Source organism: Devosia sp. Leaf420 (assembly GCF_001425445.1).
Taxonomy (GTDB): Bacteria; Pseudomonadota; Alphaproteobacteria; order Rhizobiales; family Devosiaceae; genus Devosia.
In genome coordinates this window covers 115,343-173,013 of sequence record NZ_LMQU01000015.1, presented here as the reverse complement: position 1 = coordinate 173,013, position 57,671 = coordinate 115,343, and the positions used below count along the sequence as shown (strand labels likewise).

Sequence of the window (57,671 nt, the reverse complement as noted above, 5' to 3'; positions counted from 1 at the left end):
CTATCGCCTCGGCGACCGTGACGTGAACCGCCTCGGTTATGGAGCAATGCAGTTGGCAGGCTCTCACGTCTTTGGGCCGCCCAAGGATCGTGAAGCGGCGATCGCCGTGCTGCGCAGCGCAGTCGCCAACGGAGTCAATCACATCGACACCAGCGATTTCTACGGTCCACACGTCACCAATCAGATTATCCGCGAGGCCCTCCACCCGTATGGGGATGATCTGACAATCGTCACCAAGATCGGGGCGGTTCGGGGCGCTGACGCCTCTTGGCTGCCAGCCTTTTCGGCTGCTGATCTCACTCGCGCCATTGAGGATAATCTGCGCAACCTGGGTCTCGAGGTGATGGAGGTGGTCAACCTGCGCATCATGTTCGGCATGGAGCCAACCGAAGGCTCTATCGAAGCGCCGATGACCGCCGTGGCCCAATTGCAGCAGCGGGGCCTCATCAAGCATATCGGGCTCAGCAGCGTGACGCCAACCCAGGTCCAGCAAGGTCGTTCGATCGCGGAGATCGTCTGCGTGCAAAACCAGTATAATCTCGCCCATCGTGGCGATGATGCTCTGGTTGACGAACTTGCAGCTGTCGGTATCGCTTACGTGCCGTTCTTCCCCCTTGGCGGATTTGCGCCTCTCCAATCGTCCACCCTGTCGGACGTGGCTCAGCGGCTTGGCGCCACGCCCATGCAGGTCGCGCTTGCCTGGCTCCTGCAACGCTCGCCAAATATCTTGCTGATCCCCGGCACATCGTCCGTGGCGCATCTGCAGGAAAACCTGGCCGCCGCCAACTTAGTCCTGCCGCCTCAAGAGATTGCCGCTCTGGATCAGATTTATACCATCGGCGCCTGATGGGCAGAGTCGTGAAGGGCCGGTTTTTACGGCTGGCCCTTCTCACCGGGTTCTGACCAAGACAGAGGGCTCAGAGCGAACTGTCATTCCGGAACGGTCGCCTGATCTGCCCGAACCGAATCCGACCGGGCATCGTGGCGTTGCTGCGATGCTCGGATCGTTTGCCAATTGGCTTCGCTCCAATGCGCGAGCGGTATGAGCGTCGTGGTCAGGGTATGCCCAAGTTCGGTGAGCTCATACTCGACCCTTGGCGGCACCGTCGCATAGGCGGTGCGTGTCACGAGCCCGTCGCGCTCAAGTCCACGTAAGGTCAGGGTCAGCATGCGGTGCGTTATCCCGCCGATCTCGCGCATGATCTCGGTAAACCGCGCAGGTCCATCGGTCAGCACCGACACCACCATAATGGTCCACTTATCGCCGATCCGGTCAAGCACTGCGGCAACGACCCTGCAATGATCGGCGCGGTTCGGATAGATGACGGGGGTCACGGGCTTGCTTGGCGTCATCATGTCTCCAATCCGATCATGGGTGATCGTAAGCCACCATTCTGTGCGTTCTTGTGGGTATGGCCGATATCAAACATATCGTCACGTACATTTTGTTCGTAAAAGAGATTGGACCTCAGATGTCAGTCATTGCAATTCTCGGCGCCGGCCAGGGCATGGGCCACGCGATCGGCAAATTGTTCGGTAAGGAAGGCTACAAAGTTGCGCTATTGTCGCGCGATGCCGCCAAGCTTGCGTCGCTCGTCGCGGACCTCACCGCACTTGGCATCGACGCTGCAGCCTTCCGTGCCGACGTGACGGACGTGGACTCGATCAAATCCGGCCTTGCTGCCGTTAAGGCGCATTTCGGCGCGATCGACGTCCTCGAATATTCTCCGTCCAACGCCACCCTGCCGCAGGCGCCGGCATCGCGGGTCACGCCTGATACCCTGCAGCCATGGTTCGAGTTCCAGTTCTTTGGCGCAATTGCCGCCGTCGCCGAGGTCTTGCCAGATATGCTGGCGCGCAACAGCGGTACGATCCTCGTGACCACCGGCGCGTCTTCCGTGCGCCCAGAAATGGGCTATCCGGCCTTTGCCGCCGCAGGCATCGCCATGGGCGCATTGCGCAACTGGTCTTTAGCGCTCCATACCGAAGTAGCGCCCTCAGGCGTGCAGGTCGGTCATGTGGCAATCGGCGCCTTCATCGGCCAGGATGCCGAGGCCACAGCCGACGCCATAGCCCCGCTCTATTGGGAGCTTCATACCGAGCGCGACGCGCTCGAGCGGGTCTTCCGCTGATCACCGGAGAGGGCAAGAACCTCGGCAGGATCTTTCTCGGAAGAGCGTGGCTTATAGCTATGCTTCACAGCAAGCCCGGCCCAGACCTATTTCAAGCCCAAACCGCGTGCTCAATTTTAGCGCAATAGCCCGAAATTTCACCAGCCCACGACCATCCAACCGCCCGCCGCGCCCAATATCCGTTGATCTTGGGCGCAGTTTGGCTTGGCATGGTCCTTGCAAAGTCATGGTCAGAGTTGGTGGCTAGGGTTCCGGCGCAGATGCGCGACAGGTCCGAGAGCTGCCGCTGGTCCGGGAGACATCGGGCCAGATGCACGGCGGGATAAAAGCCCGGGAGACCTCGTAAGCCAGGGAATGGCGAGCGCAGCGTCTCGCCGTCCCTCAAGTTCGGAGGGATCGGCATGAAGCCGGCAGAAGCTAAAACAATCTTCCGGTGGCGCTCATGACCGCCGTCAAGCGCATGTTCGTGCTGCTCTGTGGGTATGAAATCCTGCCGATGAACGTGTCGCTGCGCGGCGCCGATCCGAAATTCATCGTCTCCGTCCCGATCTGCACCTATCTCCTCGACACACGTGACGGCTGGGTTCTTCTCGATGCCGGGCTGGATAGCCATCACCTGGTCGATCCCGGCCAGATAGAGAAATACTTCTCTCCCGGCCGCTGGTTTCCGCCGCCGATCGTCAAGCCGGTCCACGAAATGGAAGCCCAGCTCAAATCGATCGGCATCGGTTTTGAGGACATTTCCGTCCTCATCCTCTCCCATCTCCACGCCGATCACAGCGGCCATATCAAGCGCATGCCGCAAGCGCGCATCGTCGTCCAAAAGCGCGAATACGACTACGCTTTCTCGAACGCCGCAAAGATCGCCTACTTCCCCGAAGACTACGACATCCATGGCCTTAACTGGGACGTCATCGACGGCGACACCAAAGTCCTCGATGGCATAGAAGCCATCTTCACCCCAGGCCATACGCCGGGTCACCAATCGCTCATCGTCGATCTGCCGCAAACCGGCAAGGTCATCCTCACCGCCGATGTCGGCGATTGGATCGAAAATTTCGATCAAGAAATTCTACCCGGCTCCGCCACGAGCGACGAAGAAGCCATCGCCTCGATCCGCCGCATCAATGCGCTCCGCCAGCAAACCGGAGCCCCGATGTTCCTGACCCACGATCCGGTGCTGGTGCAAAAAATCAAACTGGCGCCTGACTACTATGCGTGACCCCGTCCTCTCCATCCGCGGCCTTCACGTTCGCCTCAGCCGCGATGGTCAGGCGAGTACCGTCCTCGATGGCATCGATCTCGACATGGCGCCCGGCGAAGTCGTCGCGCTTGTCGGCGAAAGCGGCTCCGGCAAATCGACGATCGGCCTCGCCATCCAGGGCCTCCTACCCGCCGAAAGCCAGCCCGACATTTCGGGCAGCATCCGCCTCGCCGAAAGCGAAGTCGTTGGCGCCAAGCCGGACGCGTTACGCCAGATCCGCCGCACCCTCGTGCGCGGCGTGCCGCAGGACCCGATGGGCGCGCTTAATCCCACCATGACCATCGGCCGGCAAATGGCCGAAACCGGCCTCACGTCAGTCGAAGTGCTCGATTGGCTGACCCGCGTCGGCCTCCCCGACCCAGAGCGTATCGCCCGCGACATGCCCCATCGTCTCTCGGGCGGTCAGCGCCAGCGCGTGCTGATCGCCATGAGCATGGCCGCCAAGCCGCGCCTTCTCATTGCCGACGAACCGACCACCGCCCTCGACGTCACCGTCCAGGCGCAAATCCTCGCTTTGCTTACCGATCTCGCGCGCGAGCAGGAAACCGCCATCCTTTTCATCACCCACGATCTCGCCGTCGCCGCGGAACTCTCCGATCGTGTCATGGTACTGTTCGGCGGCCGCGTCGCCGAGCTCGGCGACACACGAAAAGTAGTCGCCTCCCCAGCCCATCCCTATTCTGCCGGCCTGCTCTCCGCGCGCTTCGATCTCGACACCGATCGCAATCGCCAGCTCACTAGCCTCTCGATCGATCGCGATCGCCGTCGCCCGGAAGGCGCCCACTGCAACTACCAAGCACGCTGCCCCCTCGCGAGCAGCACGTGCCGTCTCCAGCGGCCGGACCTCAAGGAAACCGCAACCGGCTCCCGCGCCGCCTGCTTTCACAGCGACCGCGTTCCTGAACTTCTCCTCAGTGCCCGCACTGCGCCGGAATGGCCTGAGCCTATCGCCAGCGATGCCGATGCCCTCGAACTCTATCGCATCCGCAAGAGCTTTCCCGCCGGCCGCAGCACGCTCTTTGGCAAGAAGCGTCACACCCAAGTGCTCGCCGGCGTCGATCTTCGCATCCGCCTCGGCGAATGCGTTGCCCTTGTCGGCGAAAGCGGCTCGGGCAAATCGACGCTCCTCCGCATTGCCGCCGGCCTCACCCAGGCCGACGAAGGTGATGTCTCCTGGTTCGGCGGCGTACCACCTCAGGTGGTCTTTCAGGATGCCGTCGCCGCGCTGACGCCATGGCTCACGATCGGCGAGCAGATCCGCGATCGCCTGCGCCCTCTTGGCCTTAACCGGTCCGAACAGGACAAGCGGATCGCCGAAGCCCTCAATCTTGTCGGCATCGATCCGGCCCTTGCCGAGGCCCTGCCCTCCGAACTCTCCGGCGGCCAGTGCCAGCGTGTCACCGTCGCCCGCGCCGTCGTCGTGCCACCGCGCCTCCTTCTCTGCGATGAGCCGATCAGCGCCATGGACGTCTCCCTCGCCGCCCAAACGCTCAATCTCCTCGGTACCCTGCGCCGCCAATTGGGCATGGGTATGCTGTTTGTCACCCACGATCTCGCCGCTGCGCGCCTCATCGCCGATCGCATCGCCGTCCTCGAAAAAGGCCAATTGGTCGAAATTGGCGAACCCGACCAGATCATTTCCGCCCCGCAGGCGCCCTATACCAAAACCCTGGTCAGCGCCGTTCCGCGGCTCCATGCGCAGGAGGCACGGCTATGAGCGTCATGACCTCCGGACCCATCACCAGCCAAAACACCGGCGGCTGGCTGCGCCGCATCGGTTGGCTCGAACGCGTCGGTCTCCTCGGCGTTCTTGCCGTCACCTGTCTCGCGGTCTTCGGCCCGCTGATCGCGCCGTTCGATCCCATGCTGCGCGTCGCCGATGCTTATCTGCCGCCCGGCGCGACCCACCTGTTCGGCACCGATGAAATCGGCCGCGACCTCTTCTCGCGCGTCCTCCTCGGCGTGCGTTACACCTGGCTTCCGGGCCTCGCCGTCATCGGCATCGCGCTCGTCATCGGCAGCGCCGTCGGCGTCTTCGCCGGCATGATGGGCGGCTGGGTCGATGCACTGTTCCAGCGTATCGTCGAGCTTTTCCTCGTGCTGCCCTCGACGCTGATCGCCATCTCCGTCGTCGCGGCGCTTGGCCCCGGCCTTCTCAACACCATGATCGCCATCACCATTTTCTGGTGGCCTTGGTATGCCCGCATGACGCGCGACGAAGTCCGTCGCATTCGCAGCCGCCCCCATGTCGAGGCCGCCCGGATTGCTGGTGTCAGCGACATGCGCCTCATGCTGCGCTATCTGCTGCCCGGCACCGTGCCCGCGCTCCTTATCGCGGCGACGCTCGATGTCGCCAATATCATCCTGACCCTGTCGCTGATGTCCTTCCTTGGCCTCGGCCTTCCCGCCCCGGCGCCCGAACTCGGCGCCATGACGGCCCGCTCGATCGATAGCCTCACCACTTATTGGTGGCTGCCCATTCTCCCGGCAATCGTGATTTTCGTCATGTCCGTCTGCGCCAACCTTGCCGGCGATGGCATTCGCTCGGCGCTGCGGGGAGCCTGAGCCATGGCCTCCTACCTCCTCAAGCGTCTGGCCGGCCTCGCTCTCGTCCTGCTCGTCATGAGTTTCATCGTTTTCTGCCTCCAGAGCATTATCCCTGCCGATCCGGCGCGCTCGCTGGCTGGTCCTTCCGCTCCGCAAGAAACTGTCGATCAGCTCCGTCAAGATATGGGCCTCAATGACCCGCTCCTCGTGCAATACGGAAGTTTTGTCAGCCGCCTCACCCAAGGCGATCTTGGCACTTCCATCCGCACCCGCCAGCCGATTGCCGAAGATGTCCTGCGCTATGGCCCGGCCACGCTCGAACTGATCATCGCCGCCATGCTCATGGGCACGGCGCTCGCCTTCATCCTCGCCTTTGCCCAGGCAACTCTCCAGCGCTCCGGTGGCGTCCGTGTCGGCATGCTCGCTCTCGGCTCCGTCCCCATCTTCCTGACAGCGCTGCTTCTCGCCTATTTCCTCTGGTTCCGCCTCGGCTGGTTCCCCGGCAGCGGCCGTCTCGACATTCGCCGCTTCTCCGGCCCCACCGGCTTTTTCGTGCTCGATGGATTGCTCCTCGGCCGCCCCGAGGTCAGCCTCAGCGCGCTGCGCCATCTCTTCCTGCCCGCCCTCGCCCTCTCCGTCCCGATTGCAGTTTCGGTCGGTCGGTCGCTGAGTTCAGCGCTCGTCGATGTGATGCGCCAGCCCTATATCCGCACCGCGAGCGGCAAGGGGCTTGGCGCGGGCTATATCTTCTTGCGCCATGGCCTTCGCAACGCTGCCTCCGCCCCGCTCGCCATGCTCGGCCTCCAGGTCGGCCTGCTGTTCGGCAATCTGCTGATCGTCGAACGCGTCTTCGCCTGGCCCGGCCTCGGGCTCTACACCGTCCAGTCCTTCGCCACCTCCGACCTGCCTGCCGTTCTCGGCGTCGCTCTGGTCTTCGGCGCCTTCTACATCCTGGTCACCATGCTGGTCGAAATCGCCCAGTCCCTGGCCGATCCCCGTATCGCGCTCTAGCGCCAAAAGGAGAAAGAGTCATGCAGGCTTCCGATACCGAAACAGAGCAGCAGATCGCCGCTAACCGCGCCCGCTACGAAGCGCTCAAGGCCGCCGGCACCGGGCAGGCGCCCGAAGCCATGCCCCGCCCGACCGACCCGACCCAGGCGCCTCTCGAACCGTCCTCGGCGATCTTTTCCGAAACCCTGCCTGGCGGCTGGTACGCCAATTACCGGCTGAAGAAAGGCGAGCGCCTGCGCATCCTCTCCCCCGAAGGCAAGAGCGCCGTCGCCCTTCTTGCCTGGAACGCCATCGACACCTCCGAGCGGCTCAATCACGCCGACACCATCAAGATCCAATGGACCGCCGCGCTCGGCAAAGGCCGGCTGCTGTTTTCGGACATGGGCCGCGTCCTCCTCTCGATTGTCGAGGACACAAGCGGCGCGCATGACGTCCTCGCTGGCGGCCTCAACGCCGCTGGCACAGTCCGCAAATATGGCGACGACCCAAACCTCCGCAACACCCGCACCAATTTCGTCCTGGCCGCGGCCAAATTCGGTCTCGACCCGCGCGATATCCCGCCCTTCATCAGCTTCTTCGCGCCCGTTACCGTTGCCGAAGACGGCACGCTGTCCTGGCAGCAATACGCACGAAAGCCCGGCGACTTCGTTGAACTCCGCGCCGAGATGGACCTCCTCATCGTCCTATCGAACTGCCCGCACCCACTCGATCCCGCGGCAACCTACACAGCCACACCCATCGACGTGTCCGTGCTGCACCCGGAAACTTCGTCGGGCGAAGATTTTTGCCGTACGGCCACGCCTGAAGCCGTTCGCGGCTTTGAAAATACCGACGGTTACCGCCTGTCCTGAGGAGCGCGCCATGACATCAAAGACGCCCATTTTCGAGCATGACATTCCAGCGCGCCAGCCTTGGTCAGGCCTGGTCCGCAAGGGTCAGGTCCTCCGCATCATCGATACCCGCGGCCAACAAGCGATCGACACGCTCTTTTACAAAGCCCACGATTTTGCCGAGCGCTATAGCGCCCAGGATACGCTCCAGGCCCAAGGCTCGGCCTATATCACCACCGGCTCGAAACTGATGTCGAGCGAAGGCAACGTCATGCTGACCGTCACCGACGACAGCTGCGGTCGCCACGATACTTCGGCCGGCGCCTGCTCATGCGAAAGCAATACCGTCCGCTTCGGCCACCACACCAAGTTCGAGCACGCCTGCCGTGAAAACTTCGTCGCCGAGGTTTCGCGCCACGGCATGAGCAAGCGCGACATCGTGCCCAACATCAACTTCTTCATGAACGTGCCGATCGCACCCAATGGCGATCTCGTCATTGACGACGGCATTTCAGCGCCCGGCTCCTATGTCGAAATGGTCGCAGAAATGGACGTGCTCTGCGTCATCTCCAATTGCCCCCAGATCAACAATCCCTGCAACGGCTTCAACCCGACCCCCGTCGCCGTGCAGATCTTCGCAGGAGCAGAGGGATGACAACCACCCTTCCCCAGATCCTCGATTTCACGAGCCTCCGTGCGCTCTACGCTGCCGGCACATCGCCGCTCGACCTCGTCAACGCCCTGATCGAGCGGCTCGACGCGGCAACCGATCCGGCCGTGTTCATCACCCGCGCCACACCTGACCAGCTCCGCGCCGCCGCCGCCGACCTCATCGCGCGAGCGCCCGAGCCCAATAGCCTGCCGCTCTGGGGCATCCCCTTCGCCATCAAGGACAATATCGACGCCGCCGGCCTTCCGACCACCGCCGCCTGCCCCACTTTTGCGTACTCCCCCGAGCAGGACGCGACCGTCATCGCCCGGCTCCGCGCCGCCGGGGCCATCGTCGTCGGCAAGACCAATCTCGATCAGTTCGCCACCGGCCTGAACGGCACTCGCTCGCCCTATGGCGCGCCGCGTTCCGTCTTCAACGCCGATTACGTCTCCGGCGGATCAAGCTCCGGCTCGGCAGTCGCCGTCGCCAGCGGCCTTGCCGCCTTTGCCCTCGGCACCGACACCGCAGGCTCCGGCCGCGTCCCTGCCGCCTTCAACAATCTCGTCGGCATCAAGCCAAGCCCCGGCCGCGTCCCCAACACCGGCGTCGTCCCCGCCTGCCGCAGCGTCGACGTTGTGACCGTCATGGCCGCCAATGTCACCGACGGCATCGCGGTCCGCGCCGTCATGGACGGCTACGACGCCGCCGACCCCTTCTCGCGCAAACCAGCGTCCATGAGCCTCCCGCCAAAACTCCGCGTCGGCGTCCTCATGGACAAGGACAAGGAATTTTACGGCAACCACGCTTTCGCCGGTCTCTATGAAGAAGCCATCGCGCGTGCCAAAAAACTCGGCGCCGAAATCGTCCTCATCGATTACGCCCCCTTCCGCGACGCAGCCGCCCTCCTCTACCAGGGCCCCTGGGTTGCCGAACGCCTCGCGGCCATCGAAGACTTCTTTGCCAAGTCCGCCGATGAGATGGACCCAACCGTGCGCACCATCATAGGCGGCGCTACCAAATTTAGCGCCGTGGACGCCTTCAACGGCCGCTACGAACTCGGCCGCCTGCGCCAGTTGACGCTCCTCGAATGGGCCAAGGCGGACGTTCTCCTCCTCCCCACCTCGCCCGATATCCAGACCGTCGAGGCCATGCGCGCCGACCCCATCGCGCTCAATTCTCGCTTCGGCCTCTATACCAATTTCGCCAACCTCCTCGATTACAGCGCCATCGCCGTCCCCGCCGGTTTCACCGCCAATGGCCTTCCCTTCGGCGTCATGCTCGTCGCCCCGCAGGATTGCGACGACGCCCTCGCTCCGTTCGCCAATGCCATGCACCAGGCCGCGGCCACCGGCAGCGGCCTCGATCGCACCAAACTCATCCCCGCCGTCACGATCCCCGGCACCGACCGCATCGAAATCGCCGTCGTCGGCGCTCATTTGACCGGCATGCCGCTCAATCCCGAACTGACCGCCCTCGGCGGCTGGCTCGTCGAAGAAACCAGGACCGCGCCACAATACCGGCTCTATGCTCTCAAAGGCACCGTCCCGCCCAAACCTGGCCTCCAGCGCGTCTCCGAGGGCGAACCCATCATTATCGAGGTCTGGTCCCTCCCCGCCGCCGGCTTCGGCACGTTCGTGTCAAAGATCCCCGCGCCCCTCGGCGTCGGCAAGCTCGTCCTCGCCGATGGCCGCCACGTCACCGGCTTCCTTTGCGAAGCCACAGCGCTCGACGATGCCGCCGACATCACCAACTTCGGCGGCTGGCGCGCCTATATCGCCAGCAAGGCTAAGACCACCGCCTGATGCGACCTGCGGCAGCGCCCACCATTTGTGCAGCCTGCCGCAGCTTTCACCGCTAAAACGCTCAGAAGCCCGCCGATCCGACCGAAAACACCCGCCAGGACTTGGCACGCCGATTGCAACTCATACTGCATGAGTTAGCGGCTAGGGTTCCGGCATCGGTGATGCGTCTGGTCCGAGAGCTGCTACCGGACCGGGAGACATCCGGCCGGGTGCACGGCGGGACAAAAGCCCGGGAGACCTCTGTGGCCAAGGGATTGGCGGCATGATGGTCGCCACCAATCCCCTTCCAGTTGACCGAACGGAAAGGGACTAGACATGAACCTCTTGAAGACCGCCGCGATCGTCCTCGCAGCGACCACGGCGCTCACCTTGCCTGCCTTTGCCCAGGCCAAGACCGATTTCAAGGTCGCCTGGTCGATCTATGTCGGCTGGATGCCTTGGGGCTATGCCGAGGAGCACGGCATCGTCGACAAATGGTCCGAGAAATACGGCATCACCATCGAGGTGACCCAGTTCAACGACTACGTGGAGTCGATGAACCAATACACCGCCGGCGCCTATGACGCGGTCAGCCTCACCAATATGGACGGCCTCTCGATCCCCGCTGCCGGCGGCGTCGATACCACCGCCGTCATCGTGGGCGATTTCTCCTCGGGCAATGACGCCGTCATCCTCAAGAACGCGACCGAACTCGCCGACATCGCGGGCCAAACCGTCAACCTCGTCGAGTTCTCCGTTTCCCACTATCTCCTTGCCCGCGCCCTCGACAGCGTCGGCCTCACCGAGCGCGACGTGAACGTCGTCAACACCGCCGATCCCGATATGGTCGGCGCCTTCCAGACGGCCGACGTCACTGCGCTCGTTACCTGGAACCCCATGGTCTCGGAAATCCTCGCTCTGCCCGATGCGACGAGCGTCTTCGATAGCTCCATGATCCCCGGCGAAATCATCGATCTCATGGTCGCCAATACCGAAGTGCTCGAAGCCAATCCCGATTTCGGCAAGGCCCTGGCCGGCATCTGGTACGAAACCGTCTCCCTGATGACCTCTGATACGCCGGAAGGCGCTGCCGCCCGCGCAGCCATGGGCGCCGCATCGGGCACCGATCAGGCTGGCTTTGAAGCCCAGCTTGCAGCCACCAAGCTCTTTGCCGACCCCAAGGAGGCCGTCGCCTTCGTCACCTCGCCCGATCTGTCCGCGACCATGGACCGGGTCCGCACCTTCCTGTTCGACAAGGGCCTCCTCGGCTCGGGCGCGCCTTCGGCCGACGTCATCGGCATCGAACTGGCCGACGGCACGGTCCTCGGCGATCCCAACTTCGTCAAGCTGCGCTTCACTGACGACTATATGCAGCTCGCCGCCGACAACGCGCTCTGAGGCACCCTCCCATGCGGTGGATCAATTATAAGCCGTCGCGGATCACGGCACTGACGCTGGCCCTGTGCCCGTTCATCCTGGTCCTCCTGGCCTATGCCATCGGGTCCGCCGCGCGGCTCGCCGACAATCCTGCGGATAAGCTCCTGCCGGGAATTGCGGCGCTTGGCGACGCCATCAACCGCATGGCCTTCACCCCCGATGTCCGTACCGGAGAACTCTTTCTCTGGGCGGACACGCTCGCCAGCCTTGGCCGCCTCGGTGCCAGCCTTGGCATAGCGACGGCAATCGCGCTCGTGGTTGGCATGCTCGTCGGCATGTTCCCCTATTTGCGGGCGCTTCTCGCGCCCTTCATCGCCGTCGTTTCCATGGTCCCGCCTCTTGCCCTCCTGCCCGTGCTCTTCATCGTAATGGGCCTCGGCGAAGTGTCAAAGATCACGCTGATCGTCATCGGCATTACCCCGATCATGATCCGCGACCTCGCCTTTAAGGTGCTCGATCTGCCCCATGAGCAATTGGTCAAGGCCCAGACCCTCGACGCCTCCTCGTTCCAGATCGCCATGCGCGTCGTCCTCCCCCAGACCCTGCCGCGCCTGTTCACCTGCCTCAAGCTGCAGCTTGGCCCCGCCTGGCTGTTCCTGATTGCCGCCGAAGCCATCTCCTCGGATTCCGGCCTCGGCTACCGCATATTCCTCGTCCGCCGCTATCTCTCGATGGATGTCATCTTCACCTACGTCGCCTGGATCACGCTGCTCGCCGTCATCATGAATGTCGCGCTCGATTGGCTGCGCGTCGCCATCTTCCCCTGGACGCGGGGGACTGCCCAATGAGCCGGATCGTGGTCAAGGACGTCTGGCAGGAATATGGGGATCAGGTGGTCCTCGAGCGCATCTCGCTGACCATCGAACCGCGCTCCTTCGTGGCGCTGGTCGGCCCCTCCGGCTGCGGCAAGAGCACCTTTCTCCGCCTGCTGCTGGGCGACGAAAAACCGACGCGCGGCACCATCACGCTCGATGGCGCGCCTTTGGTCGCCGAGCCGGGTCCCGATCGCGGCGTCGTCTTCCAGCGCTATTCGGTGTTCCCGCATCTCACCGTTCTCGGCAATGTCCTCTTCGGCCTCGAAATGCGTGGCTCGTCCACCCGCATTCGCCTCCTCGGACAACAGCGCCGTCAGGCCATCGAAACCGCCCGCGCCATGATCGCCGCTGTCGGTCTCTTGGGCAGCGAAGACAAATACCCCGCCCAACTCTCGGGCGGCATGCAGCAGCGTCTGGCGCTGGCGCAGGCTCTCGTCATGAAGCCGGCCGTCCTCCTTCTCGACGAACCTTTTGGCGCGCTTGATCCGGGCATTCGCGCCGAAATCCACGAGCTCATGAAAACGCTCTGGCACGAAACCGCGCTCACCGTCGTCATGGTCACCCATGACATGCGCGAGGCCTTTACCCTCGCCACCCGCGTCATCGCCTTCGAGCGCCCCCGCGACCGCCCTGAAGAGCGCGAGCGTTATGGCGCGCTTCTGAGCCAAGACATTTCCATCTGGCCGCCCCGCATTGCGGGCGCCGCACATCCATCCAGCCCGGACCGGGACGACCCGGCATTCCCCCTGGGCCAGACGCGGGACGACCCGGTCATCTCTGAACCGCCGGGAGCCTGATCCATGTTCACCAAAGTCCTCGTCGCCAATCGCGGCGAGATCGCCGTCCGCGTCATCCGGACCCTCAAGCGCATGGGAATTGCCTCGGTCGCCGTCTATTCCGATGCCGATCGCTTTACCCCTGCCGTCACCCTGGCCGATGAAGCCGTGCGCCTCGGCCCGGCACCGGCAACGGAAAGCTATCTCAATGTCGATGCGGTGATTGCGGCCTGCCGCGCCACCGGCGCAGAGGCTGTCCATCCCGGCTATGGGTTCCTTTCGGAAAATATCGGCTTTGCCCGTCGGCTCGCCGCGGAAGGCATCACCTTCATCGGCCCCCGGCCCGAGCATATCGAAGCCTTCGGCCTAAAACATACGGCGCGCGACCTCGCCAAGGCCAACGGCGTACCGCTCCTGCCCGGCACCGGCCTCATCGCCGATATCGATGAAGCGCTGAGCGCAGCCGAAACCATTGGCTATCCGGTCATGCTCAAGAGCACCGCCGGCGGCGGCGGCATCGGTATGCAGCTCTGTGCCGATCCCGAAACCCTGCGCGAGAGCTTTGCCTCCGTTCAACGCACCGCCACCGCCAGCTTTGGCGACGCCCGCGTCTATCTCGAACGCTTCGTCTCCGATGCGCGCCATGTCGAAGTCCAGCTCTTCGGCGATGGCGCAGGCCGTGTCATCGCTCTTGGCGAGCGCGATTGCTCCCTTCAGCGCCGCAACCAGAAGGTCATCGAGGAAACCCCCGCGCCGCTTCTCTCCGATGCTGTCCGCGCGCGCCTTCACCAGGCCGCCGTCGATCTCGGCAGTGCCGTCTCCTACGCCTCCGCCGGCACGGTCGAATTCATCTACGACCCCGCGCGCGAGGAATTCTATTTCCTTGAAGTCAATACGCGCCTCCAGGTCGAACATCCGGTCACCGAGGCTGTCTTCGGCATCGATCTCGTCGAGTGGATGATCCGTCAGGCCGCCGGTGAAGATGTCATCGGCGCGGCCGGCCCGCTGATCTCCAAAGGCGCCGCGATCGAAGCCCGCCTCTATGCCGAAAAGCCTAATGCCAATTTCCAGCCCAGCGCCGGCCTTCTGACCGAGGTCAGCTTTCCCGAAAACGCCCGCATCGATGGCTGGATCGCGACCGGTACCGAGGTCTCGCCCTTTTACGATCCCATGCTGGCCAAGATCATCGTCTGGGGCGAGGATCGGCCCGCCGCCATCGCGGCGCTCCAGACCGCCCTTGCCGAAAGTGCGGTCAGCGGCATCGAAACCAATCTCGGATACCTTCAGGCCATTGCGGCCTCCGATCTCCTCGCCTCTGGCAAGGTCGCAACCACCGCTCTGCGCCAGTTCGCCTATGTCGCCGACAGCATCGACGTCATCCAGCCCGGCGCGCAGTCGAGCCTCCAGGAACTACCGGGGCGCCTCCATCTCTGGCATGTCGGCGTCCCCCCGAGCGGCCCCATGGACGAACGCTCCTTCCGCCACGCCAACAGGCTCGTGGGCAATGCCGATGTAACGGCCGCCCTGGAGCTCACCGTCTCCGGTCCGGTCCTCAAATTCCATGCCGAAGCGACGGTCGCTCTCGCGGGTGCCGACATGCCCGCGACGCTCGATGGAATTGCCGTACCGCACGGCAAAGCCTTCACCATCGCCGCCGGCCAGACCCTCTCGATCGGCGCGATCGCGGGCGCGGGCCAACGCACCTATCTCGCTGTCCTCGGCGGCTTCAAGGCACCTCTTGTCCTCGGGTCCCGCGCCGCCTTCGGTCTTGGCGCCTTCGGTGGTCACGCCACCGGCACGTTCAAGGCCGGGGACGCGCTGCACCTCGCCCGTACTCCACAAGACAATGTCCAACCAGCCGGCGACCCGGCCGAACTCTCCCGGCATTGGGATGTCGGAGTTCTCTATGGCCCCCACGGCGCCCCCGATTTCTTCCAGCCCGAAGATATCGAAGACCTTTTCTCCGCCAATTACGAAGTCCATTACAACAGCGCCCGCACCGGCGTCCGGCTCATGGGCCCCACACCCCGTTGGGCTCGCAGCGATGGCGGCGAAGCCGGCCTCCACCCCTCCAACCTCCACGACAATCCCTACGCCATCGGCGCAATCGATTTTACCGGTGATATGCCGATCATTCTCGGCCCCGATGGCCCGAGCCTTGGCGGTTTCGTCTGCCCCGCCGTCATTGCCCGCGACGAACAATGGAAAATGGGCCAGTTCCGCCCCGGCGACACCATCCGCTTCCATCCCGTCGCGCGCCCCGCCGACCCCATCAAGGCACCCAGCATCAGCCGCTCCGGCATCGATACCGGCTCGGCCATCGTGGGCGCCGATGACTCTGGCGTCGTTCCAGTCGTCTATCGCCGCCAAGGAGACGATAATCTCCTCGTCGAATATGGGCCGATGACCCTCGACATCGCCCTCCGCCTGCGCGTGCATCTGCTGATGGAAGCGGTTGAGGCGGCGAAACTGCCCGGCCTCATCGACCTCACCCCCGGCATCCGCTCCCTCCAGATCCACTATGACAGTACGGTCCTCAGCCGTGAGCGCCTCCTCGGCATGCTGGCCGAAATCGAAAAAAACCTGCCGCGCGCCGAAGACGTCAGCATCCCAAGCCGTATCGTCCACCTGCCTCTCTCCTGGAACGACCCGGAGGCACAGCTTGCCATGCGCAAATATCAGGACCTCGTTCGCCCCAACGCCCCCTGGTGCCCCGACAACATCGAATTTATCCGCCGCATCAACGGCCTCGACAGCATTGAAGCCGTCCGCAACGTGGTATTTGACGCGAGTTACCTTGTCCTTGGTCTCGGCGACGTCTATCTCGGCGCGCCCGTCGCCACCCCGGTCGATCCGCGTCACCGTCTCGTGACCACCAAATACAATCCCGCCCGCACCTGGACGCCGGAAAACGCTGTCGGCATCGGCGGCGCCTATATGTGCATCTATGGCATGGAGGGGCCCGGCGGCTATCAGCTCTTTGGCCGCACCATCCAGGTCTGGAACACCTGGCGCACGACGCCCTACTTCCCCAAGGGCTCGCCCTGGCTCCTGCGCTTCTTCGATCAGATCCGCTTCTTTCCCGTCAGCCACGAAGAGCTCATGGACGCCCGCGCCGCCTTCCCCCATGGCGCCTATCCCCTCCGCATCGAGGAGGCCACATTCTCCTACGCCGACTATGCCGGCTTCCTTGATCGCAACGCCGCCTCGATCAGCGATTTCCGCTCCGGCCAGCGAGCCGCCTTCAATGCCGAGCGGCAACGCTGGAAGGACGAGGGCCTCGACAGCTTCGTCGCCGAGGATCTACCGCCCGAAGGCAGCGACACCGACGTTCCCGAAGGCTGCTTTGCCGTCTCGAGCGCCGTCCCCGGCAATGTCTGGAAAGTGCTCGTCGAGGAAGGTGCTTCCGTCGCGGCTGGCGAAACCATCGCCATCATCGAATCAATGAAAATGGAAATTGCCGTCACCGCCCACGCGCCGGGTCGCATCCGCACCGTCAAGGCTGCTCCCGGCCGCACGGTCCGCGGCGGAGACATCATCGCCGTCGTGGAAACCGCCGCCTAACTTCTAATCAGCACCTGGGAATGCGACTAATTTCTACGCAATTCCCCGTTCTCTATCCAAGTCGCCTTTGCCAAGAAGTCAACGATAACGGAATGTTAGCACTCCCCAACCAGATGGCACACGCTTTGCACTAATGACAATGAGATTGGTGGCTAGGGTTCCGATGCCGAAAGGCGTGTCTGGTCCGAGAGCTGCCACCATGGGGCAGCCGCCCCATGGACGCACGGCGGGACAAAAGCCCGGGAGACCTCGCAAGCCAGGAAGTGGCGCGGATGGTCTTCGTCATTTCCTTGTCCAACAAGGAGACCCCATGTTGTTTTCAGGACTGCCGGCCTACCGGCAATGCACGCTTCGCCTCGCTGTTTCGGCCGCCATCCTGATCGGCGTTATCGCTTCCGGCGCCCTTAACCCATTGCAAGCACAGGAAGTTCTCCGCCTGCCGATCGCCACCGATTTCGACAGCTTCGACCCCGACAACGCCTTCGAAATGGATGGCCTCTCGGCCATCAACAACGTCTACGAAGGCCTCGTCGAATACGTCCCCGGCAGCGCCGAAATTCGCGGCCTCCTCGCCACCGACTGGACCATTTCCGAAGACGGCCTGACCTACACCTTCAATCTCGTCCAAGGCGCCACCTTCCACGACGGCACCCCGTTCAACGCCGAAGCCGTCGTCACCTCTTTCCAGCGCCGCAAGGACAGCGACCTGATCCTCTCCTACTTCCTTTGGAACATGGAAAAGATCGAAGCTGTCGATGACGACACGGTCGCTATCACCCTCGGCATGCCCCAGCCATCGTTCCTCGATAGTCTCGCAAGTCCTTGGAGTCCAAAGGTTATCAGCCCGGCCGCGCTGACTGAACATGCCGGCACCGATAATGCTGCATCTTGGCTCGACACCAACGCCGTCGGCACCGGCCCATTCACCCTTGCAAGCTTTGATCGCGGCCAGGGCTACTCGCTCGAACGCTTCGACGGCTACTACGGCAAACCGTCTTTTTTCGACACGGTCGAACTGCCGTTGATGCCCGAAGTCAGCCAGCAGGTCCTCAGTCTCCAGGCCCAGGAAACCGACGCCGTACCAGCCAATTACCCCTGGGCGCAGCTTGCCGCGCTACGACCAGGCCTCGAGATCACCTCTGCGCCCAGCACTTCGTTGATCATCGGTTTCGTCAAGCCGGAATCTCCGCTGACCGACCCCGACATCCGCGCCGCCTTCCTCACCGCGGTCAACCCGGGCAACTGGGTCGCCGATGCCTATGGCGCCTATGGCCACACGGCCAAGTCGCTCTATCCAACCATCATGCTTGATCCCAAGACGCCATTGGAGTTTCCCACGGACACTGCCGCCGCCGAGGCGACCGTTGCCGCCAAGGGCCCGATCACGCTGACCATTGGCATCAGCACCGAAGAAGCCAATTCCCTGACCCGCGTCACCGACCTGATGGTCGCTGAACTTGCCGGCATCGGCATCAACGCGACGGTCACCATCCTGCCCTCCGGTGCCGCTTTCGGCCTCAAGGACAATCCCAATGGCCCGGACCTCTATATAGGAAAACTGACGCCCGACGCGCTCCACCCTGAAAACCAGGCGGCAATTTTCTTCACCGAAAAAGCGCCCATCAACTTCTATGGCCGCGCCCTTCCCGAGGCCGATGCCCTCGTCAACGAGGCCGGCACCCTGACCGATATTGCTGCCCGCAACGCGCTCTACGAACAAGCCAGCCAGCTCTATGTCGACAACGGCCTCTTCATTCCCTTCGTGGAAGTAGACGATGTCGTCGTGCATCCCGAAGGCCTGATCGACCTCGAACTTCGCGCCGCCTATGCCCCCGGCAATATCGATTACGGCTCCGTGCGCTGGGCCGACTGAACACTAGGCGGCCTGCGGGCCGCCTCTCCCTGCCATGAGGAATGTGCCATGAACACCGTGGAAATCACGCACGTCGCGCAGGATAAAACGATCGAACGCGCGCCCTTCACGCCCAATATGCGCGTCGCCAACCTAACCGATTATCTCATCTGCTTTTACGACGGCCGCGATATCGCGAGCTATCCAGATTGGCTGCAGAGCAATATCGACATGCAGCTCGGCGTTTGCTGCTACGTCATCCATCGAGGCGATAAGGCCATCATCTTCGACACCATGCTCTACAAGGAGCACATTCTTTGGATCGATCGCTTTATCCGGGACATGGGCATCCGGCACGTCTCGGTCATCAATTCTCATTGGGACTGCGACCACATCGCCGGCAATTTTCTCTATAAAAACAGCGACATCATCAGCACGTCGACGACGCGCCTCAAGATCGAGTCCAATGCCGAACTCTTCCGCACCGGCGAAATCTGGGCACTTGCCGGCGATCCCTATTATCCCGGTGTCGAAGAAGTCGTCCTGCCCAACCGGACCTTCGATGGCCGCATGACGCTTCATCTCGATGATATCGAGATCGAACTGATCGAGACCTTCGTTCACCAGTTCGGGCATCTCGTCGCTTATCTGCCAAAGGACAAAATCCTCCTCGCTGCCGACGCCTGCGAGGACACTGTGCCTTTCAACACCATGGCGATGACCTCGGAACTCCCGCTCCAACTCCGCACCTATCGCCAGATCGCCGCCATCCCAGCCGAGCGCGTCTATCCCTGCCATGGCCGCTTCGATGTCATTGCCAATGGCGGGTACACGCAGGATTTTACCGAGGCGATGATCGCCTACAATCTCCAGCTTATCGATCGCATGGATAGCGGAGACTTTCTCACCGACCCGCTCGAAAGCTTCATCGAGCCTGCCCTCGCCCGCGGAACGCTGGCGTTGCACGAACCCTATCGAGCGCTCCACGCCAACAACGTCAACCTGATCCACCGCATCTATGGATCGCGCGGAAAACCTATTGTTTCCCGATAGTTAGACGCTCTGCAAACGGCAAATCAAAGGTGATGAAAACGCCCAAAGCGGATCGCGTGCTCTGCCCTCGGCAGTCTCAAATGTCTTGAAAAAACTGGTGCACCCGGCGAGATTCGAACTCACGACCTCTGCCTTCGGAGGGCAGCGCTCTATCCAGCTGAGCTACGGGTGCAGGCCGGATTCGGGGACTGGCCCCGATCAGTGGGCGCAAACTAGTCGATGGGGGCGCGTTGTGCAACGGGGTTTCCGATGCTCTTTCGGTAGCATCACGTTAGCATCGAGCTGGCCTTTTGGCGGAATCGGTTACGGTTTGGGGAAAATGGAATGAGCGGAACCTTGCCCGGCCCGGATGGGCGCGAGCGCTGTGCCTGGTGTGCGGGGGCGCCGGAATTTGTGCCCTATCACGACCATGAATGGGGTTTTCCAGTCAGCGACGATCGCCGGCTTTTCGAAAAGATCTGCCTAGAAGGATTTCAGTCCGGGCTGAGCTGGCGGACAATCCTCAACAAGCGCGATGCGTTTCGGACCGGCTTTGCCCATTTCGAGATCGATGCGGTGGCAAAATTCACAGAGGCCGATGTCGAGCGGCTGCTGCAGGATAAGGGCATCGTGCGGCACCGGGGAAAGATTGCGGCCGCGATCAACAATGCCAAGCGCGCGCAGGAGCTGATCAAAGAGGCGGGGTCGATCGCGGCTTTCGTCTGGCGCTATGAGGTACCCGAAGGCGAAGCCCCGCCCCCGCAGAGCCAGACGACGAGCCCGGATGCCATCGCGCTCTCGAAGGCACTGAAGAAGCGCGGCTGGGCCTTCGTGGGGCCGACGACGGTCTTTGCCTTCATGCAGGCCATGGGACTGGTCAATGACCATGCTTTGGGGTGCGTGAGCCGGGAGAAGGCGGCGGCGGAGCGGGCTGCTTTCAAGGTGCCTGGACGCGGATGAGGCCCCCTCCCAACCTCCCCCTGAAGGGGGGCGGAGCTGCACCGCGTGCGGTAGGAGATCGAGCGTAAAAAGAATAGCCCGGCTTTCGCCGGGCTATCTTGGGCAGCGTGGAGGAGCAAAATTACTCCGCGGGCTTCGCCTCGACGTGTCCGTGCTCGTGATCATCCGGCGCTTTAGGCATGAAGCGGCGGGTGAAGGCGCTGAAGCTGTCGATGTAGGTGAGAAGCACCGGGACGACGAGGAGGGTCAGCGCAGTCGAGCTGATGAGCCCGCCGATCACGGCGTGGGCCATCGGCGCGTTTTGGCCGGAGCCTTCGTGGAGGCTGAGGGCCAGGGGCAGCATGCCGAAGATCATGGCGAGGGTAGTCATGATGATCGGGCGGAAGCGGGTGACGCCGGCTTCGACCAGAGCCTCATAGAGGTTCCAGCCATCGCGCACATGCTGGTTGGCATTGTCGACGAGCAGGATGGCGTTTTTCACGACGAGACCCATCAACATGATGAAGCCGATGGCCGAGAACATGTTGAGCGTCGAGCCGCCAACGAGAAGGCCGACCATGACGCCGATGAGCGCCAGGGGCAATGAGCCCATGATGGCGATCGGTTGGAGAAAGCTGCCGAACTGGCTGGCGAGCACGAGATAGATGAAGATCACCGCCAGGAGGAGGGCAGAACCCGCAGCCGCGCCGGCATCCTGGATCTGCTCGACGTCGCCGCCGAAGGACGAGCGATAACCCGTGGGGAAATCGAGCGTGTTGATCGCCTGTTGCAGTTGCGGCGTGATGGTACCGAGTTCGACGCCTTCGACATTGGCCTCGATGGTGACGCCACGCTGCAGGTCCTGCCGGTTGATGGTGGCCGGACCCGTGCTTTCGACGACATCGGCAACCTGACCGAGGGTGATCATGCCGCTCGACCCCGTCGCAATCGGCAGATTACCAATGGCGTCGATATCGCTGCGCAAGGCTTCGGGGAGACGCACGACGACCGAATAGACCTGGCCATTGGGCGCGGTCCAATCCGAAACATCGTCGCCGCTGATCAGAGGCGCCATGGTCGAGGCGATCTGAGCGATCGAGACGCCGAGGCTATCGGCGAGGTCGCGATTGATATTGATGCCCACCACGGCCTGCGCATCGTCAAGGCTCGACTTGATGTCGATAAGGCCATCGATCTTGCCAAGCTCGCGCATGAGTTGGTCGCCGAGGCGCTTGAGAACGATGAAGCTGTCGCCGTAAAGCGTGATGGAGACGGGTGCGGAAGAGCCGCCAAGACCCGACGCTGCCGCCACCTGGAAGGTAGCACCGGGCACCGCATCAAGAGCACGTCGAACTTCAGGCATGAACTCGACAGGCGTGACGTCGCGATCTTCCTTATCGACCAGCGTCACCGTCATCGAGCCAGTGTTCTGGCCCGAGGCTTGCAGACCCCCTGCGACGGTCGAATAGGTGGTTTCGACGACTGGGAAGGCGCGGACGATGGTCTCTGCCTGCCGCATCTTTTCGGCGGTGTATTCCTTGCTCGAGCCAGCAGGCGTTTCGACGCTGATGGTGAAATTGCCATTGTCGGTTGCCGGGATGAACTCGACGCCCACCTGCGGGAACAGCGCGAAACTGCCGAGGAACGACAAAAGGGCGATCAAAAGCACGCTCTTGCGCCATTTGAGGCCCCAGCGAATCAGGTGGCGATAGCCCTCGGTGATCCACTCGAAGAACCGATCGAACTGCTGCACCGCCTTGCCGATCGGGCCGCGGTTGGCATTGGGATTGGACGCCGGATCATACCAGACGCTCGACATCATGGGATCGAGCGTGAAGGCGATAAAAAGTGAAATCAGGACGGCGACGGAGACGGTGACGCCGAACTGCAGGAAGAAGCGGCCCATGATGCCGTCCATGAAGGCGACGGGCAGGAACACAGCGACGATGGAGAGCGTCGTCGCCATGACGGCGAGGCCGATTTCGTTGGTGCCATCGAAGGCTGCCTGCCTATGGCTCTTGCCCATATGGAGATGGCGCGTGATGTTTTCGCGCACCACGATGGCGTCGTCGATGAGGATACCGACGGCCAACGAGAGGGCGAGCAGCGTCATCATGTTGAGCGTAAACCCCATGACGTTGAGCGCCACCATGGTACCGATGATCGAGATCGGCAGGGTCAGGCCCGTGATGACAGTCGAGCGCCAGGAATTGAGGAAAAGGAACACGATGACGACGGCAAGGAGTGCGCCTTCGATCAGCATGTTCTGGACCGCATGGAAGGAATCTTCCACCGGCTTGGCATTGTCGACGACGACCTCGATCTTGACATCGCCACCCGTCAGTTCGGTTGCGAGCAAGGTATCGATGGTGTGGCGGATTTCCTCGGCGACGCCGACGGTGTTGGCGCCCTGGGTCTTGAGAATATCGACGGCGAGCGCGCGTTCGCCATTGAGAATGGCAAGGCTCGAGGCTTCGCCCGTGCCGTCCTCGATGGTCGCGACATCGCGCAGGGTGACCGGCTGACCGCCCTGATTGCCGACGACGATGTCGTAAAAATCCTGCTGATCTTCGAGCCGGCCCAAGACCTGGATCGACTGGACGATGCTGCCCTGCGTGATCGAGCCGGCGGCCAAATCCTTGTTGGCATTCTGCAGCGCCTGGGTGACGGCGCTCGGGGTGATGTTGAACGCAGTCAGGCGATCGGGATCGATATTGATATTGAGCTGACGCGGCACGCCGCCGACGACACTGGCGCTGCCGACGCCGGAAATATTGGAGATGCGCTTGACGATGATGTCTTCGGTCAGCGCAGTGAGATCGCGATCGGAGAGCGTGGTCGAGCTGACGGCGAGCGACAGGATCGGCAAGGCGGAAGGGTCGAAGCGCAGCACCTGCGGCTCCCCTGCCCCATCGGGCAGATTGGCTTTGACCGGATCGAGCTTGTCGCGAACGTCCTGGGCTTTTTGCTGCGAATTTTCTTCGAGATTGAAGATCATCAGCACCATGGCCTGGCCGGACTGGGCCGTGGACTGGATGGTGTCGAGGCCCGCAATGGTGTTCACCGCGTCTTCGATAGGCTCGATGATATCAGCCTCAACCGCCTCAGGCGAAGCGCCGGGATAGCTGACGACGACGGCAACGACCGGGAAATCGACATCGGGCATCTGCTCGATGGGGAGGCGCTGATAAGAGTAAAAACCGAAGACCACGATGGCCACCATGATCATGGTGGCAAAGACGGGGTGATTGACGCTGATACGGGTCAGAAACATCGTCTAGCCCTCGATCTGTTCATAGGCTTCGCCGGCCGAAAGTTCAGTCAACGGGGCGGTGACAATGGTGTCGCCGGCGGTCAGACCTTCAACTTCGACGGTGGCGCCACGGTCCCAGGTTGTGCCGCGAGTGACGGCCTGACGGGCGAGCGTGCCATTGTCGAGTTTGAGGACATAACTGCCCTCGGCATCTTCACGCAGGGCCGCAAGAGGGACGGCAATGGCGTCGGCCTTTTCGGCGACGGTGATCTGGCCGGTGGCGAACATGCCGCCGCGCAGGCGACCATCCTCATTGTCGAGCAGCACATAGATCGGCACGGTGCGGGTGCCGGTCTGGGCGACCGGATTGACACGGGTTACCTGCCCATCGAAGGTTTCGTTATCGAGGCCGGTGGCAGTGACAACCACGTTCTGGCCGGGCGAGACGAGCGCGCTCGAATTGACCGAGGCGGCGGCCTGGAATTCCATCTGCGAGAGATTGACGACAGTGATGACCGGCGTGCCGGCGCTGATCGTCTGACCCGGCTCGACCGAACGTTCGGAGACGATACCGGTGATCGGCGCGGTGACGGTGGCGTTGCTGAGCGCCAGTTCGGCCGTCTGCACGGCGCTTTCGAGTGCGGTCAGGTTGGCTTCGAGCGCAGAAGTGGCGGACCGGGCTTGTTCCAGCGCCGAGGGGCTGGCGAGGCCCTGGCGGGCAAGTTCCTGGGTGCGTTCGAGCTGCTGCTGGGAGGAGACGAGCTGGGCGCGGGTGGCATCGGCCGTGGCGCGCTGCTGAGCGAGCGCGAGGGAGAGATTGGCCTGGTCGATTTCGACCAGCACATCGCCCTCGGCGACACTATCGCCGGGACGCACGGCAACGCTGAGGACGCGGCCGGCAGCCTGGGAGGCAACGACGGACTGCTGGGCGGGAACGAGCGTGCCCGTGACCTTGACGGTCTGGCTTAGGGTTTGTGGGGCAATCGCGGTGACTTCGGAGGTCAGCAATTGGCGCACGACAGGCGCGGCTTCCGCTGTATCGGTTTCAGGCGCCGGTGCGGGCGGGCGGGTCAGGAAAAAGGCGACACCACCGATAATGATCAGGCCAAGGACGACCCAAGGGCCCCAGCGGCGCCTGGGCTTCTTGCCCTCAGCGACCAGGCGGGCATTCTTCTTTTCCCGCTTGCTCTGTGCCCATTCGGGCTTCTCATGGGCTGTGGTCATCGAGGTGTCCTGATATTTGGTCGATCAATGGTCTATCGGCCTGGGGCACTGGCCTGGCGCAAGCTTATACGGAGCCCTTTGGAAGTGGATCATCGCCGCCGGGGCAGCACGGAGTGCATGAAATCACCACTATGACGCCGGACCCGAACGGACCCGACGCGTCTTAAATGCTCGTATCACCATTCTTTTCCACCAGCCATATTGCCGCAACATTACGGAAAGGCCAAATCTGCGCAATGCAAAGGCAATCATTGCGCGGCATAACCAGCGCCAAGACGAGGTAGCCATGCGTATTCTTCTGGTGGAGGACGAGGTTGATCTGGCCAAGGCTTTGATCAGTGCACTCGAACGCCACGACATTCTTGTAGATCATGTGACAACGCTGGAAATGGCACTCGAAGCCGTCGAAAGCGGCGTGCATTCCATTGCCGTGCTCGATCGGAAATTGCCAGATGGGGATAGCCTCACCATCATTCCGCGCATCCGCAAAATCCAGACCGGCCTGCCAATCATCGTGCTGTCGGCGCTTGGGGCGCCAGAGCAGAGAATAGAAGGGCTCGAGACCGGGGCCGACGATTATCTGGCAAAGCCCTTTGTCGTCGACGAACTGGTGGCGCGCATTCGCGCCTTGATGCGGCGGCCGGCGATGATTGCGGACATGGCCGTGACCGTCGGGCAATTGACGTTCAATCTCGGCGATGGCTCGGCCGTGGCGGCGGGCGAGCCGCTGACGCTGACGCGGCGCGAAGTGCTGGCGCTCGAAGTTTTGGTGAAGCGCGCGGGGCGGACCGTGGCGCGCTCGATCCTCGAAGAGGCCGTCTATGGCTTTGACGACGAGATCGCCTCCAACACGCTCGACGCGCATATTTCGCGGCTGCGGCGCAAGATCGCGCCGGGGCGGGTCGAAATCCACTCGATCCGCGGCATCGGCTATCTCTTGAAAGCCACGGCATGAAGCATGCTCCGCTCTCCCTCAGACGCGTTCTGACCAAGGGCCTGATCGGCATTCAGATCGCTGTTCTGGTCGGCTTCGTCATGCTGGCGGCCGTGCCGATCTTGCTCGCCATGGGCGTGCAGCAAAATCTCGATGAGGATGTCGTGGGCGATATCGCGCGCTCGATCGAGCGCGGGGCCGATGGGGGCTTCGTGCTGGCGCCCAATGGCGACCTTGAAAAGACCATCGCGAACTATCCCGAATTCTGGTTTCTGGTCGTCGATGTCGACGGCAGGATGCTGACGCGGGGTAATGTGCCACCGCCGGCCATGCAGCATCCGGAAACGCTGGTGCATGTTGCATCGGCCAATATCAACGACCTTGGCGATCCGCGCTCGCCCTATGCCATCGTCCGCTCGCGCAATACCGATATCGGGCGGCTCTGGGTGATGACGGGTGGCGGACCGACACTGAGTTTTGGCGTGCTTGGCAAGGCGTTCGGTAATCCGGCGTTTCTGGGGCTCATATTCCTTCTGTCGACCGCGACGGTGCTGACAATCCCGTCGCTGATCCAGCGCTCGCTGCGGGGTACGGAGAAGATCGCGCAGGATGCGGCGCTGATCGATATTGGGCAGAGCGATGTGCGGCTCTCCTATGAGGACGTTCCGACCGAACTCATTCCGCTGGTGCGGGCCTTTAACGAGGCGCTCGATCGGCTCGATAGCGGTATCGCGCGGCAGCGGCGGTTTCTCGCGGATGCGGCGCATGAATTGCGCACGCCGATCGCGATTTTGCAGACGCGGCTCGAGAGCCTGCCCGATGGGCCGCACAAGCGGCAATTGCAGCGGGACTCGGCCCGGCTCGGCGGCATGGCCAATGAATTGCTCGACCTTCACCGCATGGCGCTGTCGCCCGATGGGTTCGAGCCGGTCGATATCGTCGATATCGCGACGCAGGTGACGGCGGATCTGGCGCCGCTCGCGATCGATGCGGGGAGCGAGATCGAGTTCGTGGGGCCCGAAAAGCCGGTGATGGTCAAGGGCGATGCCTCGGCGCTGTCGCGGGCCATCGCCAATCTCGTCCACAATGCCATGTCGCATGGCGGCGCGGCGGTGTCGGTGCGGGTCGAGGTCAATACCGATGGGCGGGTGGTCGTTTCGGACAATGGGCCGGGGATCGACCCGACACAGCGCGAAGAGATCTTCTGGCCGTTTCACCGGCTGTCGCAATCGCCCAATGGCGCGGGGCTGGGCTTGAGCCTGGTGCGCGACATCGTCAAGCGGCATGGCGGCAAGATCACGGTGGCGACGGCACCGCAGGGTGGCGCGCTGTTCGAAATCAGCCTGCCGGTGATCGCCGCCAACGGTCCCTAAAGAGATAGCCGAGCGCGAAAAGGCAGAGGCCGGTGAGGCCGAACCAAGTCACCGCATAGATCAGGTGATTGTTGGAAAAACTGATCACGGTCATCCCGCCGCGCGGATAGACGTCCCCTACCCTATCGGCATCGATGAAGAAGGGCGCGAGGTTTTCGAGCCCTAGCGTTTCGCCGAAGGCGGCGACATCGCGGGAGAACCAGCGATTGGCCGCGGGATCGTTGCTGCGGAGAAAGCCGCCCTCTGGCTCGGAGACTCGGAGGAGACCTTTGATGGTCACCGGCGTCTCCGCATCGAGCGCGACATCCATATCCTTGGGCGCAAAGCCGCGATTGATCAGCACCGCACGGCCGTCAGGCAGACGCAGCGGCGTCATGACCCAGAAGCCGGGGCCTTCGGCGGTCACCGCCTGGGTGAGGATGTCGCCAGGGAGCAGGCTGCCATTGACCAGCACGCGCTGATATTCGCTGGCCTCGGGATCGATGGTCGACCAGTCGGTCGTGTTGAGTGCGACAGGTTCGGAATGGGCGCGGGTTTCGACGGCGGCGATCAGCCCGTTTTTCCAGGCGAGGCGTTCGACCTGCCAGATGCCAAGGCCGAAAAACAATACCGCGCAGACGCCGGCGAATGTCGCAAAAGCGATGAGGCCGGGGGAGAAGCGCTTTCCCCCCTGGGCCGGATGGTCGGTCATCGGCGCTAGATCATGTCCGCGGGGTTCATGGTGTGACCCGGCATCATGTTGGTGTTGAGGTGGAACATCACCCAGAGCGAGCCGGAGAGCGCGATGACGATGACGATGATGGTGAAGATCGCCGCCATCATGGTCCAGCCGCCCTCGGACTTGGTGTTCATATGGAGGAAATAGACCATGTGAACGAAGATTTGGGCAACACCAAACGCCATGATGAGGAGCGTTGCGATCGTGCGATCGGCGATGACATCGCCCATCACCAGCCAGAACGGAATAGCCGTGAGGATGACCGACAGCGCGAAGCCGATGAGATAGGTGCGGCGTGTGCCGTGATCGTGCCCGTCCCCATGAGCATGGGGATTGGGGTGGGCATGGGCCATTTCGGAGGCCGTCAATGTGTCCGGGCTTTGAGCGCTCATCGCAGCATCCCCATAAGATAGACAACCGTGAAGACGCCAATCCAGATGACGTCGAGGAAGTGCCAGAACATCGAGAGGCACTGAACGCGGATCTTGTTGGCCGGGATCAGGCCCTTCATGCTGATCTGAGCGACAAGCGTGATCAGCCACAGGATGCCGAAGGTGACGTGGAGGGCGTGCGTGCCGACCAGGACGAAGAAGGCGGAGAGGAAAGCGGAGCGCTGCGGCACCGCGCCTTCCTGGATCATGTGGTAGAATTCATAGAGCGTCAGACCCAGGAACACCGCGCCCAAAAGCCCCGTGATCGAGAGCCAGATCAGCGTGCTCTTCTGCTTGCCCTCGTCCATATCCAGCATGGCAAAGCCATAGGTGATGGAACTCAGAAGCAGGGCCGTCGTGCTGACGGCAACGAGAGGCAGATTGAACAGATGCTCGGGCGACGGACCGGCGGCAAAACTACCACCGAGCACGCCATAGATGGCAAAGAGCGACGCGAAGATGAGGCAATCGCTCATCAGGTAGATCCAGAATCCGATCTGCGTCGAGGCGTGAGCGGGGTGATCGTGCGCCACGATCTCGTAGAATTCTGGCGCGTCGGCAGTCGTCGTGTTGGCGGGTGAACTCATCTTAGCGTGCTCCGCTCAAGAGGCGCGTGCGCTCGTCTTCGACCTCGGCCACAGCCTCGATCGGGATGTAATAATCGCGGTCATAATTGAAGGTATGCATGATGGCCGCGCCGATGATGGCGACAAAGCTCAGGATGACGAGCCACCACATATACCAGATGAGCGCAAAGCCAAGGACGACGCTGAGGCCGGCAAGGATGATGCCCGTGCCGGTATTGCGCGGCATATGGATGTCCATATAGCCCGTGACCGGACGCTGTGCATTGCGCGCTTTCATATCCGCCCAGGCATCGCCATCGTGGATGATCGGGGTAAAGGCGAAGTTGTATTGTGGCGGCGGCGAAGACGTTGCCCATTCGAGGGTGCGGCCGTTCCACGGATCGCCGGTCGTGTCCCATTCCTTGTTCTTGGACATGATCGAGACGGTGAACTGGATGATCATGGCGCCGATGCCGCCGGCGATGACGAGAGCACCGATACCGGCAATGATGAACCAGATCTGGAGCGATGGATCATCGAATGTGCGGAGACGCCGGGTGACACCCATCAGGCCCAGCACATAAAGCGGACCGAAAGCGAGCCAGAAGCCGACATTCCAGAGCCAGAACGAGATCTTGCCCCAGAACTGGTTGAGCTTGTAGCCGAAGGCCTTGGGCCACCAGTAGTTGATGCCGGCAAAGATGCCGAACAGCACGCCGCCGATGATGACGTTGTGGAAGTGCGCCACGAGGAACAGCGAATTGTGCAGCACGAAGTCGGCCGGCGGCACGGCGAGCAGCACGCCGGTCATGCCACCAATGGTAAAGGTGAGCATGAAGGCGATGAGCCACATCATCGGCAGTTCGAACCGGATCCGGCCCTTATACATCGTGAAGAGCCAGTTGAAGATCTTCGCCCCCGTGGGGATCGAGATGATCATCGTCGTGATGCCAAAGAACGAATTGACGCTCGCACCGGACCCCATGGTGAAGAAGTGGTGCAGCCAGACGAGATAGGACAGCACTGTAATAACGACCGTGGCATAGACCATGGACGTGTAACCAAAGAGGCGCTTGCCCGAAAAGGTCGAGGCGACTTCGGAGAAGATGCCGAAGGCAGGCAGGATAAGGATGTAAACTTCCGGATGGCCCCAGATCCAGATGAGGTTGACATACATCATCGGATTGCCGCCGAAATCGGAGGTGAAGAAGTTCGTCCCCACATAGCGATCGAGGGCGAGCAACGTCAGCACGGCGGTCAGGATCGGGAAGGACGCCACGATCAGGACGTTGGTACAGAGCGAAGTCCAGGTGAAGACTGGCATCTTCATCAAGGTCATGCCTGGCGCGCGCATCTTGATGATGGTCGCGATGAGATTGACCCCCGAAAGGGTCGTGCCCACGCCCGCGATCTGCAGCGCCCAGATGTAATAGTCGACGCCCGAGGCCGGTGAATGTTCGATGCCTGACAAAGGCGGGAAGGCCAGCCAACCGGTCTGGGCGAATTCGCCGATGAACAAGCTCGCCATGACCAGCACAGCGCCGCTCGCCGTCATCCAGAACGAGAAATTGTTGAGGAAGGGGAAGCTGACGTCGCGCGCGCCGATCTGCAACGGAACGATATAGTTCATGAAGCCGGTGATCAGCGGCATGGCGACGAAGAAGATCATGATCACGCCGTGGACGGAAAACAGCTGATCATAGTGGTGGGCGTTGAGATAGCCTTCAGAACCATTGAAGGCGATGGCCTGCTGGAGGCGCATCATCAAGGCATCGGCAAAGCCGCGCAGCAGCATGACGAGGCCCAGCACCATATACATGATGCCGACCTTCTTGTGATCGACGCTCGTGAACCACTCTTTCCAGAGGTAGCCCCAGAGCTTGAAATAGGTGATGGCGCCGACGACGGCGAGGCCTGCGATGGCGACCACGATGAAGGTGACGACGACGATCGGTTCGTGCAGCGGCAGCACGTCCCAGGTCAGGCGCCCGAAGATGAAGGACCAGAACTCGTTTGTCATAGCGCGTCAGTCGATGTGTTTTGATTGAAGGCGAGCTTGCCGGCGAGCCAGTCAAGAGCGGGTGCATTGCTTTGGGCAACAGCTTCCGGCCGGGCAATGCCGCGGCCAAGCAGCGGCGCGCTGTTCGGCGCGTGGATGGCCGGGAGCTTTGCGGTCATGGCGATGGCTTCGTCGGTCGAGCAGATCGCCGCGACATAGGTCTTTTGCGGGCCAAAGGGCGAGCGATTGCGTTCGCCGCCGCCATAAAGCGCGGGTGCGAGATTATCGATGCCGGCATGGCCAAGGCCGCCCTGCTCGTCAATCGACATCATCTCGCTCATGCACATCTTATCGAGTTCGACGCACATATTGACGATGGCGGTATAAAGCCCGCTTTCAACGCCGGCAAAATGCATGACCGGCACGTGTTCGCTGGGCTTTTCGACTTCGAGATAGCGCTGGCGGTTGAGCATATCGGGCGAACCCTTGACGTCGCCGACCCAGGTATCGAATTCAGCGTCGCTGACACCCTTGGTGACGAAGTGCATGCCCGAGAAACCATGGCCGCTATAGTGAGCGGCAATGCCCTTGTATTCGCCGGGATTGTTGATGACGCCATGAAGGCGGGTCTGCATGCCGGGCATGGCGTAGATCATGCCGGCCATGGCAGGGATGTAGAACGAGTTCATCACCGTCGACGCGGTCAGCCGGAAGCTGATCGGACGATCGACAGGCACGACGAGTTCGTTGACGGTCGCGATGTCGTACTGGGGATAGATGAACATCCACTTCCAATCGAGCGCGACCACTTCCACTTCAAGCGGCTCGGTATTGGCGGGGACCGGACGATCGGGGCCGAGGCGGCCAAGTTCGCGATAGGGATCGAGCAAATGCGTCGACACCCAAGTGACCGCGCCAAGACAGATGATGATGGCGAGGGGCGCCGACCAGATGACGAGTTCGAGCCGGGTCGAATGGTGCCAATCTGGCTCATATTCGGCTTCAGTGTTGGACGCCCGGTATTTTCGGGCGAAGAGCACCACCAGCACCATGACCGGGATGATGATCAGGAGCATCAGCACCGTAGCGATGATGATCAGATCGCGCTGTTGCACGGCGATATCGCCGGCCGGCGCCATCACCACGGCATTGCAACCGGCAAGGAATGGTGCCAGCAAAGAGACAGACAGGAATTTGGCAAAACGTGACATGGCGGCCCTTGGGAGGAAGACTGCGCTTTCCTTGCGGCCTACTCTCATGGAGCGAACAGCGCCATCGGACATTTTGTCCACTCGTAAGTCGCCGCGCTATAATGCATGAGAAAACGAAATTGCCCATATCCTGGGCGTCCTATTGAGCGAGCCGGAATAGCCCTCAAAGGAAAATCGATTAAAGTCAGGAGCTTAGCGATATGGCCGCTTCTTCTACGCATGTCGGTGAAACATCGGCTGAGCAAGACGCGCGCAACGTCAACGACAGTCATCGAGCAGTTGACGCTGGCGAAATCGCCATCGGTGTGATTATTGGTCGCACGTCCGAGTTCTTCGACTTCTTCGTCTATGCCATTGCCTCGGTGCTGGTTTTTCCCTCGGTCATCTTTTCCTTTGCCGATCCGGTGACCGGAACACTGCTTTCTTTCGCGGTTTTTGCGCTCGCATTCGTCGCGCGCCCGTTCGGTACGGTGCTGTTTTCGGCAGTCGACCGAAACTATGGCCGCGGTGTGCGGCTGACCATCGCGCTTATGTTGCTCGGCGTTTCGACGGTGGCCGTGGCGTTCCTCCCAAGCTATGATCAGGTGGGTTGGCTTGCCATTGCCATCCTCATCATCTTCCGCATCGGCCAAGGCCTCGCGCTTGCCGGTGCTTGGGACGGGCTCGCCTCGCTCCTCGCGCTCAATGCGCCGCAGCACAAGCGCGGCTGGTATGCGATGATGCCTCAACTGGGCGCTCCGATCGGGCTGATCGTCGCGAGTGCGCTGTTCGCCTATCTCTCCTCGGCGCTGTCGGCCCAGGATTTCCTCGAATGGGGCTGGCGCTATCCGTTCTTCGTGGCTTTCGCCATCAACGTCGTGGCGCTGTTCTCGCGCCTCCGCATCGTTGTTACGCCGGAATATACCAATCTCTTCAAGAGCGGCGAACTGATCCCCTCGACCATTCGCGAAACGCTCGCCAATGACTGGCGCAATGTCGTCATCGGCGCCTTTGCTCCGCTTGCCAGTTTTGCGCTCTTTCACATGGTCACGGTGTTTCCGCTCTCCTATGTGTTCCTCTATACCGAAGATCCGCCGGTCGATTTTCTGCTGATTGAAGTCGGCTCGGCCTGTGTCGGCCTTGTCGCGGTGATCCTTTCGGGTTTCCTCGCCGACCGCTTCGGGCGCCGCTGGCTGCTCGGCGTCTCGGCCGCTTTCATCGGTGTCTATTCCGTGTTTGCCCCGCTGCTGCTGGGCGCCGGACAGATCGGCGAAATCATCTACATGGTCGTGGGCTTTGCCCTTCTCGGCGTTTCGTTTGGCCAATCCTCGGGCGTGGTCGCCTCGAACTTCAGCCGGCTCTATCGCTATACCGGTTCGGCGCTGACTTCGGACATGGCCTGGCTCTTCGGCGCCGGCTTTGCGCCGGTTGTGGCGCTGGCGCTTTCGGCCTCGTTCGGGCTGATTTCCTCGGGTGCCTATCTGCTGTCGGGTGCGGTCTGTACGCTCCTCGCGCTCTACTTCAACCGGCAGTTGGCGCGGACCAACTGAGCGCCAAGCATCTGAATTGTTGGAAAGAATCGAAACGCGCGGCTCCCTTGGGGCCGCGCGTTTCGCCTTTTTTAGGTTGCGCCAAAAGAACAAGTGCACGCCGCCAATCTTGTATGGTACATGTAACCGCGCGGCGAATACCCCTGTTGATCGCGCCGCGGATGAGCCGGCATGCAAGGAGCGGAAATGGCCAAGACTTATGCAATCGTGGGCACGGGCGGACGGGCCAGGATGTTCTACGAGGCCATTCTGGGACCCCACAAGGACAATTCCCGCATGGTCGCACTCTGCGACACCAACCAGACGCGCATGGACTATACCAACCGCGTCTTCGTCGAAGAACTCGGCGGCGAAGCCGTGCCGACCTATAAGGCCGAAGATTTCGAGCGCATGATCGCCGAAACCAAGCCGCAATATGTGATTGTCACTTCGGTCGACCGCACCCACCACAAATACATCATCCGCGCCATGGAGCTCGGCTGCGACGTCATCACCGAAAAGCCGATGACAGTCGACAAGGAAAAGTGCCAGGAGATTCTGGACGCCGTCGAGCGCACCGGACGCAATGTCCGCGTGACCTTCAACTACCGCTATGCCCCGCACAACTCGGCCCTGCGCGAGCTGATCGCCGAAGGCGCCATCGGCACGCCGACCTCGATCCACTTCGAATGGCTGCTCGATACGCGCCACGGCGCCGATTATTTCCGCCGCTGGCACCGCGACAAGCGCAATTCCGGTGGCCTGATGGTCCACAAGTCGACCCACCACTTCGACCTCGTCAATTTCTGGCTCGGTAGCCAGCCCGACACAGTCTTTGCCATGGGCGATCTCAAGTTTTACGGCCGCGCCAATGCCGAAGAACGCGGCGTTTTCACGCCCTATACCCGCACGACCGGCGTCGAAGCGGCCAAGGACGACAAGTTTGCCATCGATCTGACCGCGACCCCGACGCAGAAGGCGCTCTATTGGGACGCGGAGAAGGAAGACGGCTACCAGCGCGACCAGAACGTCTTTGGCGACGGCATTTCCATCGAAGACACAATGAATGTCATGGTCCGTTATCGCAACAAGGCGGTGATGACCTATTCGCTCTATGCCTATGCGCCCTGGGAAGGCTTCAACGTCGCCATCAACGGCACCGGTGGACGGCTCGAGCTGATGGTTCGCGAGACATCCTATATCAATGCCGGCTCGACCTCGACGGCAGAGGGCGCGGCCAAGGGCGTCGACCTCTACCACTTCCCGCTCCATGGCGAATCTCGAGTGGTTCACGTACCGGCCGGCGAAGGCGGCCATGGCGGCGGCGACAAGATCATGCTCGAAGAGATCTTCGGCAACGCGACGCCGCGCCCTGGCTATGGCGCCAACCATCGCGATGGTGCGCTCTCGATCCTGACCGGTATTGCGGCCAACCAGTCCTTTGCCACCGGCTTGCCGGTCGATGTGCGGACACTAGTCAAACTCTGACCAAAAAGCGGATCAAGGCTTGATCGACACGGCTGGGGGCCCGTTGGGAGGCGGGCCCCTTGCTTCCCTGCAGCGACGGCATGAGGAGGAGATCATGCGCAAGACATCAGAGCAATTGCGGTCCGCGCGCTGGTTTGCGCCTGACGACCTCCGGAGCTTTGGGCACCGCTCGCGCCTGATGCAGCTCGGCTATTCCGAGGCCGATTTCATGGGCAAGCCCGTGATCGGCATCCTCAACACTTGGTCCGAACTCAACGCCTGCCACAGCCACTTTCCCGAGCGTGTCGAAGCGGTGAAACGCGGCGTGCTCGCGGCAGGCGGGTTTCCGGTCGAGCTGCCGACGCTCTCGGTCGACGAGAGTTTTACCAAGCCGACATCGATGCTCTATCGCAATCTCCTTGCCATGGAGACCGAGGAAACCATCCGCTCGCACCCGCTCGACGGTGTGGTGCTGATGGGCGGTTGCGACAAGACCACGCCCGGCCTCGTCATGGGCGGGATCACCGCCAATGTGCCGATGATCTACCTGCCCGCTGGGCCGATGATGCGCGGCAATTATGCCGGCAAGACACTGGGCTCAGGCTCCGACGCCTGGAAATATTGGGACGAGCGCCGCGCCGGCAATGTTTCGGACGAGGAATGGCAAGGCCTTCAAGGCGGCATCGCACGCTCGGCGGGCGTCTGCATGACCATGGGCACGGCGTCGACCATGACCGCCATTGTCGATGCCATGGGCCTCACCCTGCCCGGCGCGTCATCCATCCCGGCGGTCGACTCAGCACACCAGCGCATGGCCGCCGATTGCGGGCGGCGCATTGTCGACATGGTCTGGGAGGACCTCGCGCCCAACCGTATCGTCACCGAAGCCTCGATACGCAATGGCGCCATTGTCGCCATGGCCACCGGCTGCTCGACCAATGCCGTGGTCCACATCATTGCCATGGCGCGCCGCGCCGGGGTCGACCTCGATCTCGACGATCTCGACGCGCTGGGACGGACGACACCCCTTCTCGCCAATGTCCGCCCGTCGGGCACCGGCTATCTGATGGAAGACTTTTATATTGCCGGTGGGATCAGGGGGCTGATGGCGCAGATTGCCGATCGCCTCCACCTCTCTTGCATCACCGCCAATGGCAAGTCGCTGGGCGAGAACCTTGATGGCGCCAAGGTCTATAATGATGACGTTATCCGGCCGCTATCGAACCCGGTCTATCACGAGGGCTCGCTTGCCGTGCTGCGCGGCAATCTTTGCCCGGATGGCGCGGTGATCAAACCCGCGGCCTGTGACCCGAAATATTATCAACATCAAGGCCCCGCGCTAGTCTTTGATTCCTACGCCGAGATGAAGGCGGCGATCGACGACGAAGATCTCGATGTCACGCCCGACCACGTCCTGGTGCTGCGCAATGCCGGTCCGCTCGGTGGCCCCGGCATGCCCGAATGGGGCATGCTGCCCATCCCCAAAGCCCTGATCAAGCAGGGCTTTCGCGACATGCTGCGCATTTCCGACGCACGCATGAGCGGCACCTCTTACGGCGCCTGCGTGTTGCATGTGGCGCCGGAGTCTTACGTCGGCGGTCCCCTGGCGCTGCTGCAGACCGGGGACATCGTCAAACTCGATCTCGAAAATCGCCGGCTCGACATGCTGGTTGCCGAAGACGAAATCGCGCGCCGCCGCGCCGCCTGGACGCCGCCGGAGCCCCGCTTTCAACGCGGCTGGGGCTGGATGTATTCCAAACACGTCACGCAGGCCGACAAGGGCTGCGACTTCGATTTCCTCGAGCGCGGGTTTGGGCCTGCGGCTGGGGAGCCGGATATTTATTGAGGGAATGCGGGGTCCTCGTGGTGAACACGATGCCCTCACGTCCACCGATTGTCATCCCCGCGCAGGCGGGGATCCATCTCGAGATCTCAGGATAAGCCCCGGCTCAAGGCCGGGGTGACATCGAGCGTAGGGCGCCACTGGAGCACAAGGAAAAGCGAATGCCACTCACTCTCGACCAGGCCCTGACCGGCATTTCCGGCATTCTTGTCACCCCCTATGACGACAAGGGCGACGTGGCGCCGCAAAAACTGGTGCCGATTGTTGATCGCGCACTTTCCGCGGGGCTTCATATGCCGGTGGTCAATGGCAATACCGGGGAGTTTTACGCGCTGACGACCGACGAGGCCTCGATCATGGTGCGCGAGGTCGTCGCGCTGGTTGATGGCCGGGCGCCTGTGCTCGCCGGCATTGGCCGCGGCATTCGCGATGCCACGGCGCTGGCCAAGACCTCCGCCGAAGCGGGCGCCACCGCGCTGATGATCCACCAGCCGCCCGATCCCTTTGTCTCCCCGCGTGGCGTCGTCGACTATATCAAGGCCGTTGCCGATGCCTCGGGCGGCTTGCCGATGATGCTCTATCTGCGCAACGACGCGATCGGCACCAAGGCCATTGCCGATCTCTGCGCTGTGCCGGGGGTCAAGGGCGTCAAATGGGCGACGCCCAATCCGCTCAAGCTGGCCGAAGCCAAGGCCGCTTGCGACCCCGTGATCGTCTGGGTCGGTGGGCTCGCCGAAGTCTGGGCACCTAGTTTTTATGCTGTCGGGGCGCGCGGATTTACCTCTGGCCTCATCAATGTCTGGCCCGAACGGTCGCTCGCCATTCACGCCGCGCTCGAGGCCGGAAATTATGCGGAGGCCAATGAGCTCGTTGCTGGCATGCGCGCGTTCGAAGATATCCGAGCCGAAGAAATGAACGGCACCAATGTCACCGGCGTCAAGGCCGCACTCAAGGCGCTCGGCCGCGATTGCGGCCCGACGCGGCCGCCTTCCGCCTGGCCGCTCACACCGGCGCAGCAGGGAAAGCTCGACGCGTTTATCGCCGCGAACCAGCTTCGCTGATTTTGCGGTTTTCTTGGATAGGCTGGGAGGGCTAGATAGCAAAAAACTATCGAGCCTTCCGGAGCTGCCATGACTGAAACCGCCCGCTATCCCAGCCTTGCCGGCATGCCGGTCGTCATTTCCGGCGGCGCCTCGGGGATCGGCGAGTCGCTTGTCCGCCTTTTTGCGGCGCAGGGGGCGAAGGTGGGCTTTGTCGATATCGCCGATGAGGCGGGCAAGGCCTTGGCCGAGGAACTAACCGCGGCCGGCCAGACTGTTCTCTTCACCCTCTGCGACGTCACCGACACCGAAGCCTATCAGGCCGTCATCGCCGGCTTTGCCGCCGCCCATGGGGATACGCTGGCGCTGATCAACAATGCCGCGAATGACCAGCGCCACGACTGGAGCGAGGTGACCCCCGCCTATTGGGACGAGCGCATGGCGGTCAATCTCAAGCACGCTTTCTTCGCCATCCAGGCCGTGGCGCCCGGCATGATCAAGGCTGGTCGCGGGTCGATCATCAACACCGGCTCGATCAGCTGGATGATCATGACCCCAAAGATCCCGGTCTATGAAACGGCCAAGGCTGCGACCCATGGGCTGACACGCTCAATGGCGCGCGAACTGGGCAAGAGCGGCATTCGCGTCAATACGCTCGTGCCCGGCTGGGTGATGACGGAGCGCCAGATTACCCATTGGCTCGATGCGAAGGGGGAGGCCGAAATCGAAGCCAACCAGCCGCTTGCTGGACGCGTCATGCCGGAGGATGTCGCGCGCATGGCGCTGTTCCTCGCGGCGGACGACAGCAAGATGATCTCGGCGCAGCAGTTCGTCGTGGATGGCGGCTGGGCGAATGCTTGAGGCATCTGCCCCTAGCCATCTAGTTCAGACGCTGACTTGAACAGATGACACCTCGATCTCGATGTCACCCCGGCCTTGAGCCGGGGCCCACCCTGAGATCTCAAGATGGATCCCCGCCTTCGCGGGGATGACAGCCGGTGGTGGTGAGACGACGCGAGTCCATCCAACGACGGGCGCCAAAAAATCAATCCAAAAACACCGTGACGCTATCCCCCCTGCCCTCGGCATCAACGACGGACAGCGTCACATAGCCCGGACCATCCGGCGTCCAGCTATCTTGCCTCCCGAATTGCGACCGCCCAAACGGCGCGCCGTTGGCAAAGAAGGTGAAGGGCGGGACGCCGTTTCGGACTTTTACGGTGAGCGGCGCTTGCGAGCCCGAGGCCAGGCCGAGATCGACATCGACGCCGTCGCCGGGAAAGGCGATTTCGGGCGAGGCGACGCGGGCGACGAGGTTTTCGTTCGGGTGACGGAAGCGGCGGAGCGGGGTTGGCAGCTCGGCGTTGGAAGCGGAAAGTACGCCAGGGGGCGCTTTCGGCAGCGGCGCCTTGCGACTGCCGAGGCGATCGAAGGCTTCGAACAGCACGGGTGCAGCGCCGGTAATCCCCGAAAGCCCGGGTACGGGCGCGCCATCGGGGCGGCCGACCCAGACGCCGATGACCGTCTTGCCATCAAAGCCGATGGCCCAGGCATCGCGATAGCCATAGGACGTGCCGGTCTTGTAGGCGATGCGGCCGGGGGAACCGTTGAGGGGCGGCGGCACGTCGGCCAGAATATCGGCCACGTACCAGGCCGAGACCGGATCGAGCACGGGCGCGGCCACCTGTCGCTCCGGGCGCGGGCCGATGCCATCGTAGAGCGAGACCGGCACGCCGCCATGGCCGATGGCGGCGTAGACGGAGACGAGATCGCGCAGCGTAATGCCGACGCCGCCAAGGCCCACGGCAAGACTCGGGGCCGTATCGACCGGCAGGCGCGGATCGGCATGGGCGCGGCGGAGACGCGAAACGAGTCGCGCCGGGCCGACGGCATCGAGCACGACGACGGCGGGGATATTGAGCGATTCCGTCAGCGCGTCGTGGATGGTCACGGTGCCGCGGCTAAAACCGTCGAAATTGACCGGCACATAGCCGCCGAATGCGGTGGGGCGATCTTCGATCAGGCTTTGGGGATGGGCAAGGCCGAGCTCGAAGGCGAGGCCATAGATCATGGGTTTAAGGGTCGAGCCGGGCGAGCGGATGGCCTGCGTCATATCAACGAAGCCCGCGCTTTGCTGATCGAACAGGCCTGCTGAACCGACGGAAGCGAGGACCTCGCCGGTCTCGATATCGGCGGCGACAATGGCGACTGAGACGCGCGGATCGATCAGCCTTGCCCGCGCTGCTGCAAGACGCTCCAGCGCATCCTGCAATTGCCGATCGAGCGTCAGCGCCACGGTGCGGGCTTCGGGTTGGGCTTTTGTGGCCTGCTCTGCCATATGCGCCGCGAGCATGGGGAATGCGCGGCGGGCTTCGGGGATGGGTTCGCGCTTGGCAGCCTCGGCCTCTTCTGCGGCGATCGTACCGGTGGTCACGAGCCGATCGAGCACCTTGTTACGGCTCGCGAGTGCGGCAACCAGGTCGCGATCGGGACGCCGCGCTTCGGGGGATTGCGGCAAGGCGACGAGCAACGCTGCCTCGGCTGTCGTCAGCCGCGTCGGCTCCTTGCCGAAGTAAGCGAGGCTCGCGGCGCGGATGCCCTCGATATTGCCACCATAGGGCGCAAGGGTCAGGTAGAGATCGAGGATTTCGTCCTTACTCAAGTTCGCTTCGAGCTGCTGAGCGTGGACCATCTGGCGCAGCTTGCCATAGGCATTGCGGGTCGGCTGACCTTCAACGAGCCGCGCGACCTGCATGGTGAGCGTCGAACCACCAGAGACGATTTTTCCGCCGGCCAAGACGAACTGCCCGGCCGCGCGCGCCATGGAGGACCATTCCACGCCTTCGTGGCGCGCGAAATTGCGGTCCTCATAGGCGAGCAGCATGTCGATGAAGCGCTTGTCGACATCGGCCTTGGTCGCGGGCAGGCGCCAGCGGCCGTCGGCGGTGGTGAAGGGCCGAAGGAGGAGCCCATTGCGGTCGGTGACGGCAACCGAGACCGGCATGAGGGCGACATCGGGCACAGGCGGCAGATTGGCCGAGATCGTCGTGACCCAGGAGGTGAGCTGGATCACAGAGGCGAGTACCAGCACAAAGAGCGAAAAGCCAAGCAGGGTCAGCCGCGCCACCCAGGGGCGCGGCCGTTTGGCTTTGTTATCTCCGTCCGCCTCGATCATGGACCGCTGGCGGTGATCTCGATGGCGCCGGCGGCGGTATTGGCGCGGAACTCGGGCCGATACATATCTTCCACCGTCGCGCCCGGCAGCACGAAGCTGCCCGGGGTCACCGCCCGCACGAGATAGGCAGTGGTGAAGGTGCCGGGATCGGACGAGTAGCGGAAGGCGGCGACATATTGGTCGGTCCGCGATTCCACATGGCTCGGCGCATCAAGGCTCAGCCAATTGAAGTCCGACGCACCATCGCCGGCCGACAGGCTCGGGTTCTCGATTTCGAACCCGGCCGGGAGCGGATCGGCGACGATATACTGGCCAGAGCCGAGATTATCCGGCCGCACGCGCAGCACGACGACGAGCCTGTCGTTCTGGCTGAGCGATCCGTCGGTCGGATCGACCTCGGTGCCATCGGGCAGGTAGTAGTCGCGGGTGATGGTGAAACCGTTCTCGCTCGCCTCGGGCGGGGTCGCGGGATATCCCGTGACAGTCACCTTGGCCTCGGTATCGGCTTCGCCATTATTGCCGATCTCGATCGGCGTGAAGCCAGTCTCTTCGAAGCGGCGATAGACCTGGCCCGTCAGCGCCTCGCCATTGAGGCTCACCGAGCCATCGGTGGTCGAAGCGCCAAGTGCTGCGGCGGCGAGCAGCGTCCAGCTATCTTCTTGGGTGGACGTATATGTGGTGCGGTCCCGCATCTTGGCGAGCTGGTTGGAGAGCGAGGTCAGGTCAACGCCCGAGGACTTGAACTCAGCCGCCAGCGCCAGGACGCCGGCCATGTCGCGCATGCGGCTGCCATAGTCGTCGCGATAGCGATTGGCGTTTTCGCGGGCGCTGAGGCTGTCAAGCGCGGCGGCAAAAGCCTCGCTCGCCCGGCTGGTATCGCCATAAAGGGCGAGTGCTGCACCGAGCTGTGCCTTGGCCAGCGGCGAACCGAAGGCGGAGAGGCGGGCTTCGAAATAGTAGCGAAGATCGCCCATCGCCACGCGTCCGGCGCGCGCCAGATCGTAGAGCGCATAGGCAATGGCTTCGCCGCCATTGTCGAAATCAGAGGCATAGGAGAGCTGGTTCGAGAGATTATCGAGCGCCATCCCGAGCGCCTGTTCGGGCACGGCATAGCCGGCCGCCTTGGCGCGGAGGAGGAAGTCGGTCACGAAACCATCGAGCCAGAAATCACCGCCATCGAATGGCCCCCAAAGTCCGAAGCCGCCGGCCGATGTCTGCTTGGCGAGAACGCTGGCAATGGCATCGGTGACGGTCTTGTTGAGCTTGTCGTCCTCGGCGACGCCGATCATGCGGGCGACATCGTTGAGGTAAAGGAGCGGCAAGGCACGGCTCGATGTCTGCTCGGCGCAGCCATAGGGGTAGCGATCGAGCGAGAGGAGGAGCCCCGGTACGTCGAGACGCGCGATGGGGCCGATGGCAAGGGTGACCGAGCCGGTATCGGCGAGGAAGCCCTCGAAGATATCGCGGCCGATTTCAGCGGTTTCGCCAGCCTTGATCGGCAGGAGACGGCTGGTGGTCACCGGCGCAGAGGTCGGCCGGACGCCAAGGAGCAGGTCCTTGGTCTGGACCGTGCCATCGGGCGCGGTGATGGTGAGCGCCACCGGCCAATCGCCGATTTGCATGCCATTGAGGCTCAAATCGAGCGAGGTGCGTGCTTCCTTGTCGAGGGTGACATCCTGCTCTTCGGACGAGACCGAAATCCCCTCCCCGCTTGAAAGCGCGAGCTTATAGGTGCCGGCTTCGCCGCTGACATTGTTGACCTCGACGAGAAGCCGCGCCTCATCGCCGACGCGGAGGAACCGCGGCGGGCTGAGGGTGACGACGACCGGATCGCGCACCAGCACATCGGCTGAGGCATGACCCACGGCGCTCGCCGTCCAGGCCATGGCCATGACCCGCACCGTGCCGGTGAAATCGGGCATGTTGAAGCTGACTTCGGCCGTACCGTCTTCGCCTACGGTGACAATGCCCGAATGGAGCGCCACGAGAACCGAAGTCGGCGGCGGCGTGCCCAAGCGCGAACCGCCACCATCGCCGCCCGAGCGCATCGCGCCGGCCAGACCCTGCGTCGGATCGATCAGCGAACCGTAGAGATCGCGGATATCCATGCCGAGTTGGCGCTGGCCGAAATAGTAGTCATCGGGCGCCGGCACTTTGAAATTGGTGAGGTTGAGAATGCCGAGATCGACGGCCGCCACGGCGACATAGGCCGTTTCGCCCGGTTGTACATTGGCGATTTTGACCTTGGTGGTGAAGGCTTCGCGCGGCAGGGTTTCGGTCGGCGTTTCAAGGCTGACATCGAGCTTGCGGTCGCCGGGCTCCACATCGGCGAAAGCGAGGCCAAGCGCGCGCGAGGGCATGCGCTTTTCGGCAGCGTCGGACGGGCGATAGAGGATCGCGGTCACATAGGCGCCGGGGCCCCATTCCTCGGTGACCGGCAGGCCGACAGTCGTGCCGCCTTCTGGCACATCAACGGCTTCCATGGCGATGACGCGATTGTCGATCACCATGACAAGCGCCTTGCCGGCAAATTGCGGATCGAGTTTCAGATTTGCCGTGTCGCCGACCTTATAGGCGTCCTTATCGAGGGCCACCTGCAGCGTGTCGGGCGTGTCCGAGCCGGCATCGGCGTAATAATAGCCGGCATAGAATTCGTAGCTCGACGAGGTGCCATCGCCCTCGACTTCAAGGCGATAGAGCCCCCAATCGACATTGGCGCCGACAGTCGCGGAGCCGCCATCGGTGGTTTCGGCGGTGCCATTGGCGATATCGCGGGCGGTGGTGATCCCTTCCCACTTCCAGGTGCTGCCATCGCGATACCATTGGTAATTGGTCTCGACCTTGGACAGCGTCCAGTTGAGATCGCTGGCCGCGACCTTCTCGCCTTCGGGCGAAACGGCGATCAGCTCAAACTGCGCCTGGCTGCCTTCCTGCAAACCAGAGGCATCATCGAAGACAGGCTTGATGCCAATGCGCACGCCATCGGCTTCGACAGCGCGGGTGATGCTGCGCTCGACCGTGCGGCCGCTGGTATCGACAAGGCGAAGAAGAATCTGGGCTTCGAGCGGCCGCGTCGTCACCTGCGCTTCGGGCAAGGTTACCTCGGCAACGGCATTGCCTGCATCATCGGTGACGCCGACGATGCCGAGCGGCTCGCGGGTAGTTTCGATGGTGTCGTCGAGCCGGCCGAAGGTGAAGCCGGGGAAATCCGGCAGGGTCGTGCGCGGGCTTAGGATCGCATCGGCTTCGATGGAAAGCCCAGGCGCTGTCGCACCATAGAGATACTTGGCCGCGATATCGATCGCATTGACTTCGCCGGCCTTGAACGGCCCATCGCCTTCCGGCTTGATTTCAAAGGCCAGACGCTCGGGTTCGAAGTCTTCGACAAGGAAGGTGGTTGTCGAGAGCGCATCGGCGTTCGGATCGGAATAAAGGCGCAGCGTCCACGAGCCGCGCATGGCCTCATCGGGCATGGGCAGAGCGGTGAAATAGCCGCCGGCGCCTTCGTCATTGAGCACCTGCGTGTCGGCCAAGACGCCATCGGGCCGCTCGATCTGCAGCGTCAACGGCAGTTTTGTAACCGCCTCGGCCTTGGCATCGCGCAGGAGTGCCGTGAGATAGACCGTCTCGCCGGGGCGATAGACGCCGCGCTCCGTGGTCATGAACGCATCGAGCGGGCCGGGCGACGGACGCCCTTCGACGCCGCGATCGGTCAAGTCGAAGGCGGGCTTCGAGAGATCGAGGAAGGCATAGTCGCCATCGGCGGTTTCCGCCACCAGCAATTGCGGCGCGCGGCCACCAGTGCCACGGGCGAGGCCCGGCGCAAAGACGGCGCGGCCATCGGCATCGGTTTTGGCTTCGCCAAGGATTTCATTGTTGACCGCAACGAGCCGGACAGTGGCATCGGCCACCGGCTCAGCAATATCGAGGCTGCGCACGAAGGCGTGGACGCCATCATCGCCGGCAATGGTGGTGAGGCCGAGATCGGTGACGATGAACCACTGCGTGGCCAGCTCGGTCCAGTATTCCTCATCGGTATCGCCCTTGATGCGGGCGGTGATGACATAGGCGCCAGCTTCCATCTGGCCGAGCGTGTCCGCCACTGGAATAGCAGTGGTGACGAGCGCGTTGGGTTCGCCCTGGGCGAGATCGACCTCGCCCTTCCAGACTTCCTCGCCAGTTCGGTCGGCGATTTCCTCGGCATTGTATTGGGCAAGATTGCCCTGGAAAATGCCATCGCGCACGGCAGTAGCGATCGAGCGGTCGCCGATCCGGTAGATCATGACTTCGGCGGTTTCGGCATTGACCGAGGTGATCGGCAGGCCGCCGCCAAGCCCGGCGGGCATGACATAGGCATTGTTGGCAAAGCCGACAAAGGGCGCGCGATCGGGCACATAGACGTTGAGATCGACGTCTTTGGCCAGTTCTTCGCCATCGGCGGATTTGAGGCCGGCGCGGACCTTGATGTCATAGCGGCTGCCATGCTGCACGCCTTCGACGCAGATCTGGCTGGTCTCGGTTTCGACCGACACCTGCGGCGCATTGGCCACCGAAACGAAGGCAGACAAGTCGGTGCTGCCGAGGGGATCGGAAAAGACCATGCAGATGCGCGGCGAGGCGGCTTCAGCGTCGACCACGTGATCGGTGATGCGGAAACCATGCTGGGCAACAACATCGTCGAGATGCGCTTCGATATCGGCATCAGGCACGAGCTTGACGGCCAAGCGGTAGGTCGCGATCGCTTCGCGCCACATCTCGCGATATTCAAGGCTATTGGCGAGTGCACGAAGGGCGGAAGCGCGGGTTTCGACTTCCGTGGCGCGCAGGAACGCGTTCATCGCCGCGTTGGAGCCGACATAAGAAAGATCGTAGCTATTGTCGCCCTCGCTCTGCCCGGCGACAGCATCGGCACGGCGGAGCGCGGCTTCGGCCAGCGCCTGCCAGACAGCGCCGTCATTGGGATTGATGGCGAGCGCCTGACGATAGGCGACCATGGCGGCGGGATAGTTTTCTTCGGTTGCGGCTTCATCGCCCGACGTGACGAGATCGCCATAGACAGCCTTCGGCGCAGGAGCGTCGGTGTCGGGAAGGCTAGTCGCGAAAGACTTGGCAGAGTCGATAATGTCCTGAGCGGGGAACGGCAATTCGGCCTGGCGTACCGCTTCGGTCACGGCGGGCGATGGTGAATGGCTCACGCGGCCGGAGGTGGCGCCAGTAAATTCGGCTTCGTCACCAAGGCCGCCCTTGAGGAAGCACCACTTGCTCTGCGCATTGAAGGTGAAGGCACGGCAGATATTGTCGTCGGTGCATGCCGCCTGACAGGTGGGCAGATCGGTATCTCTAATGATCTGATAATCGAAGCCCGGGAGATCGGTGTTCTCGATCAGCGTGACCTTGCTTTCGGCCGAGGCCGGCAAGGATGTTGCCAAAGCCAGCGCCAGAGCACCGAACACGAAACGAACCAGATGACGGCCAGAGATCATGCTGCCCTCCCACAAGCTGCACCGCCGAGATAAGGACCTTAACGGTAACAAGATTGCAAGAGGGCGCTGGCGGACCTCGGCCAATGATTGTGCTGGACTTTGCCGCACCGTCACAATTGCCTAAGTCTCGGAGCCCAATCATGATCGCCGGATTTGAGCGGCGCGGTGGCCTTACCCGGTGGCGCCGCCTTCGGTTTCGAAGCCACGGTGCTTGAGAAGGCCCCCGACATCGGGATCGCGGCCGCGGAAGAGGCGATAGGCCTCGGCATAATCGCGCGAACCGCCGGCCGAATAGACATAGCGGTAGAGCCGTTCGGCCGTCGCCGTATCGAAGGGATCGCTGACCTCCTCGAATGCGTCGAATCCGTCGGCATCGAGCACTTCGGACCAGAGATAGCTGTAATAGCCGGCCGCATAGCCATCACCGGAGAACAGGTGAAGGAAGTGGGTGCTGGCGTGGCGGAGGGCGATTTCGGCCGGCATGCCGATATCGGCGAGAGTCTCGGCTTCGAGCGCTACAATGTCGGGATTGTCGCCGAGCGGCTTGGAGTGGAGATCCATGTCGAGCAGCGCCGAGGAAACGAATTCGACGGTTTCAAAGCCTGAATTGGCCTTGCCCGCCGCCTTCAGCTTTTCGAGCAAGTCCGGTGGGATAGTCTCACCCGTACGATAGTGGACGAGCCGTTCAAGGACGGGTTTGGATTCCAGCCAGTGCTCGTAAATTTGCGAAGGCAGTTCGACGAAATCGCGCGCGACGCTGGTGCCGGAAATGCGTGGGAAGGTGACATCGGAAAGAAGGCCATGGAGCCCGTGGCCGAATTCGTGGAAAACGGTGCGGGCTTCATCCAGCGAAAGCAGAGCTGGTTGGCCGGCGGGCGGCTTCATGAAATTGCAGGTGTTGACGATGAGCGGCAGCACGTCGCCATCGAGCTTGGACTGCTTGCGGAACGACGTCATCCACGCGCCGCTGCGCTTGCCGGGGCGGGCAAAGAAATCGCCATAGAAGAGGCCAATGCTGCGCCCTGCCCGCTGGACTTCCCAGACGCGGACATCGTCATGATAGCCTTCGATATCGGGACGCAGCACGAAGCTGACGCCGAAGAGGCGCTCGGCCGTATAGAATGCGGCTTCGATGACTTTATCGAGTTCGAGATAGGGTTTGATGGCGGTTTCGTCGAAATCGTAGCGGGCAAGGCGCAGCTTTTCGGCGTAGTAGCGCCAGTCCCAAGCGGCGAGCTTGAAATCTCCGCCTTCGCTGTCAATCAAGTGCTGTAGCGCCTCCTTGTCCGCCAGCGCCCGTTCGCGTCCCGGCGCCCAAACGCGCTCCAGGAGATCACGCGCGGCCTTCGGCGTTTTTGCCATGCTGTCGGCGAGCTTGAATTCGGCATAGGTCGAATAGCCGAGAAGTTTAGCGAGCTCGGTGCGGAGGCCGAGGATTTCGGCGATGACGGCGTGGGTATCATTGGCATTGCCATTGGCGCCGCGCTTGACGAAGGCGCGCCAGACTTTTTCGCGCACCGATCGATCGCGCGCGAAATGCAGCACGGGCTCGACGCTCGACCGCGATGTCGTCACCGCATAGGGGGCGTTGAGTTTCCGGTCGCGCGCGGTTTCGGCAGCGGCGGCAAGGGCGGATTCGGGCAGCCCCTCTGCCTCGGCTTCGCTGAGCGCGAAGACCGTATCCTGCTCATCGGCCAGCACTTTTTGACCGAAGGTGGTGCCAAGGACGGCAAGGCGCTCGACGATATCGGCAAAGCGCTGGCGTTCGTCGGCCGAAAGCTGCGCGCCCGCGCGGACGAAATCGAGATGATAGCGCTCAAGGACGCGAAGGGCTTCGGGCGAGAGTCCCAGAGCATCGCGCTGCGTATAAAGTGCATCGACGCGGGCGAAGAGCTTTGGATTGAGGAAAATCGCGTTCCAGTGCCGGGCGAGGAGCGGCGCAACATCGCGCTCGACGGCCTGCAGAGCATCGTCGGCCTTGGCCGAAGTCAGTTGGGAAAAGACGAGATCGAGCCGATCGAGATTTTTGCCGCTCAGTTCGAGCGCGACAACCGTGTTTTCGAAGCTCGGCGCCTCGGCATTGTCGGCGATCGCAGCGATTTCGGCGGCATGTTCGGCGATGGCTGCATCATAGGCCGGGGCGAAATGCTCGGTCTTGATCGCGGAAAAGGGCGGCGCCTCAAAGGGCGTGGTCCAGGCTTCTAAAAAGGGATTGGTCATCGGCAAACTCCTTGGCTCAACAATGGGCTGGCAGATGCCCAGGAACAAGGGTTGGCTGATGAAAAAGGCGGCTCAAACCCGCAGCATGTGATTATCGAAGTGAAAATCGAAACTTTGGGTTGGACGCTCGGCCCCGGCAATACCGATCATGTCGCCCATGCCGCTGGTGGCGATGAAGCCCGCGCCATCGGCCGCGAGGCCGCAGCCGCTGCGGAGCGTTTCAACGACCGCGGGCTGCCTGCCCTCGGCATCGATCGCGACGAGCAGGTCGCCTTCGGGTGATGAAACACCGATCTTGCTGCCATCGGCGGAGACGGCAACGGAGCCCACATAATTGCGCAGGGAGAGGATGGTGTCGGCGGGCAGTTCGATGAGGCGAATGTCGCCATCCATAGTGGCGTAGCCAACGAGCTGGGGCGCATACGAAGGACTGCCCTTATATTGGCAGCCAAACCAGACGCGGCTACGAGCATCGATGGCCATGTGGCGGATGGAGAGTTGGTGGAGACCGGCATCGAGGCGCAACTGGCCGACTAGCCGGCCGTCGCGCCGGTCGATGAAGACGACGGATGGGTCCATGGTCTCGATATTGAGTTCGGCGCGGCCGAAATCGGGGTGGGTTTCAATGCCGCCATTGGCGACGACGAATGTGACGCCATCGGGCATCAGCAGCATTTCGTGGGGGCCCGTGCCATAGGTGGGGAATTCGCCAATGCGGCGATAGCCATTGGTCGCGTCATAGATGCCGACAACGCCTTGGGCGGCCTCATAATCGCTTTCGGTCGCGTAGAGCAGTTTGCCATCGGGCGAGAAGACGCCATGGCCGAAGAAGTGGCGGCCGTCGATGCTGGTCAGCGTTTGAGGTGCGGCTTGACCATCGGGATCAAAGACCACCGCGAACGTTCCGGGTTGGCGGGCGAAGATGACGCCCCTGCCCGCCTCGCGACTGATGGTGATGTCGTGGCCGCGATCCGGAAGATCCAGAGTAGAAATGATGTCGCCGCGCTCGCCCATCAGCACCGCGCCATAGGCGCCGGAAGCGGTCTGGATGGCGCTGGCAAAGACCAGATCATTGCGCTCGAGCGCGAAGGCCTGACGCGGCAGGAGGCTCGCGGCAAAGCCGGCGCCAGTCGCTTTGAGAAAGGCGCGGCGCTGCCACATGATCAGTCTCCGTCGAGCGAGGAAAAGCCGACGCTGAGGCCGAGCGTGGACGAGAGTTCCTCGCCGATCAGTTGCTGCAGGTCCTGCGTTGCAACGACGAGATCGCCAAGCGCCGCGGTTTGTGCGGGGTCGGCGAGCGCTGTGTCGATCGGATCGGTGACCCGATCAAGGGCGGCCTCGGCACGATCAAAGGCGTCGGTGACTTTGGCAGCGAGCGCACCATCCGAAACCATGCCCGAAAGTTCGACGAGTTGGCGCAAGCCGCTGACATTGGCGCGGAGCATGGGGATCGTCTGCTCTGAACGCCAGAACAGGGCGAGACGCGGATTGGGCTTGGCATCGTCCTTGGGCAAGAAGGGATTGATACGGGTATCGCGGACATTTTCGATCCCGTGCGCGACGACGCCGATCAGCGCCTCAAGCGCCTCCGTCGTATCGCGATAGTCGGTATTTGCCGGATCTGGCTGGGTAAGGCGCTTGGCGATGCCGTTCGGGTCACTCCAGCCGTCGGCAAGGGCAGCGGCAATCTGGGCAATGTTTTGCGCGATAGCCTTGCCATAACCACAACGCGCTTGGCCGGCGGCTGAGGCCAGGGCTTCCTGTCCGGTGCCGAAAAGGACGAATTCGAGAGCGCCGAAACCCTGAACGGCAACACTTTTGCCTGTCAGCTCTTCGAGCGACGGCGTTTCGGATGCGGCGAGCACGGCCTGCACCTGCTTTAGACCGATACTGCGCCGATCGGGCCAGAATAGCAGCCGATCGGCGCGATTGTCCTCCATCAGCGGGCCAAGGCGCAAAAACTCGACGCGACCATAGGCCGTGGCAGCGCCGCTAAAGGCGGTCTTTGCCTCGGCAAGCGTTTCGGCAGACGGAGTGGTGCAGAGCGTCATCACTGCCGACGAGAGCGTCTCGGCCTCGCGGGCAAAAGAATTCATCTGCGGGCGGACGAAATTGCTGACGCTCGAGCGCAGCACCTCGGAAGGCGTCGTCGTTTGAGCGGCAACCGGAGCCGAAAGCGCAAGGGCAAGAACCGCACCAAAAAGAATCCGCATCACATCGACTCCAGGAAGGTCACGAGATCGGCGCGCTCGTCCGCACTCATTGCCGCGAAGGCATCGCGCGAGGCTTGGGCTTCGCCGCCGTGCCAGAGAATGGCTTCGGTGAGGTCACGCGCGCGGCCATCGTGGAGGAAGAAGGTGTGCCCCGAAACCGTCTGCGTCAAGCCGATGCCCCAGAGCGGCGGCGTGCGCCATTCATAGCCATCGGCTTGGCCTTCCGGTCGATGATCGGCAAGGCCTTCGCCCATGTCGTGGAGGAGAAAATCGGAATAGGGCCAGATCAGCTGGAAGCGATGCGCTGGATTCTCGGCGGCCTTGCTGGTGACGAATTTGGGCACGTGGCAACTCGCGCACTCGGCGCTATAAAAGGCTTTCTTGCCGGCCAGCACCTTGGGATCGTCGACGTCGCGCCGCTCGGGGACACCGAGGGTCTGGGCATAAAAGGTAACGAGATCGAGGACCGGATCGGGCGCCTCGCTGACGCCGAGACGTGGCTGTTCGCCGGTCAGCATGGCAAGGCAGGCGGTCTGGAATTCGGTGCAATCGCCATGGGGCAGATTGACGAGCGGGGTCGAAATCCCGACGTCGCCGGCAAAGGCGGCCGCGGATTGACTGCGGATGGTCGCCATCCCCGCTTTCCAGCCGAAACGGCCTAGGGCAACGGTCTTGGTTTCGGGCGCAATGGTCCAGTTCGGTCGGCCGGAAATGCCATCGCCGTCGCGATCTTCGGGATCGGCATGGGCGAGGATGTCTTCGGCCGGAATCTGCTCGACGAGGCCAAGGCCGATCATGGGATTGGCGATGCGCGGCGAGAGGCGGACGTCAGCGGCGAGCGGCCCATAGGCAAGATCGGCAGCGGAATAGGTTGGCTGGCGAAGCGTGACGACGGTGCCATCGCCAAGGGTAACCGGCAGGTCCTTGTAGTCGATGACCATGCGGCCTTCGGCCTTGAGGCCCGGAACGGCAAAGTCCTGAAGCTGAGTTCCGTAGACAGGGTCGCCGACTTCACCGGCGATGACACCATCCATGGCAAGGCGCGTATCTGGCTCTTTCGGCGGCACCGAAAGGCGCAGAAACATTGAGACGTTTTCGGCCTGGCCGGGGAATGGCGGACGGCCGCGACCATCCTTGATGTGGCAGCTCTGGCAGCCGCGAGCGTTGAAGAGAGGGCCAAGGCCATCCGAGGCCTGCGTGGAGCTCGGCGAACTCACCCAGATCTTGCGAAAGAGCGCATTGCCGAGCTTGAACTGTTCTTCCTGCTCGAACGTGAGATTGGCCTGAAAATGGCTGAACGAGTCTGCGTTGACGGAAAAGCGGGTCGTTGCCTTGCCGGCAGGATTGGTTTCGAACTTTTCGGGCTTGGAGAAATCGGTCGCAGGTGCCGTAACGGCCGCCACACGGGCGAGGTCGTCGCCGGAAATATCCGTGCGCTGCGTCAGGTCATTGGCAAAGACGAGACCAGTGCCAAGGAGGGCAACGAGCGCGAATGTCAGGCGGATGTGCATGGAAAAGACCGAACTGAAACCTTCACACCGGTTGCCACCCCGGCTTCAAGCCGGGGCCTATCTTGAGATCTCAGGATGGATCCCGGCCTTCGCCGGGATGACAGCCGGTGGTTGAAGACTTATGCGAGATTTACTCGAACACGGCATCTGGATTTGAGAGCGAGTCGCTGTCTTCGATGGTCACATCCGCAAGATCGAGAAGCGCCACGGCGCGTTCGATGCCGCGGGTCTGGGCGATGAGCCCATCGATGGCGGCCTGAACGACGGCATTGCCTTCGGTATTCCCCTCGGCGATCTGCTGGTCATAGGCTTCGACGGTCTCGGCACGCTTGGCCATGACGTTCATCTTGGCGACGGTATCGGCCAGCAGATCCTTGATCTCAGTGTCGAGAGCGGCGTCCTTGTCGGCGATGACGGCCGAAATGGAGGGGCCTTCGACGACGGAGCCATCAACGCGCACATAGCGGCCGAGATAGACGTTCTGGATGCCGACGGCGTCTTCAAGATGGGACACGTGGGTATTGTCCGAGAAGCAATCGTGCTCTTCTTCCGGATCGTGCAGCAAGAGGCCGAGCTTCATACGTTCGCCGGCCAATTCGCCGAAGCTGAGCGAGCCCATGCCGGTGAGAATGGCGGAAAGACCACGCTCCGGCAGGGCCTTGCGGGCTGCGCCATCGGCCGTCCAGTTGCCGACCATTTCTTCGAGATCGCTGACGAGGAGGGTCGTTGCGGCCTTGAGATAGGCTCCGCGGCGATCGGCATGTTCGGCGGTCGAATAATCGGTATAGGGGCGATTGCCGGCGCCAGGGCCAGTGCCGTTGAGATCCTGCCCCCAAAGGAGAAACTCGATGGCGTGATAGCCGGTCGCGACATTGGACTCGACGCCAGCGGCTTCCTGCAATTCGTTCTGCAGGAGTTCGGGCGTGATATTGGTGGCGTCGACCTCGGTGCCGTCGATCGTGATCTTTGGGTTGGCGATGACATTGGCGACATAGAGCGCGTTGCTGTCGCTTTCGGTGCCGTAGCTGGCATCGACATAGTCGATCAGGCCTTCGTCGAGCGGCCAGGCGTTCACCTTGCCTTCCCATTCATCGACGATCGGATTGCCGAAACGGAAGGCTTCGGTCTGCTGATAGGGAATGCGGGCGGCTTTCCAGGCGGAGCGGGCAGCGGCCAGGGTCTCTTCGCTGGGCTTGGCGATCAGGGCATCGACGGCAGCCTCGAGCGCCTTGGCGGTGCTTAGCGCATCCTCATAGCCGGCAAGCGCGAGATCGGCATAGTTTTGCAGAACCGCTTCCTCGCTCGGCGCTTCGGCCATGACCGCAACCGGGGAAACCGACAGAGCCAGAACCAAGGCCAAACCGCGCAGCGAGCGCCTGCCAATCGAAAACATCGCGCCATTCTCCAATGAAAGCTGCAAAGGTGATTAGGCTCATCACCTTTTGAAATCAACTGGCATGGACAAGCGCCGCGCTACAAATTAGACACTGGGCATCATCTTTAGCCGCCGCGGGCGGCATTTTTCGATGGAACAGTCGGAATGATCCGCAAACTGCCGCTTTTCGTCGGGACGTTCATCTCCCTCGCGCTCTCTACCGCCGCTTTTGCCCAGCAGGACCCGCTCATCGTCTACAATGCCCAGCACGAAACGCTGGCGCAGGAATGGGCCTCGGCTTTTACCGACGAGACCGGCATTCCCGTGGTGCTGCGCCAGGGGTCGGACCTCGAAGTTGGCAACCAGATCGTGCAAGAAGGCGAAAATTCGCCGGCTGACGTGTTTTTGACGGAGAATTCGCCAGCCATGGTGCTGGTTGATAAAGCTGGTCTCTTCGAAACGCTGCCGGAGGATCTGCTGGCGCAGGTGCCGGAGCAGTTCCGCCCCACCAATGGTAATTGGATGGGCATCGCCGCCCGCTCGACCGTCTTTGCTTATAACAAGGACAAGCTGACCGAAGCCGATCTGCCCAAGACCATGGCGGAACTGGCTGATGCCAAATGGCAGGGCCGCTGGGCCGCTTCGCCCAGTGGCGCCGATTTCCAGGCGATCGTCGCGGCCTATCTCGCGCTCGAAGGCGAGGACGCCACGCTGGCCTGGCTCAAGGGCATGCAAGAAAACGCGGTGATCGTCCGTGGCAATCGCGCTGCTCTGGCGGCAGCCAACAATGGCGAAGTCGATGGCGCACTGATCTACCACTATTATTGGTATGGCGATCAGGCCGGCACGGGCGAGAACAGCAACAGCACCGCCCTCCACTATTTCGGCAATGAGGACCCGGGCGCGTTCGTCTCGATCTCGGGCGGCGGCATTCTCAAGACCAGCAAGCACAAGGACGAGGCCGAAGCCTTTCTCCGCTTCATCACCAGCGCCAAGGGCCAGGATGTGCTGCGCGATGGCACTTCGTTCGAATATGCCGTCGGTGTCGATCACGCGTCCAATCCGGCGCTCCCGGCCCTCGATAGCCTTGATGCGCCAAAGATCGATCCGAGCCAGCTCGACACCGTCGGCGCGGCGCGTTTGATGACGGAAGCCGGGCTTCTCTAGTCAGCTCATGAGCGCGGTGACGGAAATCGCTATGGCGGATGGCCCGCGGCGCCGCTTGCGGTGGCGCCCGGCGCATCCCGTCGTCACCGCTTTTGCTGTGCTAACCGGCGCACTCTGCCTGCTGCCGCTTATGTTCGTCGTCTATATCGCGGCAACCAGCGGCTGGCAGGTGATCGCCGACCTTGTGCTCCGCCCCAAGGTTGGCGCGCTGCTGCTCAACACTTTTGCGCTGCTTGGGCTGGTCTTGCCGCTATCGGTAGCGCTGGGGCTGGGGCTGGCGTGGTTGATCGAGCGGACGGACCTGCCCTTTGCCCGCTTCTGGTCCTGGCTGGTCGTCGCGCCGCTGGCGTTGCCGGCTTTCGTCCATTCCTACGCCTGGAGCGCCTTTATGCCGCGCTTTCATGGGCTTGGCGCGGCGGTATTGGTTTCGATCCTTGCCTATCTCCCCTTCGTTTACCTGCCTATCGCTGCGCAATTGCGGCGGCTCGATCCGGCGCTCGAAGAAATGGCGCAGTCCATGGGAAAGCCGCCGCATCTGGTTTTTCTGCAGGTGGTGCTGCCGCAATTGCGGCTGGCGATCATGGGCGGGGCGCTGCTGATCGGGCTGCATCTGATGGCCGAATATGGGCTCTTCGTCCTGACGCGCTTCGACACTTTCGCCACCGTGATCGTCGATCAGTTCCAGTCTGCCTATAGCGGGCCATCGGCGAATTTGCTGGGCGGCGTCTTGGTCTTGCTGTGTCTGATGCTGCTTGGGCTCGAGACTGGCTTGCGTGGGGAGGAGCGATACGCGCGGGTTGGCGGCGGCGCCGCACGCGGGCGCATGGTCCAGGCATTGGGCAAGTGGCGCTGGATAGTCCTTATTGTGCCAGCCGGTCTTGCGGCTTTATCGCTGGGCGTGCCGATCCTGACGCTCGGGCGTTGGCTCTGGGCGGGCGGCGCGGAAATCTGGCAATTTGAGTTCATTCTGCCGGCATTGAGCCAGACGGCGGTTTTGGCGCTCAGCGGGGCGTTGCTCACGACGCTGGCCGCGATTCCAATGGCCTGGCTTGCCGTTCGGGCCCCAAGCAAAGTGCAGCGCTGGCTCGAGGGGAGCCACACCTATGTCGGCGCTCTGCCAGGCGTGATCATCGCGCTGGCGCTGGTGACGATCACCGTTCAGGTCGCACTGCCCCTCTATCAGACCGTCGCGACACTGCTTTTTGCCTATGTGCTGATGTTCATGCCTCGCGCGCTTGTTGGCCTACGGACCAGCATTGCGCAGGCGCCGGTCGAGCTTGAACGGGCAGCAGCAAGCCTTGGGCGCAAACCGCTGGCTGCGGTCTGGCATACGACGATCCGGCTTGCAGCACCCGGCGCGGCGGCGAGTGCGGCGTTGGTAGCGCTGGGGATCACGACGGAACTGACAGCGACGCTGATGCTGGCGCCCAATGGCACGCGGACGCTGGCCATGCGCTTCTGGTCTTATACAAGCGAACTCGACTTTGCTTCCGCCGCACCCTATGCGGTGCTGATGATCCTCTTCTCCTGTCCCCTCGTCATCCTGTTGCAACTGCAAGCCGATCGCCCGGAGCGCGGCTGATGCTCGTGCTTGACGGCGTGACGAAGCTTTACGGCGGCCAGCCGGGCGTGCGCGATGTCAGCCTAACGGCGCCGCGAGGCGGCCGGACGGTGGTGGTCGGCCCATCGGGCTCTGGCAAAACAACGCTATTGCGGCTGATCGCCGGCTTCGAGAACCTCGACGCCGGCAGCCTCACACTCTCGCACCGGTCACTCTGCAAGGCGGGGCAAAGCGTGCCGCCCCATCGGCGCAACATTGCTTATGTGGCGCAGGAAGGTGCGCTGTTTCCCCATATGAGCATTGGGGAAAATATCGGCTTTGCCGTGCCCAAGAGCGATGCTGGCCGGAGCGCGCGGATCGGGGAACTGCTTGAACGCGTCGGCCTGCCACCGGAAATGATAGCGCGCCGCCCCCACGAACTTTCGGGTGGCCAGCAGCAGCGCGTGGCGCTTGCGCGCGCGCTCGCCCAGAAACCGGACTTGATGCTGCTCGATGAGCCATTCTCGGCGCTCGACACCGGTCTCCGCGAGGCCATGCGCGACATGGTGGGCGATTTGCTCGCTGAGGCAGGGATCACCACTATACTTGTGACCCATGATCAGGCCGAGGCACTGGCTTTTGCCGACCATCTCGTCGTCATGCGCGCCGGATCGGTGGCCGATGCGGGCCCGCCGCAGCGGCTTTACGCGCAGCCGGCCGATGTCGAGACTGCGCGGTTCTTAGGCGAGGCCATCGTGGTCACAGGGGCGCTTGAGAACGGTGTCGCC

General features: G+C 62.6%; 41 protein-coding genes, 1 tRNA gene and 3 riboswitches (2 of these 45 running past the window's edge). Of the genes, 26 read left to right on the top strand and 16 right to left on the bottom strand.

Features of this window, described 5'->3' with window-relative positions; translation table 11 throughout:
* Positions 1 to 847, top strand: partial view of an aldo/keto reductase family oxidoreductase gene (locus ASG47_RS19590; protein WP_061911952.1) — the 3' portion only. It extends 26 nt beyond the left edge of the window; 847 of the gene's 873 nt are visible here — the last part of the coding sequence; its start codon lies off the left edge, out of view; its stop codon occupies positions 845 to 847.
* An 83-nt stretch (positions 848 to 930) separates the two neighbouring features.
* Here the strand turns inward: ASG47_RS19590 and ASG47_RS19585 are convergent, their stop codons facing one another.
* Positions 931 to 1,356 carry a winged helix-turn-helix transcriptional regulator gene (locus ASG47_RS19585; protein ID WP_156464177.1) on the bottom strand — a complete coding sequence of 142 codons (426 nt, stop codon included), beginning with the start codon at positions 1,354 to 1,356 and terminating at the stop codon, positions 931 to 933.
* 116 nt (positions 1,357 to 1,472) lie between these two features.
* Between ASG47_RS19585 and ASG47_RS19580 the strand changes: the two genes are divergently transcribed.
* The 14 genes from ASG47_RS19580 to ASG47_RS19515 all read left to right on the top strand — a co-directional run bounded on the left by ASG47_RS19580 (position 1,473) and on the right by ASG47_RS19515 (position 19,714).
* Positions 1,473 to 2,132, top strand: coding sequence for an SDR family NAD(P)-dependent oxidoreductase (locus ASG47_RS19580; protein WP_082511868.1), 660 nt, complete (start codon positions 1,473 to 1,475; stop codon positions 2,130 to 2,132).
* A 232-nt stretch (positions 2,133 to 2,364) separates the two neighbouring features.
* Positions 2,365 to 2,471, top strand: a riboswitch (guanidine-I (ykkC/yxkD leader).
* Between the two features lie 103 nt (positions 2,472 to 2,574).
* Positions 2,575 to 3,354, top strand: coding sequence for an N-acyl homoserine lactonase family protein (locus ASG47_RS19575; protein WP_061911919.1), 780 nt, complete (start codon positions 2,575 to 2,577; stop codon positions 3,352 to 3,354).
* Positions 3,347 to 5,113: an oligopeptide/dipeptide ABC transporter ATP-binding protein gene (locus tag ASG47_RS19570; RefSeq protein ID WP_061911918.1), complete on the top strand. Its 1,767-nt coding sequence runs from the start codon at positions 3,347 to 3,349 to the stop codon at positions 5,111 to 5,113. Before ASG47_RS19575 ends, ASG47_RS19570 begins: the two co-directional genes overlap by 8 nt.
* Positions 5,110 to 5,961, top strand: a complete 852-nt coding sequence (locus tag ASG47_RS19565; RefSeq protein WP_156464176.1) for an ABC transporter permease — start codon at positions 5,110 to 5,112, stop codon at positions 5,959 to 5,961. Before ASG47_RS19570 ends, ASG47_RS19565 begins: the two co-directional genes overlap by 4 nt.
* Before the next feature lie 3 nt (positions 5,962 to 5,964).
* On the top strand, positions 5,965 to 6,954 hold the full coding sequence (locus ASG47_RS19560; RefSeq protein ID WP_061911917.1) for an ABC transporter permease: 990 nt from the start codon (positions 5,965 to 5,967) through the stop codon (positions 6,952 to 6,954).
* 20 nt (positions 6,955 to 6,974) lie between these two features.
* Complete coding sequence (locus tag ASG47_RS19555) at positions 6,975 to 7,805, top strand: urea amidolyase associated protein UAAP1 (protein ID WP_061911916.1); 831 nt, start codon at positions 6,975 to 6,977, stop codon at positions 7,803 to 7,805.
* Between the two features lie 10 nt (positions 7,806 to 7,815).
* Complete coding sequence (locus tag ASG47_RS19550; protein ID WP_061911915.1) at positions 7,816 to 8,439, top strand: urea amidolyase associated protein UAAP2; 624 nt, start codon at positions 7,816 to 7,818, stop codon at positions 8,437 to 8,439.
* A complete protein-coding gene (gene atzF, locus ASG47_RS19545) occupies positions 8,436 to 10,238 on the top strand; it encodes an allophanate hydrolase (RefSeq protein ID WP_061911914.1) in 1,803 nt (600 codons plus the stop codon). Before ASG47_RS19550 ends, atzF begins: the two co-directional genes overlap by 4 nt.
* Positions 10,239 to 10,368: 130 nt before the next feature.
* A riboswitch (guanidine-I (ykkC/yxkD leader) is annotated at positions 10,369 to 10,476 on the top strand.
* 77 nt (positions 10,477 to 10,553) lie between these two features.
* Positions 10,554 to 11,615, top strand: coding sequence for a putative urea ABC transporter substrate-binding protein (locus ASG47_RS19540; protein ID WP_061911913.1), 1,062 nt, complete (start codon positions 10,554 to 10,556; stop codon positions 11,613 to 11,615).
* Between the two features lie 11 nt (positions 11,616 to 11,626).
* Positions 11,627 to 12,442, top strand: a complete 816-nt coding sequence (locus ASG47_RS19535; RefSeq protein WP_061911912.1) for an ABC transporter permease — start codon at positions 11,627 to 11,629, stop codon at positions 12,440 to 12,442.
* The gene (locus ASG47_RS19530) at positions 12,439 to 13,266 is read left to right on the top strand and encodes an ABC transporter ATP-binding protein (RefSeq protein WP_061911911.1); all 828 of its coding nucleotides are present in this window, start codon (positions 12,439 to 12,441) and stop codon (positions 13,264 to 13,266) included. The genes ASG47_RS19535 and ASG47_RS19530 overlap by 4 nt, the downstream gene beginning before the upstream one ends.
* 3 nt (positions 13,267 to 13,269) lie before the next feature.
* Positions 13,270 to 16,809, top strand: a complete 3,540-nt coding sequence (gene uca / locus ASG47_RS19525) for an urea carboxylase (protein ID WP_061911910.1) — start codon at positions 13,270 to 13,272, stop codon at positions 16,807 to 16,809.
* Between the two features lie 141 nt (positions 16,810 to 16,950).
* Positions 16,951 to 17,057: riboswitch (guanidine-I (ykkC/yxkD leader) on the top strand.
* A gap of 62 nt (positions 17,058 to 17,119) precedes the next feature.
* Positions 17,120 to 18,682, top strand: a complete 1,563-nt coding sequence (locus tag ASG47_RS19520) for an ABC transporter substrate-binding protein (RefSeq protein WP_061911909.1) — start codon at positions 17,120 to 17,122, stop codon at positions 18,680 to 18,682.
* Between the two features lie 48 nt (positions 18,683 to 18,730).
* Positions 18,731 to 19,714, top strand: a complete 984-nt coding sequence (locus tag ASG47_RS19515; protein ID WP_061911908.1) for an MBL fold metallo-hydrolase — start codon at positions 18,731 to 18,733, stop codon at positions 19,712 to 19,714.
* A 95-nt stretch (positions 19,715 to 19,809) separates the two neighbouring features.
* Here the strand turns inward: ASG47_RS19515 and ASG47_RS19510 are convergent.
* A tRNA-Arg gene (locus ASG47_RS19510) sits at positions 19,810 to 19,886 on the bottom strand.
* Between the two features lie 152 nt (positions 19,887 to 20,038).
* Between ASG47_RS19510 and ASG47_RS19505 the strand changes: the two genes are divergently transcribed.
* Complete coding sequence (locus ASG47_RS19505) at positions 20,039 to 20,653, top strand: DNA-3-methyladenine glycosylase I (RefSeq protein ID WP_061911907.1); 615 nt, start codon at positions 20,039 to 20,041, stop codon at positions 20,651 to 20,653.
* 121 nt (positions 20,654 to 20,774) lie between these two features.
* Here ASG47_RS19505 and ASG47_RS19500 read toward each other — a convergent pair whose 3' ends face one another.
* Both ASG47_RS19500 and ASG47_RS19495 read right to left on the bottom strand, forming a co-directional pair.
* Complete coding sequence (locus tag ASG47_RS19500) at positions 20,775 to 23,906, bottom strand: efflux RND transporter permease subunit (protein ID WP_061911906.1); 3,132 nt, start codon at positions 23,904 to 23,906, stop codon at positions 20,775 to 20,777.
* A gap of 3 nt (positions 23,907 to 23,909) precedes the next feature.
* A complete protein-coding gene (locus tag ASG47_RS19495) occupies positions 23,910 to 25,109 on the bottom strand; it encodes an efflux RND transporter periplasmic adaptor subunit (RefSeq protein WP_061911905.1) in 1,200 nt (399 codons plus the stop codon).
* A gap of 286 nt (positions 25,110 to 25,395) precedes the next feature.
* On the opposite strand from ASG47_RS19495, the gene ASG47_RS19490 reads away from it, so the two are divergent.
* Positions 25,396 to 26,064 (top strand): response regulator transcription factor, encoded by a 669-nt coding sequence (locus ASG47_RS19490; RefSeq protein ID WP_061911904.1) that lies wholly within the window; start codon positions 25,396 to 25,398, stop codon positions 26,062 to 26,064.
* Positions 26,061 to 27,416 carry a sensor histidine kinase gene (locus ASG47_RS19485; RefSeq protein ID WP_061911903.1) on the top strand — a complete coding sequence of 452 codons (1,356 nt, stop codon included), beginning with the start codon at positions 26,061 to 26,063 and terminating at the stop codon, positions 27,414 to 27,416. Before ASG47_RS19490 ends, ASG47_RS19485 begins: the two co-directional genes overlap by 4 nt.
* On the opposite strand, the gene ASG47_RS19480 is transcribed toward ASG47_RS19485, so the two are convergent.
* The 5 genes from ASG47_RS19480 to cyoA are packed head-to-tail and all read right to left on the bottom strand — an operon-like array spanning position 27,382 to position 32,341.
* A complete protein-coding gene (locus ASG47_RS19480; RefSeq protein ID WP_061911902.1) occupies positions 27,382 to 28,107 on the bottom strand; it encodes an SURF1 family protein in 726 nt (241 codons plus the stop codon). The two genes, ASG47_RS19485 and ASG47_RS19480, sit on opposite strands and share 35 nt — an antisense overlap.
* Before the next feature lie 5 nt (positions 28,108 to 28,112).
* Positions 28,113 to 28,526, bottom strand: coding sequence for a cytochrome o ubiquinol oxidase subunit IV (gene cyoD / locus ASG47_RS19475; RefSeq protein WP_200913600.1), 414 nt, complete (start codon positions 28,524 to 28,526; stop codon positions 28,113 to 28,115).
* Positions 28,523 to 29,152: a cytochrome o ubiquinol oxidase subunit III gene (cyoC, locus tag ASG47_RS19470; protein WP_061911901.1), complete on the bottom strand. Its 630-nt coding sequence runs from the start codon at positions 29,150 to 29,152 to the stop codon at positions 28,523 to 28,525. The genes cyoD and cyoC overlap by 4 nt, the downstream gene beginning before the upstream one ends.
* Position 29,153: 1 nt before the next feature.
* On the bottom strand, positions 29,154 to 31,151 hold the full coding sequence (cyoB, locus tag ASG47_RS19465; RefSeq protein WP_061911900.1) for a cytochrome o ubiquinol oxidase subunit I: 1,998 nt from the start codon (positions 31,149 to 31,151) through the stop codon (positions 29,154 to 29,156).
* A complete protein-coding gene (gene cyoA / locus ASG47_RS19460; RefSeq protein ID WP_061911899.1) occupies positions 31,148 to 32,341 on the bottom strand; it encodes a ubiquinol oxidase subunit II in 1,194 nt (397 codons plus the stop codon). Before cyoA ends, cyoB begins: the two co-directional genes overlap by 4 nt.
* A gap of 200 nt (positions 32,342 to 32,541) precedes the next feature.
* Here cyoA and ASG47_RS19455 point away from each other — a divergent pair, with 200 nt between their 5' ends.
* From ASG47_RS19455 to ASG47_RS19435, 5 genes are all read left to right on the top strand, one after another.
* A complete protein-coding gene (locus tag ASG47_RS19455) occupies positions 32,542 to 33,870 on the top strand; it encodes an MFS transporter (RefSeq protein ID WP_061911898.1) in 1,329 nt (442 codons plus the stop codon).
* A 186-nt stretch (positions 33,871 to 34,056) separates the two neighbouring features.
* A complete protein-coding gene (locus ASG47_RS19450; protein ID WP_061911897.1) occupies positions 34,057 to 35,337 on the top strand; it encodes a Gfo/Idh/MocA family oxidoreductase in 1,281 nt (426 codons plus the stop codon).
* 94 nt (positions 35,338 to 35,431) lie between these two features.
* Positions 35,432 to 37,162: an L-arabinonate dehydratase gene (gene araD, locus ASG47_RS19445; RefSeq protein WP_061911896.1), complete on the top strand. Its 1,731-nt coding sequence runs from the start codon at positions 35,432 to 35,434 to the stop codon at positions 37,160 to 37,162.
* A gap of 158 nt (positions 37,163 to 37,320) precedes the next feature.
* The gene (locus ASG47_RS19440) at positions 37,321 to 38,220 is read left to right on the top strand and encodes a dihydrodipicolinate synthase family protein (RefSeq protein WP_061911895.1); all 900 of its coding nucleotides are present in this window, start codon (positions 37,321 to 37,323) and stop codon (positions 38,218 to 38,220) included.
* Between the two features lie 69 nt (positions 38,221 to 38,289).
* Positions 38,290 to 39,060, top strand: a complete 771-nt coding sequence (locus ASG47_RS19435) for an SDR family NAD(P)-dependent oxidoreductase (protein ID WP_061911894.1) — start codon at positions 38,290 to 38,292, stop codon at positions 39,058 to 39,060.
* 184 nt (positions 39,061 to 39,244) lie between these two features.
* Here the strand turns inward: ASG47_RS19435 and pbpC are convergent, their stop codons facing one another.
* The 7 genes from pbpC to ASG47_RS19400 all read right to left on the bottom strand — a co-directional run bounded on the left by pbpC (position 39,245) and on the right by ASG47_RS19400 (position 54,185).
* Positions 39,245 to 41,374, bottom strand: a complete 2,130-nt coding sequence (gene pbpC, locus ASG47_RS19430; protein ID WP_082511866.1) for a penicillin-binding protein 1C — start codon at positions 41,372 to 41,374, stop codon at positions 39,245 to 39,247.
* Positions 41,371 to 46,857 (bottom strand): alpha-2-macroglobulin family protein, encoded by a 5,487-nt coding sequence (locus ASG47_RS19425; protein WP_061911893.1) that lies wholly within the window; start codon positions 46,855 to 46,857, stop codon positions 41,371 to 41,373. The genes pbpC and ASG47_RS19425 overlap by 4 nt, the downstream gene beginning before the upstream one ends.
* A gap of 171 nt (positions 46,858 to 47,028) precedes the next feature.
* Positions 47,029 to 49,077, bottom strand: coding sequence for a M3 family metallopeptidase (locus tag ASG47_RS19420; RefSeq protein ID WP_061911892.1), 2,049 nt, complete (start codon positions 49,075 to 49,077; stop codon positions 47,029 to 47,031).
* A gap of 72 nt (positions 49,078 to 49,149) precedes the next feature.
* Positions 49,150 to 50,238, bottom strand: a complete 1,089-nt coding sequence (locus ASG47_RS19415) for a DUF1513 domain-containing protein (RefSeq protein WP_061911891.1) — start codon at positions 50,236 to 50,238, stop codon at positions 49,150 to 49,152.
* 2 nt (positions 50,239 to 50,240) lie between these two features.
* On the bottom strand, positions 50,241 to 51,290 hold the full coding sequence (locus ASG47_RS19410) for an imelysin family protein (protein WP_061911890.1): 1,050 nt from the start codon (positions 51,288 to 51,290) through the stop codon (positions 50,241 to 50,243).
* A complete protein-coding gene (locus tag ASG47_RS19405) occupies positions 51,290 to 52,801 on the bottom strand; it encodes a di-heme oxidoredictase family protein (protein WP_061911889.1) in 1,512 nt (503 codons plus the stop codon). The genes ASG47_RS19410 and ASG47_RS19405 overlap by 1 nt, the downstream gene beginning before the upstream one ends.
* A gap of 130 nt (positions 52,802 to 52,931) precedes the next feature.
* Complete coding sequence (locus tag ASG47_RS19400; protein ID WP_061911947.1) at positions 52,932 to 54,185, bottom strand: imelysin family protein; 1,254 nt, start codon at positions 54,183 to 54,185, stop codon at positions 52,932 to 52,934.
* A gap of 156 nt (positions 54,186 to 54,341) precedes the next feature.
* Here ASG47_RS19400 and ASG47_RS19395 point away from each other — a divergent pair, with 156 nt between their 5' ends.
* The 3 genes in view from ASG47_RS19395 to ASG47_RS19385 are tightly spaced (at most 7 nt apart) and all read left to right on the top strand, a layout consistent with a single transcriptional unit that may run on beyond the window.
* The gene (locus ASG47_RS19395) at positions 54,342 to 55,343 is read left to right on the top strand and encodes an iron ABC transporter substrate-binding protein (protein ID WP_061911888.1); all 1,002 of its coding nucleotides are present in this window, start codon (positions 54,342 to 54,344) and stop codon (positions 55,341 to 55,343) included.
* Positions 55,344 to 55,350: 7 nt separating this feature from the next.
* On the top strand, positions 55,351 to 56,925 hold the full coding sequence (locus ASG47_RS19390) for an ABC transporter permease (protein WP_061911887.1): 1,575 nt from the start codon (positions 55,351 to 55,353) through the stop codon (positions 56,923 to 56,925).
* A protein-coding gene (locus ASG47_RS19385; protein WP_061911886.1) for an ABC transporter ATP-binding protein crosses the window boundary here: on the top strand, positions 56,925 to 57,671 show its 5' portion. The gene runs 267 nt beyond the window's last position; the window shows 747 of its 1,014 coding nt (coding positions 1-747); its start codon is at positions 56,925 to 56,927; its stop codon lies beyond the right edge, outside the window. The genes ASG47_RS19390 and ASG47_RS19385 overlap by 1 nt, the downstream gene beginning before the upstream one ends.

What these genes read in the sequence shown, in the direction of transcription:
- ASG47_RS19515 (WP_061911908.1), top strand. Translation starts at nt 18,731, where the DNA reads ATGAACACCGTGGAAATCACGCACGTCGCGCAGGATAAAACGATCGAA.
- ASG47_RS19450 (WP_061911897.1), top strand. Translation starts at nt 34,057, where the DNA reads ATGGCCAAGACTTATGCAATCGTGGGCACGGGCGGACGGGCCAGGATG.
- ASG47_RS19500 (WP_061911906.1), bottom strand. Translation starts at nt 23,906, where the DNA reads ATGTTTCTGACCCGTATCAGCGTCAATCACCCCGTCTTTGCCACCATG.
- ASG47_RS19495 (WP_061911905.1), bottom strand. Translation starts at nt 25,109, where the DNA reads ATGACCACAGCCCATGAGAAGCCCGAATGGGCACAGAGCAAGCGGGAA.
- pbpC (WP_082511866.1), bottom strand. Translation starts at nt 41,374, where the DNA reads ATGATCGAGGCGGACGGAGATAACAAAGCCAAACGGCCGCGCCCCTGG.
- ASG47_RS19530 (WP_061911911.1), top strand. Translation starts at nt 12,439, where the DNA reads ATGAGCCGGATCGTGGTCAAGGACGTCTGGCAGGAATATGGGGATCAG.
- ASG47_RS19390 (WP_061911887.1), top strand. Translation starts at nt 55,351, where the DNA reads ATGAGCGCGGTGACGGAAATCGCTATGGCGGATGGCCCGCGGCGCCGC.
- ASG47_RS19435 (WP_061911894.1), top strand. Translation starts at nt 38,290, where the DNA reads ATGACTGAAACCGCCCGCTATCCCAGCCTTGCCGGCATGCCGGTCGTC.
- ASG47_RS19505 (WP_061911907.1), top strand. Translation starts at nt 20,039, where the DNA reads ATGAGCGGAACCTTGCCCGGCCCGGATGGGCGCGAGCGCTGTGCCTGG.
- cyoA (WP_061911899.1), bottom strand. Translation starts at nt 32,341, where the DNA reads ATGTCACGTTTTGCCAAATTCCTGTCTGTCTCTTTGCTGGCACCATTC.
- ASG47_RS19405 (WP_061911889.1), bottom strand. Translation starts at nt 52,801, where the DNA reads ATGCACATCCGCCTGACATTCGCGCTCGTTGCCCTCCTTGGCACTGGT.
- ASG47_RS19490 (WP_061911904.1), top strand. Translation starts at nt 25,396, where the DNA reads ATGCGTATTCTTCTGGTGGAGGACGAGGTTGATCTGGCCAAGGCTTTG.
- ASG47_RS19440 (WP_061911895.1), top strand. Translation starts at nt 37,321, where the DNA reads ATGCCACTCACTCTCGACCAGGCCCTGACCGGCATTTCCGGCATTCTT.
- araD (WP_061911896.1), top strand. Translation starts at nt 35,432, where the DNA reads ATGCGCAAGACATCAGAGCAATTGCGGTCCGCGCGCTGGTTTGCGCCT.
- cyoC (WP_061911901.1), bottom strand. Translation starts at nt 29,152, where the DNA reads ATGAGTTCACCCGCCAACACGACGACTGCCGACGCGCCAGAATTCTAC.
- ASG47_RS19455 (WP_061911898.1), top strand. Translation starts at nt 32,542, where the DNA reads ATGGCCGCTTCTTCTACGCATGTCGGTGAAACATCGGCTGAGCAAGAC.
- ASG47_RS19555 (WP_061911916.1), top strand. Translation starts at nt 6,975, where the DNA reads ATGCAGGCTTCCGATACCGAAACAGAGCAGCAGATCGCCGCTAACCGC.
- ASG47_RS19565 (WP_156464176.1), top strand. Translation starts at nt 5,110, where the DNA reads ATGAGCGTCATGACCTCCGGACCCATCACCAGCCAAAACACCGGCGGC.
- ASG47_RS19420 (WP_061911892.1), bottom strand. Translation starts at nt 49,077, where the DNA reads ATGACCAATCCCTTTTTAGAAGCCTGGACCACGCCCTTTGAGGCGCCG.
- ASG47_RS19580 (WP_082511868.1), top strand. Translation starts at nt 1,473, where the DNA reads ATGTCAGTCATTGCAATTCTCGGCGCCGGCCAGGGCATGGGCCACGCG.
- ASG47_RS19575 (WP_061911919.1), top strand. Translation starts at nt 2,575, where the DNA reads ATGACCGCCGTCAAGCGCATGTTCGTGCTGCTCTGTGGGTATGAAATC.
- cyoB (WP_061911900.1), bottom strand. Translation starts at nt 31,151, where the DNA reads ATGACAAACGAGTTCTGGTCCTTCATCTTCGGGCGCCTGACCTGGGAC.
- cyoD (WP_200913600.1), bottom strand. Translation starts at nt 28,526, where the DNA reads ATGAGCGCTCAAAGCCCGGACACATTGACGGCCTCCGAAATGGCCCAT.
- ASG47_RS19410 (WP_061911890.1), bottom strand. Translation starts at nt 51,290, where the DNA reads ATGCGGATTCTTTTTGGTGCGGTTCTTGCCCTTGCGCTTTCGGCTCCG.
- ASG47_RS19570 (WP_061911918.1), top strand. Translation starts at nt 3,347, where the DNA reads ATGCGTGACCCCGTCCTCTCCATCCGCGGCCTTCACGTTCGCCTCAGC.
- ASG47_RS19395 (WP_061911888.1), top strand. Translation starts at nt 54,342, where the DNA reads ATGATCCGCAAACTGCCGCTTTTCGTCGGGACGTTCATCTCCCTCGCG.
- uca (WP_061911910.1), top strand. Translation starts at nt 13,270, where the DNA reads ATGTTCACCAAAGTCCTCGTCGCCAATCGCGGCGAGATCGCCGTCCGC.
- ASG47_RS19485 (WP_061911903.1), top strand. Translation starts at nt 26,061, where the DNA reads ATGAAGCATGCTCCGCTCTCCCTCAGACGCGTTCTGACCAAGGGCCTG.
- ASG47_RS19535 (WP_061911912.1), top strand. Translation starts at nt 11,627, where the DNA reads ATGCGGTGGATCAATTATAAGCCGTCGCGGATCACGGCACTGACGCTG.
- atzF (WP_061911914.1), top strand. Translation starts at nt 8,436, where the DNA reads ATGACAACCACCCTTCCCCAGATCCTCGATTTCACGAGCCTCCGTGCG.
- ASG47_RS19425 (WP_061911893.1), bottom strand. Translation starts at nt 46,857, where the DNA reads ATGATCTCTGGCCGTCATCTGGTTCGTTTCGTGTTCGGTGCTCTGGCG.
- ASG47_RS19480 (WP_061911902.1), bottom strand. Translation starts at nt 28,107, where the DNA reads ATGACCGACCATCCGGCCCAGGGGGGAAAGCGCTTCTCCCCCGGCCTC.
- ASG47_RS19585 (WP_156464177.1), bottom strand. Translation starts at nt 1,356, where the DNA reads ATGATGACGCCAAGCAAGCCCGTGACCCCCGTCATCTATCCGAACCGC.
- ASG47_RS19560 (WP_061911917.1), top strand. Translation starts at nt 5,965, where the DNA reads ATGGCCTCCTACCTCCTCAAGCGTCTGGCCGGCCTCGCTCTCGTCCTG.
- ASG47_RS19550 (WP_061911915.1), top strand. Translation starts at nt 7,816, where the DNA reads ATGACATCAAAGACGCCCATTTTCGAGCATGACATTCCAGCGCGCCAG.
- ASG47_RS19415 (WP_061911891.1), bottom strand. Translation starts at nt 50,238, where the DNA reads ATGTGGCAGCGCCGCGCCTTTCTCAAAGCGACTGGCGCCGGCTTTGCC.
- ASG47_RS19540 (WP_061911913.1), top strand. Translation starts at nt 10,554, where the DNA reads ATGAACCTCTTGAAGACCGCCGCGATCGTCCTCGCAGCGACCACGGCG.
- ASG47_RS19520 (WP_061911909.1), top strand. Translation starts at nt 17,120, where the DNA reads ATGTTGTTTTCAGGACTGCCGGCCTACCGGCAATGCACGCTTCGCCTC.